Origin of the sequence: Micromonospora sp. NPDC048170, from assembly GCF_040652795.1 — a bacterium.
GTDB lineage: Bacteria > Actinomycetota > Actinomycetes > Mycobacteriales > Micromonosporaceae > Micromonospora.
Map to the genome: position 1 here is coordinate 113114 of NZ_JBEZMR010000006.1, position 57671 is coordinate 170784.

The following is a 57671-nucleotide window of genomic DNA, read 5'->3' on the forward strand; positions in this document are numbered from 1 at the left end:
CGTTGGGCGGCGGCTACCCTTACCTGGAGGGCGGGATCCTGTCGCGCGACGGGCACGTCCGTCCGTTCGCGGCCGGCGCCACCGGCACGATCTTCGCTGACGGCGGCGCGTTGGTGGTGCTCAAGCCACTGGCGGCGGCAACGGCGGCGGGCGACCACGTGTACGCGGTGATCAAGGGTTCCGCGGTCAACAACGACGGCAACCGGCGGGCCGGTTTCACCGCTCCCGGCGTCGACGGCCAGCTGGAGCTGGTCCGGGCCGCGTTGGACGACGCCGGGGTGCATCCCGAGGCGATCGGGATGGTCGAGGCCCACGGCACCGGCACGGTCGTCGGCGACCCGATCGAGGTGGCGGCGCTGAGTGCCGCGTACCTGGAGCGCACCGGCCGTCGCCAGTACTGCTGGCTGGGCTCGGCGAAGGGCAACGTCGGCCACCTCGGCCCGGCGGCCGGAACCGTCGGCCTACTCAAGGCGATCCTCGCGGTACGCGACGGCGTCATCGCGCCGACGATCAACTGCGCCGAACCGAACCCCGCGCTGGACCTCGCGAACTCCCCGTTCCGGCTGGCCACGGAGGCCCAGCACTGGTCCAACCCCGAGTGGCTCGACCGGGACGCGCCGCGGGTCGCCGCGGTGAGCTCGTTCGGCATCGGCGGCACCAACGCGCACGTCATCGTCGAGCAGCCCCCCACGACCGGCGGGCGGCCCCCCGCGCTGACGGCGTCTCCGGCGACGGCGGCACCGCAGCTGTGGCCGGTGTCGGCCCGGTCCGCCGACGCCCTCGCCGCCAGTTGCGCGGCGTTGGGCGAACGACTCGGCGACGGCGGGTACGACCCGGCCGACGTGGCGTTCACGTTGCAGGAGGGGCGGGCCGCGTTCGCGCACCGCAGGCTCGTGGTGGCCGGCGACCCGGAGGCGGCGGTCGCGGAGCTGACCGGCGAGCCGACGGTACGCACGCTCGCAGGCGTCGCGGGATCGCCCCAGGTGACGTTCCTGTTCCCCGGCCAGGGCGCACAGTTCCCGGGGGCCGGGCGGGAGTTGTACCGGACCTGGCCGGTCTACCGGGACGCGGTCGACACCTGCGCGGACGAGCTTCTGCCGCTGCTCGGTTTCGATCTGCGGGAGCTGCTGAACGCCGAGGTCACCGACGAGCGGGCCGCGGCGAAGCTCAACGAGACCGCCGTGACCCAGCCCGCGCTGTTCACCGTGGAATGGGCGTTGGCACAGCTGCTGCGCTCGTTCGGCATCGAGCCGGTGGCGCTGCTGGGCCACAGCATCGGGGAGATCGTGGCGGCGACGGTCGCCGGCGTGTTCGCGCTGCCGGACGCTCTGCGGCTGGTCGCACGGCGGGGGCAGCTGATGCAGGAGCTGCCGCCGGGCGGCATGCTGTCGCTGTCGCTGGGCGCGGACGCCGTACGGGCGATGCTGCCGAGCGAGCTGGACGTCGCCGCGAGCAACTCGCCGTCGTCGTGTGTGGTGTCCGGCGAGCTGGCCGCGGTCGAGCAGTTCGCGCAGGAACTGGCCGACATCGGGCTGTCCGGCTCCCTGTTGCGCACGTCGCACGCGTTCCACTCGCGGATGATGGCCCCGATCTGCGACGACCTGGCAGCGCTGGTGGACAGCTTCCCCCGGCAGGCGCCACGGCTGCGGTACCTGTCGAACGTCACGGGCGACTGGATCACCGACGAGCAGGCGACGAGCGCCGCGTACTGGGCGACCCACGTACGGCAGGAAGTGCGGCTGGAGGGCTGCCTGGCGCGGCTCGACGAGCTGGCCGACGTGGTGCACGTCCAGGTCGGGCCGGGGCAGTCGATGTGCGTCTTCGCCCGCCAGTACGCCGCCAGCCAGGGCCGGTCGGCGAGCGCGCTGACCACGATGGCGCTGCCGAACGACACCACCGCGACGGACCTGACGGTGCTGGCGGCGACGGTGGGCCGGCTGTGGGTGTCCGGTGTCGACCTGGACTTCTCGGCGGTGCGGACGGGCGGCGGGCGACGGGTGAGCCTGCCCGGCTACCCGTACGAGCGGCGGCGCTGCTGGGTGGACCCGGATCCGGTGCGCCCGGGAGCGTCCGACGACGACGTCGAGGTGCCCAACGACCCGCTGCTGACGCCGTTGTACCTGCCGGCGTGGCGGTCACAGCCGTTGCCGCGCCGGGGCGGGAGCCTGCTCGGCGAGACGTGGCTGGTCCTCGCGGGCGACGACCCGGTGGGCGCGGAGATCATCGCGGAGGCCCGGCGGCGGGACGTGTTCGTGCTGCCCGCGTATGCCGGACCGGGGTTCGTGTCGGTGCCGGACGGCTACGAGTTCGACCCGGACGACAGCCACGACGTGGACCTGCTGGTGGAGGCGGTCCACCAGGCGGGTCTGCTGCCGGACCGCATCGTCTACGCGGTGTCCGACGGCGGCCCGGGCACCGATCCGGAACGGGTCGCGATGCGGGGCTACCACCGGATGGCGGCGCTGGCCAAGGCGATGCTGCGGACCTTCCGGGCCGAGGTGGAACTGGTGGCGGTCACCGACCGGGTGTGGTCGGTCAACGGTGAGCCGGCGCGGCCCGAAGGCGCCACGATCGCCGGTCCGTTGCGGACGCTGCCGCGTGAGCTGAGCACGGTACGGGTGCGGCAGATCGATGCGGCGCTGACCGCTCCGGCGGTGGCGGTGGCCGTGGTCGGTGAGATCGGTGCCGGCGGGGACGCCGAACTGGTGGCGCTGCGTGGGCACCGTCGCTGGGTGCACCACCACGCGTCGATCCCAAACGAGCCGGTGAGCGTGCCACGGCCGGCTGAGGGCAGGGGTGTCCTGCTCGTCACCGGTGGGCTCGGCGGCCTCGGCCTGGCGGTCGCGCAGGACCTGGCGGCGCGGCAACCGACCGACTTCGTGCTGGTCAGCCGGGGCGGGCTGCCGGACCGGACGAGCTGGGACGACCCCGGCACGCCGGACGGGGTACGCGGCCAGATCGCGGCGGTCAGGCGGATCGAGGCGACCGGCGCCCGGGTGCTGGTGCTGCGCGCCGACGTGACCGACTCCGACGCGATGGCGTCCGTGGTGGGGAGGGCACAGGCCGAACTGGGCCCGATCACCGGGATCGTCCACGCCGCCGGCATCGCCGGGGGCCAGTTGCTGGCCCTGCACGACGCCGAGGCCGCCGACCGGGTACTGGCGCCGAAGGTGCGTGGCACGCTCGTGCTGGACGCGCTCGTGCGGGCCGGCCAGCTGCCCGAGCTGGACTTCATCGCGCTCTTCTCGTCGATCGTCGCCGTCTCGGCCGACTACGGGCACAGCGACTACGCGGCGGCGAACACCTTCCTCGACGCGTACGCCACCTCCCACGCGGACGGTGCGCCGTACGTGGTGTCGATCAACTGGTGGGGCTGGCAGGAGGTCGGCATGGTGTCGACCGACCGCGCCGGCGAGGGGTTCCGCACCCTGCGACGCCTGCGGGGCGGCTCGACGGTCACGACGCTCGACCATCCGTTGCTGCATCGCGCGTCGCCCGACGGGGACGGCTGGACGTTCGAGGTCGACCTGGACGTGGACAGCCACTGGGTGCTGACCGACCACCGGATCGGCGGCGTCGGGGTGCTGCCCGGCACGAGCCTGCTGGAGATGGTCCACGCGGCTGCCCGCCACGTGTGGGGTGAGGTGCCGGTACGGCTCGAGGACGTCGTCTTCATCGACCCCGTGCGGGTCACGGCCGCGGTGGCCGGGGTGCTCACGCTGTCGCCGGCACACGCGGGCGGTTTCGAGTTCGCGATCAGCTTCGCCCTCGCGGGTCAGCCGGCCACGGTGCACTGCCGCGGCCGGGTCCGCTCCGTGCCGGACGCCACCGCCGAGCGCGTCGACATCGCGGAGTTCCGGGAGGAACTGGTCGAGTCGGACGCGAACCAGCCGTACTCGGGGCTCGTCGCGTTCGGGCCGCGGTTCCAGGCGGTCAGCCGGTACTGGGAGAAGGACACCCGGGGCCTGGTCGAGTTGGAACTGCCGGCGGCGGGGCGCGACGACGCGGACCGGTACGCGCTGCATCCGGCGTTGCTGGACCGGGCGGTCTACGGGTTGTCCGGCGTCGAGGGCCGCCGCTACCTGCCGTTCCTGTACCGGTCGGTGGAGGTGCACCGCCGTATCCCGGAACGGTGCTGGGTGGTGCAGACCTATCACAGCGACCCGACGCGCCCGGATTTCATGGAGGTCGACGAGGTCATCGTCGACGCCGACGGCAGGGTCTGCGTGGTCGTCGAGGGGTACTCGCTGCGCAGCGTCGACGAGTCGGTGACGGCCCCCGCCGCGAGGCCGGGGGGCGAGCAGACCGTCCGCGGCACCGGGATGCTGACCAACGCCGAGGGCGGCGAACTGTTCCGGCGGATCATGGGGCTGCGACCGGGGCCGCAGGTCATCACGTCGATCGGATCGCTGCCGGAGCGGTTGGCGGTCGCCCGTACCTTCAACCAGCAGGCGGTCGAGGCGGCGGAGACGGTCGCCGAGCCGGTCCGCACGATCGGTACGACGTTCGTGGCGCCGCAGACCCCGGTGCAGCGGGAGTTGGCCCGGCTGTGGTGCGAGTCGCTCGGGCTGACCCAGGTCGGCATCGACGACGACTTCTTCCTGCTCGGCGGCTCGTCGTTGACCGTGGTGCAGTTGGCGTCGCGAATCCGGGAACGGCTGACGGTGGAGCTGTCGGCCGCGGACATGTTCGAGTATCCGACCATCCGCAAACTGGCGGGCCTGCTGGATTCCGACCGGACCGCCGATGCGATCGGCTGAGTACGAGTTCGGCCACGGGCAACGCTGGCGGGTGTGGCCGACTCTCGTGGCGCGTACCGCCGGCATGCCGTTCGACTGGGTGGAGATCGAGGCGACCGGCGATTTCGACGTCGACGAGAAGGCGGCGCAGCAGGCGCTGGCGGCCGTCGACGAGCAGCCACTGCTGCGGGAGGCGCTGCTCTGGCAGAACCCCGCCGTCTACCGCCGCCGGTACCGGGGCCGGGAGAAGGCGGGAAAGCCGAGCGAGCAACGCAAACGGGACCGGGCGCTGTGGGCGTACGCCTCCCGTTACTGCGCCAAGAACGACATGATCGGCTTCTTCGGCCCGGTCGTGTGGGGGCGGTGGACCGACGGGCCCACCGACGTCGGCGAAATGGGTCGGCCACCGCGGCGACGCGGCACGTTCTTCGAGTCGTGGGCGATCCGCGCCGTCGCCGACGCCCTGCACGAACGGCACGACCTGAGCCGCTGGACAGTGCCGCGACGGGCGCCGGTGACCCACCTGGAAGGTGAGACGCTGCTGCTCGCCGACGGCACCGAACTGCGGTTGTCGGCGCTTCGCGCCCGGGTGCTGGCACTGTGCGACGGCCGCCGGACGGTCGACGACGTCGTGGCGGAGATCGCCGAAGCCGACCGGGACACGGTGCTCGCCGAGCTCGACCGGCTGCGTACGATGCGCCTGCTGACCAGCGGGTTCGCGGTGTTGCGGGGCGTCAAGCCGGAGCGTGCGCTGCGGGGCCAGCTGCTGCGGGTGACCGACCCGGCCCGCCGCGCGGCGGCACTGGCCGACCTGGACGGCGTCGTCGAGGCGCGGGACCGGGTGGCCGAGGTCGGCGACGACCTGCCCGCGCTCGACGCCGCGCTGACCGGCCTCGACGCCCGGTTCGTCGAGTTGACCAGCGGCAACGCGTACCACCGGGCCGGTGACTTCTATGCCGGGCGCACCGTCCTGTTCCAGGACTGCCTGGGCGACCTCGACGTCTCGCTGGGCACGCAACTGCTCGCCGACGTCGGACCGGCGCTGGACCTCGTGCTCGCCGGGGCCGCGTGGTACTGCCGCCGCACCGCCGCGGAGTACGAGGCGTGGCTCTCGCCGCAGGTGGACCCGGTGGCGGGAGTGCCGCTGGTGAGCGTCATGGACATGGTTGCCAGGTCGGCCACGTACGGCGAGTCGTCGCCGCCCGCGGAGGCCGCCGCCGCGGAACTGCGGCACCGCTGGGAGCGCCTGCTGGTGCCCGACCCCGACGTCAGGGCGGTGCAGCTGACCAGCGAGGAACTGCGGGCAGGGGTCGAGGCGGCGTTCCCGGCCGGCCCGCCGCTGTGGGCGCAGGCGCGCTGGCACTGCCCCGACCTGATGTTCGCGGCCACCGACCTGGAACAGGTCCGCGCCGGCCGGGCGTTGGCGGTGCTGGGCGAGGTGCATCCCGCCATGCAGACCATGGATGTGCTGTCGGCGTACGAGTTCCATCCGGATCGTCCGGCGTTGTACGCGCTGATCGACGAGGCGATGGGCGACGACCGGGTCCTGCCGCTCTACCAGCTGGGCTCCGGCGTGCTCAACTCCCGCACGGTGCCGCCGGACACGTACCTGTCGGCACGGTACCGCTACCTCGGGCTCGCCGCGGACACGCCGTACGGGCCGGCCGACAGGTTGCTGCCCGCCGCCCGGCTACGGCTGCGGCGCGGCGAGGCGGGACTGGTGGTGACCGACGTACGGGGCGACTTCGAGGCACCGGCGGTACAGGTGCTGGGCGACTTCCTGTCACACGCGGCGGCGCAGCGGTTCGGGATGCTGCCGGCCCGCCCCCACCAGCCACGGGTGACGGTCGACAACCTGGTCGTGGCGCGGGAGTCGTGGACGATCCCGGCGGGGCGCCTGGACGGCCGGGACCGGGTGCTGCACGCCGCCGCTGCTCGGCTGCGCGACGAGCTCGGCCTGCCCCGGCACGTGTTCGCCACGATCGCCGGAGAACGCAAGCCGTTCCATGTCGACCTGTCGAACCCCATGTCGCTGGCGGTGCTCAGCCACCGACTGCGACGCCGGGGACACGCCCGGCTCCGGTTCAGCGAGATGCTGCCGGGGCCGGAACAGCTGTGGCTCCGGGACGCCCGCGGTCGGCGGTACACCGGGGAGTTCAGGTTCGTCTGCGTGGACGGGTCCGGTCGATGAGCGTGGAGCACGCCGGCCGCCCGCCACGGCCGCTCGGCCGCGCTGCCCGTACGGCAGGTCGGGGATTGGTTCTTCGTTGTCGACTCCGCGCGGTCGGTGGGGGCAACGCTGTTGGGTCAGATCATCGGCCGCAGGGTGCGGTGATGCCGGTGTTTCGGTGGGAGGCAGTGTGAAAGCCGTCGTGGTGGAGCGATTCGGCCCCGCGGAGTCGCTTTCGGCGACCGACTTCGCCGAACCGGTGCCGGGTGAGAACGAGGTTCTCGTCCGGGTCGCGAAGGCCGGCATCAACTTCGCTGACAAGCACGTCGTCGAAGGCTCCTACAGCTACCGGCCCCCGTTGCCGTACGTCCCCGGTATCGAGGCGGTCGGCACCGACCCCGACGGGCGGCGGGTCGTCGCGTTGCCCCGTACCGGTGGGGCGTGGGCGGAGTGCGTGGCCGCACCCGCCGCGACGTTGGTCGCGGTGCCGGACGCAATCACCGACCTGCAGGCACTCGCGGTGGCCAACCAGGGGTTCGCGGCGTGGCACATCCTGCGTACCACGGGCCGGATGACCCGGCAGGACACCGTGGTGGTCACCGCCGCCGCAGGCGGCGTCGGGTCGCTGGCGGTGCAGCTGGCACGGGCGTGGGGCGCCAAGCGGGTGATCGCGCTCGCGTCCACCGAGGCCAAGCGTGACCTCGCGGTCCGGCTGGGCGCCGATGTCGCGCTCGACCCGACCTCCGAGGACCTCACCGACGAACTGGTCGCCGCGAACGACGGCAAGCCGGTCGACCTGTACCTGGAGATGTCGGGCGGCGCTGCCCTCGACACCGCGCTCGCATCGCTGGGGCGGCTCGGCCGACTGGTCACCTACGGCGCGGCGTCGGGCCGTGGCAGCACGCCGATCCGCCTCGAGTCGCTGATGCAGGGTTCCCGCAGCGTCCTCGGCTTCTGGGCGAACGACCTGGTCACCCGGCACCCGCGGATCACGGCGGAGACGATGACCGGCCTGTTCGCGATGATCGGCAAGGGCGCCCTGACCCCGGTCACCGAGCACGTGTATCCGCTGGCCGAGGCGGGCAAGGCGCTGACGGCGCTGGCCAACCGGGAGACGACGGGAAAGCTCATCCTCGATGTCGCCGGCTGACGGGGAACCGCTCACGTCACCGGCTGACGAGGGGCTGTTCGCGCTCGTCAGCGCGGCAGGGCGGCGCGATCCCGAACTGACCGCGATCCGCTCCGGCGACGAGACGGTCAGCTACGCGCGGCTGCTCACCACCGCGTCGTGGCTGGCGGGGCGACTACGGGCCGCCGGTGTCGCGCCAGGCGACGTCGTCGCGGTCTGCGCCGGGCGGTCGACCGAGTATCTCCTCGGTGTCCTCGCCGCGCTCGCCGCCGACGCGGTGTTCCTGCCGATCGACCCGGACACGCCACCGGGCCGGGTCGCCGCCGTGCTCGGCGAGGCCGCGCCGGCCGCCGTCCTGCGGGTGCCGGCGTCCGCCCTCCCCGGGACGACGGCGCCGGTCATCGACCTGGACTGGGCGGCGCCGGCCGACGTACCGGTGGCGCAGCCGATGGCGCGCGGAGACGACCCGGCATACCTCATCTACACCTCCGGATCCACCGGCACGCCCAAGGGGGTGCTCTGCCACCACCGGGGGATCCACAACCTGCTGACCGACTTCGCGGCGCGGCAACCGCTCGCCCCGGGCGCGGTCGGCACGATGTGGTCGTCGGTCGGCTTCGACGCGTCGGTGTACGAGATCTTCTCGGTCCTCCTCGCCGGCGGCACCCTGCTGGTCGTACCGGACGACGTACGGCTGGAGCCGGCGGCGATGTTCGCCCTGATGGCCCGGCACGCGGTGGCGACCGCGTACCTGCCACCGGCGGTCCTGCCGGCGCTGCGCGCGTGGGTCGACGCGCATCCGGGTGCGCTCACGCTGCGACGGCTGATGGTCGGCGTGGAACCGATCCCGGAGCGGCTCCTGCACGGGATCGCCGCCGCCGTACCGGGGCTGAAGATCGTCAACGCGTACGGGCCGACCGAGACCCACGTCATCGCCACCGCGTACGACATCACCGGTGACGGCCCGGAGCCCGACGACGGCCGGACCCCGATCGGCACGGCGGTACGCGGCGTCACGACGCACGTCCTCGACCCCGACGGCCGTCCGGTCGCCGCCGGACAGGTCGGCGAGTTGTGGGTCGGCGGGGTCCAGGTGGCGCTCGGCTACCACCGGCGGCCGGAACTCACCCGGGAACGCTTCGTCCCCGACCCGTTCGACACCGCCCGTTCCGCACGCCTGTACCGCACCGGCGACCTGGTGCGACGGCGTCCCGACGGCAACCTCGTCTACTGCGGACGCGTCGACCGGCAGATCAAACTGCGCGGATTCCGCGTCGAACCGGCCGAGGTGGAGGCGGTGCTCGAACGCCACCCCGGCGTGGCGGGCGCCGTCGTCGTGCAGCCGGAGTCGGCCGCCGAGACGCTCTGCGCCTACGTCACCGGCGCGGGCACCGCCGAATCCCTTCTCGCGCACGCGCGCGAGCTGCTGCCGGACTACATGGTGCCGAACTGGGTGGTCTTCGTCGCCGAGTTCCCGTTGACGGCCAACGAGAAGCTCGACCGGGCAGCCCTTGCCCGGCGTTCCCCGCCGATCGCGCCGACCGGCGACAACGCGCCGCGGACGCCGACGGAGGCGGCGCTGGCCCGCCTGTGGGCGGAGGTCCTCGGCGTCGAGGCGATCGACGTGGCCGCCGACTTCACCGCGCTGGGTGGGCATTCGCTGGCCGCGGTGCGCCTCGGTGGGCGGATCCGGCGCGACTTCGGCGTCGCCCTGACCGTGGCCGACGTCTACCGGCACCGCACCGTGTCCGCCGTCGCCGCCGCCATCGACGCTCAGGCGACCACCACCCAGGCGCCGGGCGCCGCGCGGCCGAGCCGGCGGATCGGGCCGCTCTCGCCGGCACAGCAGGCGTTGCTGCTGCTCCACCGGCTGTACCCGAACTGTCAGGCGTACACCCTGGCGGCGCTGCACCGGCTGACCGGCGACCTCGACGTCGCCGCCCTCTCGTCGGCGCTGGACCTGCTGGTGGAACGGCACTCGGCGCTGCGCACGATCATCACGACGGTGGCCGACCGGGACGTCCTGCGCGTCGTCGACCACGAGCCGACCGACCTGCCGGTGGTGACGGTGTCGGAGGCCGAGCTGGCGACGCGGTGTGAGGCCGAGGTCGCGGCTGCGGGTTTCGACCTGTCCGGGGGCCGGCTGTTCCGGGCGGTGCTGTTCCGGGTCGCGCCCGACCAGCACGCGTTGTTGCTGCTGGCGCACCACATCATCACCGACGGCTGGTCGTTCGCCGTGATCCAGCGCGATCTCGGGCTGGCGTACGAGGCCGTACGCTCCGGTCAGCCGCCGGCGTGGGAGCCGCTGCCGGTGCAGTTCATCGACCTGGCGGCCGAGCAGCAGGCCGCCGGGTACCAGGAGACAGTCACCGCCGAGCTGGACTTCTGGCGACGGGAGCTGGCCTCGATTCCGGAGCCGCTGCGGCTGCCGGTGCAGCGGGTACGGCCGGCCCGGCCACAGTTTCGTGGCGGCCGGGTCACGACGCCGGTGCCGGCGTCCACCATGGACGCCGTCCGGGAACTGGCCCGGGCGCTGCACACCACGGTGTTCGCCGTGCTCGTCACCTGCGTCCAGGTGGTCGTCGCCCGGTACAGCGGTCGCGACGAGTTCCTGCTGGGCATGCCGGTGGCGGGGCGTGACGACCTGCGGGCCGAGGACCTGGTCGGCTTCTTCAACAACTCGCTGCCGCTGCGCTGCGAGGTGGCCGAAGACGCGACCGTCGCGGAGCTGACCGCCGCCACGCACGAGCGGCTCATGGCCGCGTTGGCGCACCCGCATGTCCCGTTCGACGTGCTGGTACGCGAGGTGAACGCCCCCCGTACGCCGGGCGCGAACCCGCTGTTCCAGATGTGGTGCAACATGCTCTCCTACCCGCCGGCCCCGCTGCGGCTGCCCGGCTGCGTGGTCGAGCCGCTGCCGGTGCCGCTGGCCGGGGCGCTCTTCGACCTGTCCTGGTACTTCGTTGAGGACGGCGCCGGCCTGAGCATCGAGGTCGTCTACGACGCGGACCTCTTCGAGGCCGACCAGGCCCGGGCGATGGCCGAGCACCTGTGCGCGCTGCTGCCGATGGCCGCCTCCGCGCCGGACGGTGCGATCTCCGACCTCGACTTCGGGGTGCACGACCCTGGCCGGACGCCCCGACACTTCGTCGCGCCGGGCCCGCACATCGCGGAGCGGTTCCGGCAGGCCGTGTCGCGGTACGGCACGGCACCCGCGGTCGGCAACGTGTACTCGTACGCGGAACTGGACGCGGCGGTCACGGAGCTCGCTGCCGGCTGGCGCGGCAAGGGGCCCGTCGGCATCGTGGCGGGGCGTACCGCCTCGCTGCCGGTCGGCGTGCTGGCGGCGCTCACGGCGGGCGTTCCGTTCGTGTTGTTCGACGCGTCGCAGCCGCTCGCCCGGTTGCGCCGCATGAGCGGGCAGGCGCAGGTCAGCCACTGGTGGGACGCCACCGACGGGCAGTACCCGGAACTGGTCGGCCAGCTCGGCGGAGGTGACCGGGGTGCGGGCGCCGCCGTTGCCGACGGCACGGCGTACGTCGCCTTCACCTCCGGCACCACCGGTGCACCCGCGGCCATCGCCGCCGGTGAGGAACCACTACGGGCATTCCTGGAGTGGTACGTGCCGCGGTTCGACCTCACCGCGCAGGACCGGTTCGTCCTGTTGTCCGGCGTCGGGCACGATCCGCTGTTCCGGGACGTGCTCACGCCGCTGTCCATCGGCGCACGGCTCTTCGTGCCACCGCCGGCGGCGCTGGAGTCGCAGGTCGCGATGATGCGTTGGCTCGCCGAGATCGAGCCGACGGTGCTGCACCTGACGCCCGCCCTGGGACGGCTGTTGAGTGCCGCGGCGGTCGTCGAGGGCATCACGCTGCCGTCGGTGCGGCTGGTGGGGTTCGGCGGGGCCGCGATGACGCGCGTGGGAACTGCCGATGCCCGCATCCTGTTCCCGCGGGCGCGGCTGATGTCGTACTACGGCACCACCGAGACGCCGCAGGTGGTGAGCGTGGCGGACCTGGGGACCGGTGCGGGAATCGGCTTCGGTGGACCGACCGCGCAGGTCTCGGTGGTGACGCCCTCCGGCGCGCCCGCGCCGGTGAACGGCACGGGCGAGATCGTCGTACGCAGCCCGTATCTCGCCCTGGGCTACGTGGGCGACCCGGCCCGGACGGCGCGGCAGTTCCGGCTCAGGGACGGGGTGCGCGAGTACCGCACCGGCGACGTGGGCCACGTCCGGCCGGACGGCACGGTCGTGATCAGCGGGCGGGCGGACCGGCAGATAAGCGTCAACGGGCTCCGGGTGGAACCGGCGGAGCTGGAACTCGTGGCCCGGGAACATCCCCTGGTACGCGACTGCGTGGTGACGACGGCTGTCCGATCGTCGTCGACCGAGGTCGTCGCCTTCGTGGAGGGCGACCCGGGGGCGCTGACCAGCGACACCATGATCCGGCACTTCGCCGAGCGGCTGCCGGACACGATGGTGCCCGGCCGGGTGATGGTCGTGCCGGCGTTCCCGTTGACACCGAACGGCAAGCCGGACATGGCCCGGCTCGGGGAGATCGCGAAGACCGCCACCAGCGCGCCAGCCTCCCCCGTACGGGGAGCCGACGCGCTGGTAGCCACGATCACGCAGGTCTGGAGCACGGTGCTGGGCGTGCGACCGGCGGGTCCGGAGGTCAACTTCTTCGACTGCGGCGGTACGTCGGCCGGCATGCTGAAGGTGCAGACGGAGCTGTCCCGTCGGCTGTCGCGGGAGGTGGCGCTGCTGGACCTGTTCCGCTATCCGACGATCGCGGGCCTGGCGGCGGCGCTGGCCACCTGACCGGCTACTCGCTCCAGTCGGGCGCTGCCGCGACGGCGGGAGCCAACGCGGTCGGAGTGGGGAAGTCGAGGATGTCGAGCAGATCGACGTCCTTCGCCAGATCCGTCCGGATGAGCGCCCGGATACGCACCGCCGTCAGCGACGTGCCACCGAAGTCCACGAAGTCGCTCTCCGCACCGAGCGCGTCGTTCTTCAGCGCCGTCCGCCAGATGGTGACCAGTTGCGCGGTGACATCGCCAGACATGCGTTTCCCTCTATCCCTTGCTCATCGTGCCAGTGGCACGGCGACGCTGGTGAGCCGCAGCAGTTCGGCACCTCGGGCGAGTTTCGCCTCGAGGCTGCCGCGACCGAGTATCAGCCGCTGCGCGCCGGCCTCGATCGCGAGCCGCACCGGTTCGTAGACGACCACGTTGAAGTACGAGTACGTGCCGGCGGTCTGCTCGTAGTCGCAGCCCCAGCACCGGACCCGCCACACCTTGTCCTGCCGCCAGATGACCGTGAACGCGACCGGGTCGCTCTGGTGTGGATCGTCGTCGCCGAACACCGCCAGGCAGATCGCCTGATCGCCCAGCGTGCGCGCGATGCTGAGCAGGTAGTTCCCGTAGTCCTCGACGGAGCCGGCCACCCCGTACTTGAGTTCCACGTTCCGCAGCAGCGGCGCCAGCTGGCTGTGCCGTTCCGAAAGGTCGACCTCGACGACGCGTAACCCCGCCGCCTGGAACCGCCGCTGCTCCTTGCGGATCATCTCCCGGCGACTCGACGACTGCGCCGCCAGGTAGCCCGCGAAGGAGTCGACCGACACCGGGACGAACGCCTCGTTGCTCTCCACCAGCACCGGGTCGTCCGCCGCGACCAGCGGCATCACCGCCGCCAGCAGGTCGTCGTCCAACAGCGGGAAACACGCGAAATCCAGCTGCGCGGACTGTTCCAGCACCAGCTTCCAGCCGGCTTCCAGCAGAGTTGCCCGGACCGGACCCGCCTCGGCGGCGGGGCTCACCGAGACCATCGCCGGTGCCCGGCCGAGCGAACCGAGGTAGCAGCCGGTCCGCCAGCCCCGGGTCGCCTCCGACCCGTCGAGCACCAGCCGGGGATGCGGCGTCACGGTGTACGGCGAGCTGACCGGATAGACCGTGAGAAGGCCCAGTGGACCCGGCTGCCCGGACCCGAGGACGACGTACCTCGCGGCCTGGCCGATATCCGCCAGGGCCCGGTCCACCCGTATCATTTCGAGCCGGTCGACTTCACTGACCAGCGCCGGCCCCACGTCACGCAGAACCGCAACCAAATCGGTGCTGACCGTTACGGAACCATCATCAGGCTGCGACATTGTGAGAAATGCTAGGGGCCTGACCTTGGCACTGTCAATGAAGTCGTCGGAATCGGCGTGCATTATCGACGCCCCATTCCCGGTGTGACCGGTCCGGTGCGTTCGGTCAGCTGGCGCAGCCCTCGCTGACGCCGGCGAGTGTGCTGCCGCGCGGCTGTCCCGCCTGTGGCGCGCAGCTCGCCGACAACGGATTCGCCGCGCCGGTAATTGATGGGAGCGGCCACCGGAGTAGTGCTCTCGGCGTTTCGAAGAATGGCGGACACCCGCGTGGGAGCGGAGCCGTGACACCCCACGTCCGCTGCGGTGTTGACGTCGGCAGGGTCAGACCTGTGGCGACTGCGTCCCCGCACTCAACTTCCGAACTCCAGAGTGCCGTTGGCGCGGCCCTTCGCGACCACGCGATTGATCGAAACGGTGGCCAGAGCGAACCAGCCGATGCCGACGAGCACCTCCACCGCGAGCTTCGGCCACACCTCGGACCAGGTGCCACCGGCGAGAACGGTGCGGATGGCCTGTAGACCGTTGGTCAACGGGAAAAGATGGAGAACCGGCTGCATCCAGGAGGGCCAGAAGGAGAGCGGAACGTTCACGCCGCAGAACGCCATGATGGGTAGGTAGCCGAGATTCAGCACGATCACCTGAAGGCTGCGGTAGCGCACGGCGAAACCGGCCAGGAAACAGCCGTAGCAGTAGCAGCTGAGCGCGACGAGAAGGATTATCGCCATCGCGGGCAACGCCTCCGGCCACGGCAGCGGTACGCCCAGCAGCGGCGGCAGGACGAGCCAGCCGATGACGGAGCTGGCGATGCCGCTGGCGAGCCAGTGCAGACCGCGCCCGAGGTACACGGGCACGTGGCTGGTCGGGGCCATCGCGAGCAGGGGCAAGGTGCCCAGGCGGCGCTCACCGGCCATCGTCAGTACGACGATCATCGACTCCAGGCAACACAGCGCGACGATGTTGCCCACCAGCACGAACTGCATGGTCACGTCGTCGGCGACGAACTTTCCGATCAACGCGAAGAACGTCACCTGTGTCAGCAGCCGGGCCACCCAGCCGAACAGCCAGGTGCGCCACGTGTGCACCGTCCGCATCTCCGCGATCGAGAACAGCACCGACTGGTGCCCGAGGCGGAGCCAGCCGGTGCCCCAGGAGGAAGAACGGAGAGAAGAGGGACTGCTCATGAGTGGCCCACTTGTGCGGTCTCGCGGCTCTGGTCGATGATCCGGTTGATCAGCAGGAACCCGGCGACCAGCGCTGCCGCGCCGAGACCGACGGTGACGGCGACCCAGGCCGGCCACGAGTCCGGCAGGTCCCCGCTCATCGAGCCGCGCAGCAGGTCGGCGCTCCACGACAGGAAGACGACCCGGCTGATCGGCTCCAGCCAGCCCGGCAGGAGCGCGACCGGCACCAGGACTCCGCCGAGAATGTAGAACGGGTAGGTGAGCGCGTTCTGGAACACGTGCAGCGCCCGAGACTTGATGAACACGGCGGCGAGCAGGGTGGCGGTGCCGGCCATCGCGAAGCAGGTGGCCAGGATGGCCACGACGAACACGCCGGGTCGTTCGAGTGGTACGTCGACCCCGAATCCGACGACCGCCACCAACCACGATTCGAAGAAGGTCAGCGCACCGGCCAGGATGACGACTCCGATCCGCCCGAACACCACGAGACTCACCGGGGTGAGCGAGGCGACCAGCAGTTCCATCCGCCCACCCCAGCGCTCCTCTTCGATGATCGAAGCGGCCAGGTCCAGCGACATCAGCCAGAGCCCGATCAAGCCCGGCGCGAGTACGCCGTTCACCAGCGTTCCCGACCGCTCGCCGCTGACGACGAGCGACAGGAAGATGACGCTGAACAGCGGCGAGGTCAGCAGGATCATCAGGTGGCCCGGACTGCGCCGGGTGATGGCGAGCTGTAACCGGAAGGCCGCGGCGATGACGCGTACCGCGTTCACACCGACATCGCTCTCGTACCGATCAGCCGCAGGTACACGTCCTCGAGCGTGGGCTCGCTCCGGCGCGCCGAGAGCACACCCCGCTCGACCAGCCACACCAGCAGTTGTGCCACATCCGCGGGCTCCCTCAGCAGCGCCCGGTGGCCGCCGTCACGTGGCTCGACACTCTCCACGAACGCCAACTCCGGCACCTGGGCCAGCACCGCCGGGTCGTCACAGGTGAAGTCGACGCATTCGCGGGTGTCCAGGTACCGGCCGATGTGCCTGGTCGGTTCGTCGAGGACGAGCCGGCCGCGGTCGATGAGGGTGACCCGGTCACAGAGGGCCTCGGCCTCGGCCATGTCGTGCGTGGTGAGAAAAACGGTGCACCCTTCCTGCCGCAATTCCCGTACGAGTACGCGGAAATCGCGGGCGGCGACCGGATCCATCCCCGTCGTCGGCTCGTCGAGAAACAGGATCCGGGGCCCGTGTATCAGCCCACGAGCGAGGTGCAGGCGCTGTTTCATGCCCCGGGAAAAGGTCTCCACCGGTTCATCCGCGCGGTCGGCGAGCCCCATTCGTTCGAGCAGTTCGGCGCAGCGGTTCTGGGCGGTACGGCGGTCCAGCCGGTACAGCGCCGCCCAGAAGGCGAGATTCTGCCGCGCACTGATGCGGGGATACAGACCCCGCTCGCCACCGAAAACGACACCGACGTTCTCCCGGACCGCCCGCGAAGCAGTGACCAGGTCCTTTCCGAGCACCCTCGCGGTGCCGGAGGTGGGCAGGAGCACGGTGGACAGAATCTTGACCAGCGTGGTCTTGCCTGCTCCGTTCGGCCCCAGCAGGCCGAGGATCTCACTGTCGTCGACAGTCAGGGTGACGCCACCGAGGGCTACGGTCTCCTCGGCCTTGCGTCGTGTCCGATACGTGCGGACCAGTTCGCGAATTTCGACAACCGCTGGCATACAGATTCCTTTGTCGCGGTGCTGGCCGGCCCGGCGCTCGTGACGCGGACGTCCGCCACACCCGGCCGCTGGCCGGTTGGCCTGGCCAATATAGACGTCGTCCAGGGCGGTTGGGAAGTCACCGACGGTGTCCTCCCGACTTCCGTATCGGGGGTTACCCAGTGCAATTCCTGCGATACTGAAACCGCTGTGGGTGGGCCAGGGGGGCGGGGCGGGTGGGCATTCCAATGTGAGACACGCTGAGGGTCGGCGCCGGCATTGAGATCGTGCTCGTAGTCGACTTCGGCGGCCGACACCGGCCGCGAGACCTCCGGGTCCGGGGATCTGGTCCCGCTTCTTCCCGGCCGTTACATGGTCCAGTGACCGTCGACACGTTCCCATTCGGTTACGTAGCGTGACCTGGTGATCGGCGGCAGCGGCGCCAAGCTCGTCGTCACCCGGCCAGAATGGCAGGATCGGTTGAGTCACCTTGCGGCCCGGGAGCGGTACGAGCCGGCTCCGGGTTTTCCCTGAGGTACGATGGCGGGCGCGAGGCGTTGATGGGGACGAGTACCGCCGAACGCAGCCCAGAGCGAACCGGGGACGGTGTGAGCCCGGTGGTGTGCCCGACGGGAAGATCACCCCGGAGCCGTCGGAGGAAAGGCCACCGGCCGACTAGAACCGACTGCGCCACAGATGAGAGGGCCGTGCCGGTCACGGTCAAGGAGGGTGGTACCGCGGGACGATGTCTCGTCCCTCCGTGGGAAGCGCCATGACGCCCGACGGAGGAATTCATGTACCGCCCGGTACCTGCTCAGGTCGACCTGCCCGCCCTGGACCATGAGGTCCTGCACTTCTGGCACGCCAACAGCGTCTTCGCCCGCAGCCTGGAACAGTCGCGGGGGCGCCCGGAGTGGGTCTTCTACGAGGGGCCACCCACCGCGAACGGGATGCCCGGCGCCCACCACATCGAGGCGCGGGTGTTCAAGGACGTGTTCCCCCGCTACCGCACGATGAAGGGCTTCCACGTCGCCCGGAAGGCGGGATGGGACTGCCACGGCCTGCCCGTCGAGTTGGCCGTGGAGAAGGAACTCGGCCTGACCGGCAAGCAGGACATCGAGGCGTACGGCATCGCCGAGTTCAACGCCCGCTGCCGGGAGTCGGTGACCCGGCACACAGACGCGTTCGCTGAGCTGACCGAGCGCATGGGCTACTGGGTCGACATGGACGACGCCTACCGGACGATGGACCCGGAATACATCGAGTCCGTCTGGTGGTCGCTCAAGCAGATCTTCGACAAGGGTCTGCTGGTGGAGGACTTCCGGGTCGCGCCCTGGTGCCCACGCGACCAGACCACCCTGTCCGACCATGAGCTGGCCCAGGGCTACGAGATCGACGTCGACCCGTCGGTCTACGTCCGGTTCCCGCTCACCTCGGGCCCGCTTGCCGGACGGGCCGCGCTGCTGGTCTGGACGACCACGCCGTGGACGCTGGTGTCGAACACCGCCGTCGCGGTCAACCCCGACGTCACCTACGTGGTCGCCACCGGAGACGGGGAGGAGGTCGTGATCGCCGAGCCGCTGGTCGACTCCGTGCTCGGGGGCGGGTGGACGCTGACCGGCGAGTCGTTCAGCGGAAAAGAACTGGAGCGGTGGACCTATCGGCCGCCGTTCGACCTGGTCGAGGTGCCCGGAGCGCACATCGTCATCCTCGCCTCGTACGTCACCACGGACAGCGGCACCGGCCTGGTGCACCAGTCGCCGGCATTCGGTGCCGACGACCTGGCCAGCTGCCGCGCGTACGGGCTGCCGATGGTCAACCCGGTGCGCCGCGACGGCACCTTCATGCCGGAGTTGCCGCTGGTCGGTGGCCTGTTCTTCCGGGACGCCAACACCCCGCTGGTCCGTGACCTGGAGGCCCGCGGTCTGCTGTTCCGGCACGTGGACTACGAGCACAGCTACCCGCACTGCTGGCGCTGTCACACCGCACTGATCTACTACGCGCAGCCGTCCTGGTACGTGCGGACCACCGCCGTGCGGGACGAGATGCTGCGCGAGAACCAGCGCACCTCCTGGCAGCCGGAGAGCGTCAAGAACGGCCGGTACGGCGACTGGCTGCGCAACAACGTGGACTGGGCGCTCTCCCGGCAGCGGTACTGGGGCACGCCGCTGCCCATCTGGCGGTGCCCGGAGGGCCACCTGACCTGCATCGGTTCCCTCGCGGAGCTGAGTGAGAAGACCGGCGAGGACCTCTCCGGCCTGGACCCGCACCGCCCGTTCCTCGACGAGGTGACGTTCCCCTGCCACTGCGGCGCCACGGCGACGCGGGTGCCCGACGTGATCGACGCCTGGTACGACTCCGGGGCGATGCCGTTCGCCCAGTTCGGCTACCCGTACCGGAACGTGGACCTGTTCGAGAAGCGGTTCCCGGCGCAGTTCATCTCCGAGGCGATCGACCAGACCCGGGGCTGGTTCTACACCCTGATGGCGGTCAGCACGCTGGTCTTCGGGCGTTCCTCCTACGAGAACGTGGTCTGTCTGGGCCACATCCTCGCCGAGGACGGCCGCAAGATGTCGAAGCACCTCGGCAACATCCTCGAGCCGATCCCGTTGCTGGACACACACGGCGCCGACGCGGTGCGCTGGTTCATGGCGGCCGTCGGCTCCCCCTGGTCGGCGCGTCGCGTCGGTCACGCCGCCCTGCAGGAGGTGGTCCGCAAGGTCCTCCTGACGTATTGGAACACCGTCGCCTTCCAGGCGCTGTACGGGCGTACCGCCGGCTGGTCGCCGTCGGCGTCGGACCCGGCGCCGGCCGACCGCCCCGTGCTGGACCGCTGGGTGCTCTCCGAGCTGCACACACTGGTACGCAAGGTGGACGCGGCGATGGCGTCGTTCGACACCCACGAGAGCGGCAAGCTGCTCGCCGCGTTCGTCGACGACCTCTCCAACTGGTACGTGCGGCGTAGCCGGCGGCGCTTCTGGCGGGGCGACCCCGCAGCGCTCGCCACCCTGCACGAGGCGCTGTCGACGGTGACGCTGCTGCTGGCCCCGATCGTTCCGTTCATCACCGAGCGGGTCTGGCAGGACATCGTGGTGGCGGTCGATCCTACGGCGGTGCAGTCGGTGCACCTGGCCGAGTACCCGAAGAGCGACGAATCCCTGATCGACCCGGCGCTGTCCGTGCAGATGGCCCTGGTCCGCCGGCTGGTCGAGCTGGGCCGGGCGGCCCGCGCCGACTCGGGTGCCCGGGTACGCCAGCCGTTGTCCCGCGCGTTGGCGTCCGCAGCCGGCTTCGAGCAGCTCCCTGCCGAACTGCTCGCGGAGATCGCAGCGGAACTGAACGTCCACTCGGTGGTCCCGATCAGCGCTGCCGGGTCGTCTCTGGTGCACACCACCGCCAAGGCGAACTTCCGGACCCTCGGCCGCCGCTTCGGCAAGAACGTGCAGCAGGTGGCCAAGGCGATCGCAGCGGCCGACGCGGCAACGCTCCGCGACTCACTGCGGGAGTCCGGCGCGGCCAGCATCGAGGTGAACGGCGAGCCGGTGACGCTCGGTCCGGACGAGGTGATCATCACCGAGACGCCCAGAGAGGGCTGGGCCGTGGCCGCCGAGTCCGGCGCCACCGTGGCGCTGGACCTGCACCTGACCCCTGAGCTGCGGCGGGCAGGGCTGGCGCGCGACGCGATCCGGCAGATCCAGGAGGCGCGCAAGGCCAGCTCCCTCGACGTCGTCGACCGAATCGAGTTGCGGTACGTCACGTCTCGGGAGGACACCGCGTTGGCTCTGACCGAGCACCGCGACCTCGTCGCCGACGAGGTGCTTGCCACCCGCTACACGGCCGACGAGCCGGCGTGGCCCGACGCTCAGGCATTCACCGACGAATCGCTCGGCCTGACCTTCTGGATCCGCAAGGCGTAGCGCGCCGGGCCCGGTCGGTAGCGGCGCCGGCAGGCTCCGTACGGAGTCACGCACCTGGCGGCGGGGCTCCGGCCTGCGGAAACGTGCCCTGATGTCGGCGTCAGGTCGGCGAACCGCACCGCCACCGCCGGGCGTCCACCCGCTATCCGGCAGCCACCGCCGGTCATGGTCGGTCCACACGACCGACCATGACCGGCGGTGGCTGCCCTCGTTCGGAGCTGTCTCGCCAACGGCGGGGTGTCGTCGCCGGTCGGGTGGCGTCGATGGACCGCTGACAGGGACCCGGCCGCCCCGTCGGGGGCAGGTCTCTTCGCGACAGCCAGAGCCCTCACTCATATCCCATGGCCGGGATGATCTCGCCGAGTGATTCTTCGACGAACTCGCGGGTTTCGTCGTCGAACCGGTCGTTGCGGTTCGTCAGTCTGTGCGACTGAAACGTCGAAGGGGTGGCGAAGTCGTCGACGTCGAGCCGTTCGAACAGGGCACGGCGCTGCCCGGGCCAGTCGGCTGCGAGATCTTCTGCTTTCACCTCGATGTATCGCCTGCCCGTCAGGTCGAGCGTGTTCTTCGAGGTGAGCCATCGGTGGTAGACCGGCTTGAGGTAGGCGAGCGCGCCATCGACGGTGGGCGGTGCCCACGGCTGGGCCAGGTGGGATGCGAGCACCGAGACCGGGTGACGCTTGATGTGCACGATGGTCGCTTCGGGGACCAGTTCCCAGAGGAACTCCATGCACAGCAGGTTGAACGGTGTCTTCTCGCACCAGGTCGACTTGCCCGCGTCGGCGGCTGCTCCGCCGAACATGGTGTCGATCAGACCCCGCAAGATTCCGAGCAGTTCGCCCCGGTCGCTGAAATACCTGGGAAGTACCCGCCGGCGGCTCAGCGGCGCGAACGGCCCGGCAGGCCGGTCGGCGTTCCCGAAGCCTTCCGCGGGCGCAGGCTCGTCGTATGTGTACGCGATCAACTGCGGCCAGAGCTGTTGCACCGCGTCCCGATAGCGCCGCTCGCCGACCAGCTCGGGAACGGTCTTGCCGCGATCGTCGCGCCGACCGGGCACTCGTACGGTGAGAAAGTCGCTCAGCCGGTGCAGGGCGTCCTCACCGACGGTGGGGTCGTATCGACCGGTGAGTGCGTCGGTCAGATCCCGTAGGCCACCCGGGTCGACGAGGAACCTGGTCTCCATGGGAATCCGATGGATCAGCGGATGCTCGCCGATGATGTCGGCGATCCGCGACGTTCCCGAACGACCCGTACCCGCAACGAAGATCGGTGAGGGGAGAGGCATGGCGGGCAGTCAAACTCCCAGCCCGGCGCCTGTGCAAGCCATTTGTCCCCGTCATCCGCTGCGACGGGCCGGACCCGCGCAAGGTCGGCAAGGGCGAGCGGCCCCAGATGGCCAAACACGAAGCGAAGCGCTGCGAGGATGACCCCGGCGCTTCGGCGAACATGGGGCTCCTACGGATCGTTCGCTGCGGATCCGCCGTCTCGCGGCATGTGCGCGCACTCGGTCAAGAAGTCACGCCGGGGTTGGGCCGGCGGCGGTCCTGGCGAAGCGGCGGGCCAGGTGGCCGAAGGCGTCGACAAGCTCGGCGGGGCCGACTACCTCGATCTCGGTGTCGAACCGGGCGATGGCGGCGGCGAGGCTGGGCCAGGACCAGGAACCGAGCGTGAGCCGGCAGCGGTCCGGGCCGAACTCCTCGATGATCCCGTCGTGCGTGTAGAGGGCCACGGTGGCGGCTGGCAGGTCGAGGATCGCGGTGCCCTGGCAGGGCCAGTCGATGCTGCCGTCGTCAGCGCCGCGGAACCTGTTGACGACGAAGGTGGTCACGTCGCCGCCGGGCAGTTCCCTGGGCTTGAAGCGGGGTCCGTTGGGGATGCGCAGGGTGATCCGGTCGGCGCGGAAGGTGCGCCAGTCCGCCCGGTCGAGGTCCCACGCGACGAGGTACCAGCGTCCGTCCCAGGTGACGACGTGGTGCGGCTCGACGCGGCGCGGGGGCTCGTCCGCGATCTCGGAGCCGTAGTCGAAGCGGAGGATCTCGTGGGCCTGCACGGCGGAGCTGATCGCCAGGAGCACGTCGCCGTCGATCGAAACGGTCGGTCGGGTGGTGGGCCGTTCGACGGCGGTGATCTGGAGGGCGTTGATGCGGTGCCGGAGCCGGGACGGCATGACCTGCCGGATGGTGGTCAACGCCCGTGCTGCTGCTTCGCCGGTGCCGTCGCCCGGTGTGGTGGCGGCGATCTGCAGCGCGATGGTGAGGGCGACGGCCTGCTCGTCGTCGAACAGCAGGGGCGGTAGTTCCGTGCCGGCGCTGAGCCGGTAGCCACCGTCGGGACCCTTGACGGCGACGATGGGGTAGCCGAGCTCGCGCAGCCGGTCGATGTCGCGGCGTACAGTCCGCAGGCTGATGTCGAGCCGCTCGGCCAGCAGCGTGCCCGGCCAGTCGCGGCGCGTCTGCAGCAGCGACAACAGGGCCAGCAGGCGGCCGGACGTTTTCGGCATGCGTTGAACCTATCCGCAGTAGGTGCCACAACCTGTCACCTACGCCGTCGAACCTTGGTGATGACGCCGGCCGGACAACGCGCCCGGAAACAACTCTCACCAGGAGTCTCGATGAGCATCACCACCACCGCCCACCTCAACTTCCGGGGCAACGCCCGAGAGGCGCTGGAGTTCTACCAGTCGGTGTTCGGCGGCGAGATGACGGTCATCGCGTACGGCGACTTCGGGATGCCGAAGGAACTGCCCGACGCCGGCAACGTCGTCTGGGGCCAGGTCGCGAACGACGACGGCTTCCGCGTCATGGCCTACGACGTGCCCAGCCAGGCCGGAGCCGGCATCACGCCGGCGCCCTCCACGCGGCGTGAGAACGGTATGACGCTGACCGGCGAACCGTTCTTCCTGTCCGTCCGCGGCGAGACCGTCGAAGAGGTCGGCGCGCTGTGGGAGAAACTGGCCGACGGCGCCACCGTCGTCGAGGCGTACGGCCCGGCGCAGTGGTCGCCGGCGTTCGGGATACTGACCGACCGCTTCGGCATCACCTGGATCCTCGACGTCGCCGCCCAGCACACCAACGCCTGATCCTCGCCCGCTGGCACCGGGACGAGGCGGCACACCGCCCGGCCGCCTCGTCCCGGTGCCAGACGATGTCCACCGGCTGCGCGATCGGTCGCTGGTCGGCGGTGTCTGTGGGTCTCACCTGCTGGGAGCGACCTGCAAGGGGGCGAGGTCAATCTGCTGGCGGCGCGGGCACCTACCACAGGGCGCTGACTGGCATGGCGCGGAGTCTGTCGCCGAACGGCAGCGTGGAGGTTCCGGTGTAGAGGACGATGCCGACGATGAAATCGTCGCCCAGGCGATCGGCGAGCCGCGCCAGCTCGCGCTACGCATCATGGCTGGTGAGGTCGACACCGCGTACTTCGCGGTGCCCGTTTTCATCATGCTCTTCGGCTCGACGTGTGGACGGGCCTTTCCCCTGAGCGGCGGCCGGTGGTCACGCTGCCCGCGCCCATCGACCGCCGGCCCCCGCCCGCGCTGTGCACGGCCGGGCGCTGGCCGGAGCTGTCGCCCGCCTTCGGGGAAAGGCCCGCCACGGTTACCTCAGGGTGAAGGCGCGGACGGTGGTCTGCTTGATGGTGTTGCCTGCCTCGTCCCAGGCCTCGACCTTCAGGGTGACGGCGCCCTTGGCGGCCCCGTAGCGGGCCTTCGCCGTGTAGGTGCCGTCCCGGTCACGCTTGACGTCGACGGGGGTGTAGGTGGCGCCGTCGTCAGTGCTGGCCCAGAGCTTCAGGCCGGCGATGTCGGGCATCTTGGAAGCGGACGGGGAGTGATAGGGGGAGACGGTGAAGGTGTGCGTGCGGCCCGCACGCACGCTGTTGGCGGCGTCCAGGGTGTCGCCCAGGTCGTAGCTGACGAACACGACCGGGGCCGGCTTGCAGGGCTTGGCGGTGCCGTACAGCACTTCGAGGGAGCAGAACGATCCGGGCAGGGGGTCGGCCGCCACCGGGGTGGTGAAGGTCCACTCGGTGTCGTGCTGGGCGTTCTTGGCGGTCAGCCGGTAGCTGCCCGGGCCTTCCGGCAGGGTGAAGAGCGGGAGGACGTCGGTACCGAAGGCCGGGGTGCGCGGGATCTCCTTGCCGTCCCGGAAAAGGCCGACGTCGATGCCTGGCTCGAAGGGGTTGGCCCAGTAGTCGGAATTGTACTGCCTTGTGCCAGACGAGCCGTTGCTGAGCTCGAACTCCGCCCACAGGCTGTCGCCCTGGACACAGATCATGCACCGGAAGCTCCAGCCGAGGTTCGTGCCCGGCTTGGCGAGCTTGTAGAGGCTGTCCGGGCCGGTCGCGGCGCCGGGCGTGAAGGGGGCGGTCAGCCACGACTGCCGGGTGCGGATCGGCTTGTCGAACACCTCCAGGGCCCACTGCGGTCGCGCATCGGAGGAGCGCAGCGGATCGGGTATCTCCCACATGCCGTGCGAGCTGACGACCTCGGGGTCGAGCGGTCCGACCCAGTCACGCCGTTCCGGCAGGGTGAGCCTGGGTGTGCCCCACTCCGAGGGCTGCGACGCCAGCGGGAGGAGGTCGTCGGTCTTCCACGCGTACCGCCAGTCGCTGTAGCGCTGCGGTGCGACGGTGTGGATGTCCATGTCGATCCGGGCCAGGTCCCGCTCGCTGAAGGTGTAGTGCAGCGAGCGGGGCACGCGGCCCTCTTCGTACGGGGCGAAGGTGTAGGTGTAGGGCGACTCCTCGGTGCCGGTCACCCGGATGGTGAGCCGCTCCCCGCCGCTGAGCCGCTCGCGCAGGTCGAGCGCCTCGCGGGAAGGCAGAGACACGTTGGGGATGCCGACCGGCTTAGGGGGGCCGGTGAACGGCTTCTGCGCGAGGCCGAGCGGGATCGCGCAGTTGCTCCCCGGCTTCGGGAAGTGCGCGATCGCGGCCGCGCCCGCGTCGCGGATCTGGCCGATCCGCTCGATTTGGGCTCCGCAGACTTCGCCGAACAGGCCCGCTGCCATCGGCGCCTCCATGAGGACGAGCTTGCCGCGTAGGTCACGGCCAGCGATGTCCTCGGGCCTGCCCTCGCCGACATCGACGACGTCCAGATCACGGGTGCCGGTGAACGGCCGGAAGTCAGGGAAGGTGTCCTGCTGTAGGTGATTCCCGTAGACGTCGAAGCCGTGCATCGGGGCCGCCGGGTGCAGGGCAGGTGCGCGCGGCTTGCGCACGCTCATGGCGACCTCGCTCCGGCCGAGGGTGAAGCGGGTGTGGAAGCGGAACCCGCCCTTGGTGACCGTCTTCGTGGGCAGGGCCCACAGCCGGGCCCACGAGCCGATCGGCGTGTTCGTCGAGATGGCACCCATGTAGGAGGTGCCGTTGGACACGGTCCGCTGGTAGGCCATGGTGGGGGAGTTGTTCAGCGGTTCAGCCGGCTGCGGGGTGGTGAAGCGCACCTCGGACAGCTTCCGGGCGTCGAGCGTGATCTCCGTGTCGCCGGTGACGGTGATCTCGGGCTGGAACAGGAAGGCCAGGTTGTGCCGGTCGTCGCCGTCGACCCAGAGCAGCCCCTGCGTCACGCTGACGACGCCCTGCGGAACGCGGGTGACCGTGGTCCCGACTTCGCTCAGCAGGGTGCCGCCGATGACGCCCTTGCCGCCGGACACGTCGATGGTGTCCTGGCCCCAGGGGCTGTACGGCTTGCCGTCCCGGCCCAGGGTGTGGATGGTGAGCGTGGCCTTGGGCGCCTCGCGCACCGCACCGGCGGGGGTGCGCAGCTGGACGCCGTCGGCGGCCGCGGTCACCACGCCCGTGTAGGTGTCCAGAGCCAGGCCCTTGGAGTCGAGGCTGACGGTGGTCGTCGCGGTCGCCGAGGCGGGCACGGTCAGCGTCGCGTCGGCCACGCTGAGCGCGCCCTCCACCACGCTCCCGTCCGATTTGCGCAGGCCAGGGGTGAGGGTCAGGGTGACCGGCTGCCCGCTCAGGTTGGTGTAGGTCAGGTCCCGGCTCGTGGGCCCGCTCTCCTCCGTGAGGGCACCGAAGTCGAGCCCCGTGGTGGTGGCGAAGACCTTCTGGGTGTACGCCCTGGCCACGTCGACCCGGCCCGCGCCCTGCTTGTACACGCTGATGTCGTTGTCCTTGGACGTCGACATCAGCGCGGCCTTGATCTGCTGGCCGGTCCAGTCCGGGTGCTGCTGCGCCAGGATCGCCGCAGCTCCCGCGACATGTGGCGTGGCCATCGAGGTACCGCTGGCTGCTGTGTAGTGCTCGTCGAACGGGGTGCCCATCATGGTGCCCCCGGCACGCGCGGCGGTGATCGCCACGCCAGGGCCGGCGATGTCGGGCTTGAGCCCGCCGTCACCGAAGCGCGGCCCCTGGCTGGAGAAACTCGCCCACTTGTCCTCCTTGTCGACCGCGGCCACGGTCAGCGCGGCGTCGGCCGCACCGGGGGAGGAGACCGTCTCGGCGCCGGCGGCGCCGGAGTTGCCTGCGGCGATCACGAACAACGCGCCGCTGGAGGCGCTCAGCGCGTTGACCGCCTGGCTCGCGGGGTCGGTGCCGTCGGTGGGGCTGCTGCCCAGGCTCATGCTCACCACCTTGGCGCCGTTGGCGACGGCCCACTCCATGCCCTCGATGGCACCCGAGTCGGTGCCGGAGCCGGAGTTGTCGAGCACCTTGCCGATGATCAGCTGGGCACCCGGGGCGACGCCCTTGTACCTGCCGTTCGCCGCCGCGCCCGATCCGGCGACGGTGGAGGCCACATGGGTGCCGTGCCCGTGCCCGTCCTTGACGTCCTCGCCGGGCATGAAGGACTTGCTGGCGACGATTTTGCCGGCCAGATCGGGGTGGGTGGCGTCGATGCCGGTGTCCAGGACGGCAACCTTCACGCTGGTGCCGTCGTGCCCGCCGGCCCACGCCTGCGGCGCGCCGATCATCGGCACGCTGACGTCCAGGTCGGCCTTGACCTTGCGGTCCAGCCAGACCTTGGCGATGTCGCCGCGCAGCATGTCCGGCGTGTTGGCCAGCCCGGCCAAGCCGCTCGCGTCCTTCTTCTCAGGTACGGCCCGCACCGCCTGCCAGAACGTGCCCGCCTCAGCCTTGGTGACCTTGACCGCGGCGGCGTTCACGCTCTCCAGGGTGAGGGCGGGCTCGCTGGCCGGGATCGCCTGGGCCGCGGCGGCGACGGACGCGTCGCTGCGCTGCGCGGGGTATTGCACGATGACCGGCAATTGCTTGGTCTTGTCGTCGGTGTAGCCGTTCTCGGCCAGGTAGGTGACGTTGAACAGTTCCCGGTCCAGACGGCCCGCCTGGATGGCCGGCATGGCGTCACTGGGGGTGACGTAGACCCCCTTCGGGCTGGCCAGCGTGGACAGCAGCGCCCGGGTGCCGTCGGGGCGGGGCGTGGCCTCGGCCTTCACGGCGTACTTGCCGCCGCCGGCCTCGACGAGGCTGACGACGTCGCCGGTGACCAGGGTGATCCTCTTGGAGCCCGGGCTCAGCCCGGCCAGGGGAATCGGACCGGGCGTGGAGGGCTGGGGGGCTGGGGCGGCCAGCGCGGGAGGTGCGCCCGGCGCGACCAGGGTGCTGAGCACCAGGATCGAGGCCGCCAGGAGCGATGGGCCGCGGGATCTGCGTGGAGACATGCGGAACTAGCCCTTCGGGTGTGGGGGATGGGGGGTGTCAGACCGGCTCGAAGCCGTCCGGGGGCTCTTCCGGAGCCTCCTCGGGGGTGGGGGCCGGCTCTGCGTCGTCCGGGTTCGGGTCACCCAGGTCGTCGGATTCGGGCATACCGCAAGCCTCGCCGTCGCGGGTACGCCGGGACTATGGGGCAGATCCCCCATTCAGCGCGCCCGAGCCCCCGAGCGCGGCGCGGGAGCGCAGCCCCAGCTTGCGCAGCACGGCGCTCAGATGCTTCTCCACCGTCTTGGGGGACAGGAACAGCTCCTTGCCGATCTCCCGGTTGGTCAGCCCGACGGCTGCCAGCTCGGCCACCTCGCGTTCCCGGGGCGACAGCGCGGGACCGTAACCGTTCGGGCCGCCCGGGTGGCGTCCCTTCACCGCCACGCCGTGCCTGCGCGCTGCCTGCGCCGCGCGGTCCAGATCCCACCGGGCGCCGAGCTCCAGGTAGGCCGCGTGCGCCGCGCGCAGGCCCTCGCCGGCGTCCGGGTCCCCGGCCCGGAACAGCGCCTCGGCCGCCTGCTCGCGCGCCTGCGCCGCCTCGTACGGCGCGCCCAGCCGGTCATAGGCGTCGGCCGCCGCGGCGAACCCCTGGGCGTCGCCGCTCAGGTGGGCACGCGCGTGCGTCAGGGCGGCGGCGGCCAGCGGGGCGTCCAGCCCGTCCAGCGTCACCGAGAGCCGGGCGACCAGGGCGACGGCCTCGTCATGCCCGCCGGTCCCGGCCATCGCGGCGGCCAGCGCGGGCAGCACGCGTACGGACAGCGGCCACAACCCCTTGGTGTCCCACACCTCGATCGCTGCCCGGGCCTCGCCCGGATCCGCCGACAGCCGCAGCAACGCGGTCACCGACAGCGGCAGCAGCTCGTATCCACCCAGCGTGATGGTGCGCCGTACAACGACGGGCAGGTCGCGCCTGGCGGTGTCCAGGTCGCCCCGCGCCAGGGCCAGGCAGGCCGCGACCGTCTCGGCGGTGATGCGGTCGGACGGCCGCCCGTCGTACTCCTCCAGCAGCTCCGCCACCTGGTCGTCCAGCCCCTCCCACCGGCCCCGGCCGTAGGCCAGCAGCAGGCCGACGAGGCGGCACCTGGCCAGCGGCTCGCCGTCCTCGGCGGCGCCCAGCGTGGCGGCCGCCAGCAGCCGGTCGGCGATCTCGAAGTGCCCGGCGCAGCAGGCGTTCTCCGCGATGGACCGGTAGGCGTTGACCTCTTGGCGATGCCGGGGCCGGTCGCCGGTCCGCTGCCGGATGTCGCCGGCCAGCTCCGCCCAGCGCGAGTCGCCGATGCAGATCAGCGACATCGCGACCTTCCCTAGCACGAAGACTTCGGCGACCGGGTCGCCGATGGCGGGCACGGTCTCCAGCGCGCGGTCCAGCCAGCGGGCGTGCTCGGCCACGGACACGGTGGGATCCATCGGCCGGCCGAGCGCCGCCATCACCCAGGCCGCGAGGTCCGGACGCTCGCCGAGGTCCTCGACCGCGGCCGCGAGGGCGTGGCGCTGCACGGCGGGGTCGCCGCCGAGCCGTTCGTGCAACATGCTGATCAGGAAGTGCAGCTGCCCCCGCTTCAGGCCGGGGCCGGCCGACTCCAGGGCATCGGAGAGCAGGTCGACCACGGCCGGAGGCCGCAGCACCTGGGCCGCCGCCCAGCCCAGGCGTACGGCCAGCTCTCCTCGCCGCTCCGGCTCCAGAGGCGCGCTGCGCAGCACGTCCTCCAGGATCCGCACCGCCTCCGCGTCGTCGCCGAGAGCCGACGCCTGCTCAGCGGCCCGCTCGGCGATCCCCGCCCACTCCGCCAGCAGCCCGGCGCGGCGCAGGTGGTGCGCCAACTGCCCCAGCGGCACCGGATCCACCGCGCGCACCGCGGCCGACGCGCGTTCGTGCAGCTCCTGCCGCCGGCCCAGCGGGATCCCGCCGTACACCGCCTGAGCGGCCAGCACGTGCCGGAAGACCACCAGCCCGTCCCGCTCGGTCAGCAAACCGGACATCAGCAGCTCGTCCAGCCCGGCCACCGACTCCGCCTGGGCGAGGCCGGCCACCTCCCTCAGCGCCGGTACGGCCACCGGCACCTGCAACACCGCCGCCGCCTCGGCCACCCCGCGCGCCGCCTCGGGCAGCCTGGCCACCCGCTCACGCACCGAGTCGCGCACCCCGCGCGGCACGTCCAGCTCCTCCAGCGCCCGACGCGCCCACCGGCCGCCGCGCAGCCGGATCAGCGCGCCGCGTGAGCGCAGCAGCGCCAGCAGTTCCTGTACGGCCAGCGGCAGCCCCGACGACAGCGTGTACAGATGGGCGCCGAACTCGGTGGTGACCCCCTCCTCCTCCAGGATGGCGGCCGCCAGCACGCGGGTCTGCTCGGAGTCGAGTGGCTCCAGCACGAGGTGCTCGCGCACGACGGCGTCGGCCGGCCGTCCCGTCATCTCCCTGATGCCGGCCGTGGCCTCCTCGCCCCGGTAGGTGACCACGACCGACACCGTGGCCGGCGCTACGGCTAGCAGGTAGGCCAGGAACTCGATCGTCTGGTCGTCGGCCCAGTGCAGGTCCTCCACGACCAGCACCGCCGGCCCGAGCGCGCCCAGCACGTCGGCCAGGCCGCGGAACAGCCGGTGCCGCTCGGCCGCACGGTCGTCCAGGGGCTCCAGCAGAGGCGGCAGCACCGCCGCCAACTCAGGCAGCAACCCGCGCAGCGCGCCCGCGACCGGCGACAGCTCGGCCATCGCGAGTGCCGCGCCGGTGCCGCGCAGTGCTTCCACGACCGGGCCAAGTGGGAACGGCTCGCGGATGCGCCGGCACGCGCCGGTGAGCAGCAGCCGGCCGGCCAGTTCCGGATGCGCGGCCATCTCCGCGACGAGTCGGCTCTTGCCGATGCCCGCCTCGCCCTCCACCACGACGACGGCGGGCGGGCGGGTCACCGTGGACACCAGACGTCGTAACTCCTTCTGGCGTCCCACCAGAACCGTGCCGACCAGCGTCATCGTGCCGCCTCCGCTCGCCTCTGCGATCATTCAAACAGGTCCTCGCATCGACGCCCGCGGCGATGAGCTCGGTAGCCGAGTATTGCCGCAGCGCGCGTAGCGCCGAGTAGCTACCACGGGGCCGAAGTGCTGCGTGGCGGTGTCGGGCACCAGCGGCGTACGCCCATCGGCCTCGGTGGCGAACACGTGAGCGCCGGCTGACAGCTCGGAGCCGAGTAACTGAGCCGAGGTAGAACAGGGCGGGAACCGGGCCGGCCGCGTGCAGCTGTTGTGGTCGAGGTAGCGGATCGCTTCGACGATCTCGCGGCGGGAGTGGGACACAACGGAACTGCCGATGCCGCGCCGCCGACGGGCGCATTCGTGTTGGCTGTCGACGTACTCGTGCGGGGTCAGTGAGCAGGCCCTGGCCGACCGGTTGACCGACGCGGTGGAGCCGGGGACGCTGAACCTGGCCGACCGGGGGTTCTTCTCGGTGGCACGGTGGGTGATCTACCGGCAATGGTGGCCGACGCGAAGCTTGTCAGGACGGGTCCGGGAGGACACGCGGGGGCGACTCTGCAATCCAGCGCGGCCGACCTGAGCCCCGAGATCGACACTTCGGAAAAGTCACTTCCCGGACCCGCCACACCCCAGCCTAGAACAACTCTCGCCGTCGCCTCTTGACACAGAGGGGTGCCGACGTCGACCAGTCCCACCTCCACCGTGAGGTCAAGGCGTTCACCGGGCTTACGCCCATGGCCATGGCTGTCGCGCCGTGGCTCGCGATTGACGACGTTGCGTGGCCGGCTTCATCGCCAACCCGGAGCCCTGTGACAGGTAGCGACCGCATCTCCGACCTTCGCTGAACAGCCAGAAGCGGATGCCCCCGGAAGAAACGCAAAGTCCGTGCTGGCCGGTCGTCCTCCGAGGGCGTCGATGCCCTCGTCGGGAGGCTTGCGCGGCGGTCCACCGTGGCCCGTCTGAACACCTGACGTGCTTTGCCGGAGCGGGTCCAGCGCGGCCCGCGGTTGATTCGGGCGCTGAGTGTCGTGCGGGACTCACCCCGAACGCTGACCCTGCGTCGGCGTCTTGAGCTGAGCCGGCGAGCCAAGCTTGCGGAGGGTTGCCGCCGAGCCGCGCTACTGCCGGCCAGCGGGTCCTGGGCCCGGGGGAGCGCACATCATGATCTTCGATGATGTGCACGGTGCGTGCTCTCCAGCGGATGCCAACCCGGGTGAACCGGCGCCAACGCGGGTCACCGTGGCCGACCGCCGGCCGCATACCGGGGTTCGTGTGCTCCGGGTGTGGCCCTGGGCTGGGAGAACGGGGGTGCGGATGACGTGGGTGGACGTGGGCCACTCCCTGCCACCCCAGGTGAACCCCCAGGTCGCTAGACTAGGCCCTCGCGCCCTCGTAGCTCAGGGGATAGAGCATCGGTTTCCTAACCCGACGCTCCGCCGGCGTCCACAGGCCGACGACCTGCGGCTTTCCTACCGTCCCCCGTTGCGTGCCGGTCGCTTCGCGGGCACGCTGCGCTCGCTTGCTGAAGACCAGCTGGAACGTCGTGGGTCCTGCGTGTACAGGCTTACGCTGCCGCGAGTCAGGAGTCGGGTCATCGTTCCTCGTCGTCGAGCAGTTCGCGGCGCCATTCGGCAAATCGGTTACGGAGATTGTCCAGCGCTGGGCCGGTGACGCCGTACTGGGCGAAGTCGTCGGGATCGAGGTGGGTGGCTTGTCCCAGAGCGTCGGCGAAGATGCGCGGGTCGAAGCCACGGTCGGCGCGCTGCGCGAGGGCGAGGAGGGCGTCGCGGGTGTAGCGGCCGGATCGGAGGGTGGCGTCGATGTCGATTAAGTCCCGGGCGAACGCTCGCCCGTAGAGGGCGCTCATCTTGTTCGCGACCGCGTCGTCGGGGTGGAGTACCGGTCCGATCGCCATGAGGATCGGTTCGTTGGCGCGCCAGTCCACGCCGAGTTCGACCTTGGAAACCCGCACACCGTCGGTGACGGCCAGCCGCGCGAACGTGTCGTACTGCCGCTCGGTCTCGACGGTGAGGCCGTCGTCTCGGTAGGCGTGCACGACGGCGGTGACCGCGGCGGTGAACTCGTCGCGGCGGTCCCAGGCGGTGAACAGGTCGACGTCCTCGCTGGGCCGCTCGAGAAGCCCGGCGGCCTGAACCGCGTAACCGCCGGCCAGAGCGAAGCCGTATCGATCGGCGGCCGCCAGCCCGGTACGGGCGAGGCGTTCGTGGAAGGGGTCCACCGCTACGCCGCGCTGCTGCGGATCGCGGCGAGTTCGGGGAAGGTTTCCTCCCAGCGCTGGCGGAGCTGGGGTGGCAGCCAGAGGGTGGGCCAGAGCCGCCGGAGGAGGTCAGCGTCGAGCCAGGTGTGCAGATCCTCGACGGTACTGGCCTCGGTGAGCACCACCTTGTACATGCTGGCCAGGCGTGCGGCCCGGCTCAGGTCGTACTCGGCGTGCCCGGACCAGTCGAGGTGACGCGGGAGTGTCACCGTGCCGCCGGTCGGGCCGTGCAGCGCGGCGAGGGTTTCGGCCACGACATAGGGCTTGCGGTCGCCGTAGGGCCGGTAGTCCGCCGGCGGCTGGGGTGCCGTCCTGCGCCGGCTGATGTTGGTCGCCCGTCGGACTTCAGGTCGGAGCGCCTGACGGATGGTCTCCCGGCTGTATCCGGTGACCCGCTGCAGATCCACCGGCCGCCAGCCGGCCGCGTGAAACGCCCGCAGTTGCTCGTCCCGCTCGGTCAACGCCTGAGCCCGGGTCGCCTCGTACCGGGAGACAACCGCCTGCAGCTCATCCTCGGAGAACCGACCCATGCCGGTCAGCCTACTACGCTAGGCCAAGCGCGCTTGGCTTTGGGTCGTATCTCGGTGCCTGGCGGACCAGCCATGGTGATCGCGAGCGGATGCACTCATGTTTTGGTGAAGCCGAGGGCCCGGTATCCGGGCATGCGGCGTGGGAGTGAGGCGGCGAGGATGGGGGTGGCCGGGTCGTGGTAGTCGTGGACCTCGGCGAGGTCCTTGCTGGGCGCCGCGCGGATGACGCGACCGGCGCATTGGACGAGTAGGCCGTCGTAGGAGATCGGGCCGGCGAGGAAAAGGGTGTCGAGGGCGGGGGCGTCGAAGCCCTCACCGATGAACGGTGTGGTGCCGATGACGAGCAGGCCGTCGCCGGCCTTGGCGCCGTCGAGCCGGTCAACGATGGCCCGCCGTTCGCGGCTGCTCATCGCGCCTTGGAGCACGAGCGGCAGGTGTCCGCGTGCGGCGAGCAGAGCGGTGAGAGCCTCGACCTGGGCGACCCGTCGGGTCAGCACGAGACAGTTTCGCCCGCGGGTCAGGGCTACGGCGACATCGTCGGCGATCTGGGTGTTGCGGGGCTCGTCGAGGGCCAGTCGCCGGTGCACCTCGGCGAGCGAGCCGGGGGCGTCAAGGTCGATGTCGCCGGGCTGGAAGGTGGTCTCGTGGATGAACAGGGCTCGTCGGGGTCCGGCGTCGGCGTGCATCGCCGCCGCGAGGGTGCCTTGTTCCTCGTCGGTCAGGGTGTGGCGGATGGGTCCGAGTTGCCAGGTGACGAGTTGGCCGAGGCCGTCGCGTCGGGTGGGGGTGGCGGTGAGGCCGAGCCAGAACTGCGCGGCGATCCGTTTGACCGAGTGCTCGTACGCGGCGGCGCCGAGGTGGTGGCATTCGTCGACGATGACGTGCCCGTACCCCTGGGTCAGGGCGGCGACGTCGTCACGTCGGGCGAGGGAGGGCAGCAGCGCGATGTCCACCGTGCCGGTGAGCTTGCGTCGGCCGCCGCCGAGTTGACCGGGCTTGATGCCGAGGAACTGCTCGATACGGGTGCGCCACTGGTCGGCGAGGGCTTTGCGGTCGACGAGGACGAGGCTGGAGGTGTTGCGTTCGGCGATCACGGCACAGGCCATGACGGTCTTGCCGGAGCCGGGTGGGGCTACCAGGATCCCGTCGTCGTGGGCGAGAAGCGCGCCGACCGCGTTGGCCTGCTTGCCGGTGAGTTCGGCGGTGAACGCGGCGTCGATCTCGGTCCCGGAGTTTCGTACGTCCGTGACAGCCAATCGCGATCCGGCGCGCTCGACGATCGTGGCGATGGTGTGCCGCAGGCCCCGCGGGAGAACCAGGTGATCATCGAGGGTGAGGTCGTAGCCCTGGATGAAGCGTGGGGTGTCCCAGGTGGACTTGCGGAGTCGCTGCAGTTCGTAGAACTTCGGGTTGACCATGGCGGCGGCGTGCTTGAACGTCGCCAGTGCGGCAGGGGTGAGCTGTCCGGCGTCGATGCTCAGCCCGGCGCCGGCCTCAGCGTGGACCACCGGAGGTAGCGGAGGGTGGACCTGGGTCGCGGCGGATCGGCTCATCGTGGCGACGTCGGCACCGGTGACGGTGTGCTTGGCGTGGCGCGCGACGTGTTCGGCGTCGCCGGGGCTGAGCCGGTCCAGCGTCGACAGGAACGCCCACTGGTCGGCGTACGGCTCGAGTGTGCCGAGGTCGAGGAACGTGGTCAGTCCGTCCTTGCGGCGGCGGCCGTGTAGCGGTGCGGCGATGAGGTTGCCGAAGCCACCCTCGGGCAGCACGTCCTGGTTAGGGAACAGCCGGTCGTACGACCGCAGATCCATCGACCCGCGCAGCACCATCGCCTCACGCAGCAGGACCGTGCCCACGGCCCGCGCGGTAGCCGCAGACACGGCGGCGGTGAAGAAGACCCACACGTGGGCGCCGCGACCCGACTGGGAGATCTCCAACGCGGCGGGCACCGCGCTGGCCCGTGCCGCCTTCACGTAGGCGAGGGCGTCGAGCATCGCCGTCGGCCCGTCGAAGTCGGCCACCACGAAGTGGCAGGTGTTGCCGGGCATCAGCGGGTACAGGCCCATGAACACGTCGCCGACCAGATGCGCCGCGACGACCTCCGTCGTGCGTGGCAGGTAGTTGGCACCGCGCCGGTCCATACCCTTACGCCAGCCTCCGGCGACTGCGGGCATCCAGCCGGCAGCGCCGGTACGGGCGTTCTCCCACCGCACGGCGTACACGTCGACCCGGGCCCGGAACCGGTCGGCGAACAACGCCAACTTGTCCCGAGTCGGCGAAGCCATGGTGACCAGCCCCGGCGGCTCAACCGGCGCGGACAACTGCTCCGGCGCCGCAGTCGTGTCCTGACCGCGCAACTCCAGCAGACGTCCCAGCCGGGCGTTCTCCGCCCGTAACCGCTCCACCTCCCGCCGAAGATCGACGAACTCGGCCACCGAACCCATGCCGACCATCCTCGCGCATCAGGCTTCGAACACCCCGGCACCGGTCCGCTATCCTCCGCCGATGGCATCGAAGGGCAACGCCGCGCTGGAGACGATGATCGAGGAAGCCACCGTCGACACGGACGGTCACGAGGACGAGCGTGCCGGCCTGTTCGCCAGGATCGAGGAGCATCTGGCGGTGCCGTTCACCACCACCGTCCTCGGCGTCGAGGTCACCGTAGGCAAGATCGAGCTGGCAGCGGACAGCATCGTCGCGGTCTGCGCCCGACGCCGCCACCGGCAACGGGTCGGCCTTCTCGACCTGCCGCTACCCACCCCTATGCCGGACGGTGCCGCGTGGATCGACGCCTACCGGCACTGGGCCGGAAGGTAGGCCACGATGAGCGAGTACCAGTACTACGAATTCACCGCCGTCGACCGACCCCTCACCGGCCGCGAGCGGGCCGAACTGCGCTCGCTGTCCACCCGGGCCGACATCACTGCCACCAGCTTCGTCAACACCTACGAGTGGGGCAACTTCAAGGGCAACCCGCGCACGCTGATGGAACGGTACTTCGACGCGCACCTGTACCTGGCGAACTGGGGCACCCGCCAGGTCATGCTCCGGCTACCGAAACATGTACTCGACCCCGCCACCGTCGCCCGGTACTGCCAGGGCGACAGCGCGTCCGCGTGGACCGCCGGCAAGTACGTCATCATCGACCTCCACGACGAGGACGAGGACGGCAGTTACGAGTGGGACCTCGACGGCCACGGTCTGCTCGCCTCGATCATCCCGGTCCGAGCCGGCCTCGCCGCCGGCGACCTGCGCCTGCTGTACCTGACCTGGCTGCGCTGCGTACAGTCCGAGGAGATCGCCGACGACGAGCCCGAACCGCCCGTACCGGCCGGACTGGGCACCCTCGATGCGGCTCTCACCGCGGTCGCCGAGTTCCTGCGCATCGACCGCGACCTGATCGCGGCGGCGGCGGCCGGATCGGCGCCGGCCGCCTCCGGTGAACCGACCGCTGCGCAACTACGTACCTGGGTCGTCGGGCTGCCCGCCCGGGACAAGGACGCCATCCTGACCGACCTGGTCACCGGCGACGACAGCCACCTACGCAGCCAACTGCTGCGCCGCTACCGCGACGCGCACCCCACCGACGCGTCCACCCCGACGGCCGCCCGCACCGCCGGGGAACTGCTCGCCACCGCCGCGGACCTGCGCGCCGAAATGGAGCGACGGGACGCCGAGCAGCGTGAACGCGACCGGGTTCGCCGCGAACGGTCCGCCGCAGCAGCCCGGCAACGGCACCTCGACACCCTCGCGGTCGACCAACCCGCCGCATGGCAGCGGGTCGACGAACTCATCGCCACGAAGAAACCCCGCGAGTACGACAGCGCAGTGCAACTCCTCGTCGACCTGCGCGATCTCGCCGAAGGCAACGGAGACAGCGGGCTGTTCCAACAGCGGCTGGCCGAGCTGCGGGCGGCGCACGCCCGCAAGCCCAGCCTGCTCGAACGCCTCAACCTCGCAGGCCTCGACACCTGAAGCACGGCTCGCCGCCCGGTGACCATCACCGAGGCGCACAAGATCGTGGACCTTCGGCGTCCGCGGCGCGACGCCTCGGAAGCCAACGCCGTCGCAGCAGACTTCAGGAGTCCGTCTGGGACCCGCAACCGGACATCGAACCACGTCGTTTGCTCAGTTGGACCCGGAGGGTCGGGTGACTGTCTGGGTGTGTGCTGCCGATGTCATGGCCAGCTAGGAGTAGGACGCCCCGGCCCTCGCTGACGACCGCTGTATCAGCACTGGATGGAGACTTGCGACCGATCGCCCTTTCCGAAGTTGTGGCTACTGAACTGCGGCGGGTCCACGCCCCCTGACCAGCACGAGCGAAGAGGGTGATGCCCGATGGGCAGCCTGTGGGCCGGCGTCGACGTCGGCAAGACCCACCACCACGTGTGCGTCGTCGATGACGACGGCACCGTGGTGATGTCCGAGAAGATCCCCAACGACCAGCAGGCCATCTCCGGCATAGCCGGACGGCTCGGCAAACGCCGCAAGCCGATCCGCTGGGCCGTCGACCTGCGCGGCGGACCCGCGGCACTGCTGCTGGCGGTCCTGTTCGACCGGGGCGCGGACGTGCGCTACGTCAGCGGCACGGTCACCTCGCGGATGGCGGAGGCGTTCCACGGCGAACGCAAGACCGACGCCCACGACGCCTACGTCATCGCCCAGACCCTGCGCATGCGCGGCGACCTACCGACCCTGACCGTGGCCGACGGGGTGCAGCAGCAGTTGAAGCTGCTTGTCTCCCGCCGCCTCGACCTGGTCGCCGACCGGGTCCGCATCACCGCCCGCATCCAGGACCTCCTGACCATGATCAGCCCTTCCCTCGAGAAGGCGCTGAACCTGCGCAGCAAGGGCGCGCTGCGGCTCCTCGCGCAGTGGCAGACCCCTGGCGGGCTGCGCCGCGCCGGTGAAGCCCGCATCCTGGCCTACCTACGCCAGCACGGCGCGCGGGCCGCCAAGGCACTCACCGCCAAAGTCCTCACCGCCGCGCGGACGCAGACCGTCGCCGTCGCCGGAGAGGCCACTGCGGCCGGGATCCTGGCGCAGATGGCCGCCGACCTGGAAGCGGTCAGCGACCGGATTACCGCCATCGAGGAAACCATCGCCGTGGTTGTCGCCGAGCACGAGTTGGGAGAGATCGTCACCAGCCTGCCCGGCATCGGCACCACCCTCGCCGCCGAGTTCCTCGCCCACGCCGGCACCCTGACCACCTACCCAAGCGCCGCCGCACTCGCCGCGCACGCCGGGCTCGCACCGATCTCCCGGGACTCCGGCCGCAGGCAGGGGCACCAGGTCCGACCTCACCGCTACCACCGGGGCCTGCGTCGGGTGTTCAGCATGTCCAGCTTCACCGCCCTGACCCACTGCCCACGATCACGCGCCTACTACGACAAGAAAAGAGCCGAAGGAAAGACCCACCGCCAAGCCACCGCCGCCCTGTCCAGACAACGCCTCAACGTCCTCTGGGCCTGCATCCGCGACAAGACCCCCTACCAGCCCAAACAACCAAGATCAGCAGAGGTGGCGCTGTGTGAACTCGCGTAGAGACTCCGACGAACCTGCAGGTCGCCATCGACGCCAGCACGAGACTCGTGATCGCCGTCGGTGATCCGCAGCCGGGAAACCGCAACGACACCATCGTCTACCGCACCTCCGGCATCGCCGAAAAGCTGAACGGGCGGCCGGTGATGGCCGACGGCGGCTACCGTGGCAACCCGGAGGTGATCATGCCGTACCGCAAGCCCACCGACGGCAGCGACCTGCCCGCCTGGAAGCAAGCACTCAACGTCGAGCACCGCACCGTCCGAGCAGGGGTCGAACACGCCCTGGCCAGGATGAAGTGCTTCAAGATCCTGCGTGACTACCGCCGCGCCGCCCACACATTGGCCGACGCCGCTTCCGGCATCGCCAACCTCCACAACATCATCCTCGCCGGCTGATCACCGGCCGGTGCCAGGCAACGCCTTCACCCAGTTACGAGACGTCCCTTAGACTAGGCCCTCGCGCCCTCGTAGCTCAGGGGATAGAGCATCGGTTTCCTAAGACCGTCATCTATGCATGTCGGTAGGCCGACTGCCTGCGATTCAGCCGTTCATTACCTCTGTTTGTTGGTCGCATTGGATAGCTGCTGCGCTCCGTTGCTGGCGGTTACAGTAGCAAACCGGCCGCCTCTGTTGCTTTTTGTGTCAACTTTCTCGATTCTAAATCCTCGTCACGGCATTTTGCGACTTGACGTAGCGAGGATGCTGTCCGGGGAAGCACGTGCGATCCTCGCCCAACCCGCTCCTTTACGCCGCACGCCGAGTTACGCCTGGGCACCGGAGTCGGAAGTGGGCGCAAACGCGTTGCCAGGCTGATGCGCCAGGCCGGGCTGCAGGGCTTCTGCCGGCGCTGCCGTCAGGGCTGCAAGGTGCGCGAGTTGGACGCGTGAGTGGATGCCGAGCTTCCGGTAGACGCGGGTGAGGTTTGCTTCGACTGTTTTGACACTGATGGTGAGGGCGGTGGCGATGTCGCGGTTGGTCGCTCCGCTGGCGGCGAGCTCGACGCAGCGCTGTTCGGCGGAGGTGAGGCAGGGGAGCGTACTGCTGTGCGCGGGGACGGGCTCCAGTTGGTGGAGGGTGCGGGTGGCGGCTTCGATCCAGGGGTGTGCCTGGTGCGTGCTGAAGAGGTCGGCGGCGCTCTGCGCCGCGGTGCGGGCGCTGGCGCGTCGGCGTCCGCGTCGTTCGGTGTGGCTGAGGGCCAGGAGGGTTCGACCGTGTTCGATGGGCAGGTGGCGGAGGTGGTCGGCTGCTGCGGTGAGGAGGTCGGCGGCCGCATCGTAGTTGCCCAGGGTGGCTTCCAGGAGTGCCTGGGAGCGGTCGAGCACGGGGAGGACGCAGCTTCTATCTAGATCAGTCGCGGTGCGACGGGTATCGGTCAGCAGTTTGCGGGCTTGGTCGAGGTAGCCGAGGGAGATGAGGGCTTGGGCGAGGTCGGCGTGCCAGCGCAGGACGGACGGGTCGCGGACCTGCTGGCGCTTCTCAAGCGTACGGACCTCTTCCAGCGCCTCCAGGGCTTCTTTCGGACGCCCGGTGACCAGGAGAAGATGTCCGAGGACGAAGAGGTTTCGGGAGAGGAAGACTTTGTTGTCCTCCCGGCGGGAGGTGTCCGCCCCGCGGCGTGCGTGAGCGAGGGCGGAGTCGGTGCACGAGGCGGTGCCCTCGACCAGGGCGGAGGTGTAGCACGTTGGTGCGGGGTCCAAGGCGGCTCTGTCGGTAAGCGACAGGGCGCGGCCGGCGTAGTCGAGGGCCAGTCCGCACCGTCCGGCGCGGATCTCGACTTCGGCGAGGCTGCGCAGGACATCCACGGTGGCTTCGGCGTCTCCGGTCCGCTCGGCTTCGACGAGCAGAGGCAGCAGTGCGCTGCGGGCTTCGTCCAGACGGTCGTCGAAGATGGCGTGCCGGGCGGAGAGCTGTTCGGGCCTGGCGTTGACGGGGATGTGAGTGCTGCGTGGCAGGGACAGGGCGTGGCCGAGCGTGGTCTCGGCTTGGGGGCGGCCGAGGATGCGTTGGATGCGGGCCTGCATCGTGAGGGCCATGGCGGTGGTGGCGGTGTCGCCAGCGCTCCGGGCGAGGCTGGCGGCCCGGGCAGCCTGGGCGCACGCCCGGTCGGGATCGCCGTTGACGTTGGCCCAGATCGCCTGGCGGATGAGGATCTGCGCGGTCAGGTCCGGATGTCCGGCCGCTTCGTGAAGTGCGTCGGCGAACAGCTTGTCGCCGTTGTGCAGGTGCTGTCCGCCTGAGTCGATCAGGGAGATGAGGGCGTTGACGCGGTTGGCGGGGCTGCTGTCGTGGTGCAGGACGAGGCGGACGGCGGCCTGGCCGCGGGGCAGGTCGCCGTTGTGGGCGGCGTCGCGTACGGCGGTCAGCGCCCGTTCGGTGAGCAGGTCGGCGTCGGTCTCCGGGGTACGTTCGGCGGCGAGGAGGGAGAGTTCGGCCGCTAGTGCGGGTTCTCCGCGCAGCCGGGCGCGGGCGGCGGCGCGGGCGGCGCGGTCGGCCGACTGCGGGTCGTTGGTGTCGGCCGCCAGCGTGGTGTGACGGTCGCGGCGGATGCTGTCGCGGCTGGCTTCGGCCAGGCGGGTGTGCAGGAGCCTGCGTGTGGCGACCGGCGGTCGGGCCGCGAGTTCGGCACCGATCGCGGAGGCGGCGAACCGGATCTTCCCGTCGGCCGGCCCGATGTTGATCAGTCCGGCTGCCTCGGCCTCTGCGAGAAGGTTGTCGGCGGGCGGGCCGGCGAGGCGGCTCAGCAGTTCGCGGTCGGGCCGGTCGTCGAGTGCGGCGACCGTCAACAGTTCCTGAACTTCGGCCGACACAGTGCCCAGCCATTCGTTCACCAGTCGGCGGGCGGCCGGCGGCAGGACCAGGTCGTCTACGAGACCCTGAGCGGCCGGCAGGTCGGTGGCGCGGCTGCGGGCCCCGGCGAATGCGAGGGCTAGGGCCGGGTTCCCTCCGCTGCGGATGTGGGTCTGCGTGACCTCGTAGGGGGTTAGCCGGTACGGCGACAGCAGGGTTGCGACCTGATCGGGTGTCAGCGCCGGGATGCGTACCGCACAGGGGTCCTCGCCGCACCAGTGGCCTTCGCTCCCCGGGCGCCAGATTCGCTCTGCGGCTATGACGGGAAGGTCGGGAGCCAGGCGCAGTGCCCAACGCAAGACGGCCGCGCTGGCCGTATCCAGCCACTGGGCGTTGTCCACCACCAGTGTCAGAGGCGGGGTGTCCAGCAGCAGGGTGGCGGTCAACCGGCGCAGCCGTAGAGCGGTCCCGGCGGGATCGGCAGAGCCCGGCACTCCGACGGCCTTGTCGATTCCGGTCGCGAGTTCCCGCGCGGCCGGCAGCGGTTGGAGGGCCAGTGCGAGTTCGAGCAGTCCGGTGTAGGGGACCTGGGCGTCCTGTGGGCTCGGAGCCAGCCTTAGGACAGGCATGCCCAGCTGCTGCCCGAGTACACCGGCCGCAGCGGTCTTGCCGATCCCGGGCGGACCGAACAGCACCACCCGACGGGCGCCGCGCACGACGCCCGGTACCACCGGCAGCATGGTGCCGGTGGCCCCCTGATGCGCATTCACTGCCGTCGCAGAATCTGGCACCGGATCATAGTGCGCCCGACGGTCCTTCGCGCACCAGAGCAAGGGGTTGCCCTGATTTCGGCCAGCCTCCGCCGTTCCTAGTGTCATCGCCAAAGCCGAGCTGTCACCGGTTGCCGGAGATCCCATCAACACGGGCCCTGCTGCCACACCCCTCAACCCATCTCGGCGGGAGGATTGCGATGTATCGAAGAACTGCCATGGCGGCCGCTGTCGCGGTTGCGCTTACCCTGGGCACCGTGACCGGGGTGGCCACCCAGTCGACCGCAGCCACCCCGCCCCCTACACCCACGGTTGCACAGAGCCCGCTGTCGCTGGCGATCTCTGCAGCCGACCGCGCTGCCGACGGCGGTCACGACGCGCTGGCGAAAGGCCCCTTCGAGCAGTACGACCGTCGCATGGTGATCCCGTGGGTGGACGGCCTGTTCTCCATTGCCTACGAGCGCACCTACCGGGGCCTGCCGGTGGTCGGCGGCGACGCCGCCGTACTCGCCGACGGCCGGGGCGCCATCCGGGCGATCTCGGCCGCCACCAAGACGAAGATCAACGTCTCCGTCGTGCCGACGGTCGCCGCCGACCGCGCCGAGCAGACCGCCAAGGGCCTGCTCACCAAGGTCGACCAGGTCGAGTCACGCACCCTCGTGGTGCACGTCAAGGACAGCACCGCGCGACTCGCGTGGGAGGTCGTCGTCGCCGGGCGCACCGCCTCGGCCCCCAGCCACCTGCATGTCTTCGTGGACGCGCGCAACGGCCAGGTGCTGGCCAAGCAGGAGGACGCCGCGGCCGGTTCCGGCACCGGCAAGTGGAACGGGCCCAGCCCGTTGTCGATCACCACGTCGCAGTCGGGCAGCACGTACTACCTGCGCGACACCACGCGCACCGGCCTGAACTGCCAGGACTACAGCACCAGCACCGTCTTCTCCGGCGCGGACGACAGCTGGGGCAACGGGGTGGGCACCAGCAAGGAGACCGGCTGCGTCGACGCGGTGTACTCGGCGCAGAAGGAATGGGACATGCTGTCGGCCTGGCTGGGCCGCAACGGGCACAACGGCAACGGTGGCAGCTGGCCGATCAAGGTCGGCCTGAACGAGCAGAACGCCTACTGGGACGGCTCGACGATCACGATCGGCAAGAACTCGGCAGGCAACTGGATCTCATCGATGGATGTGGTGGGTCACGAGTTCGGCCATGGCATGGACCAGAACACCCCCGGCGGCACCAGCTCCGAAGCCGGCCTCGGCGAAGCCACCGGCGACATCTTCGGCGCCCTGACCGAGGCATACGCCAACCAGTCCAGCGCCTACGACGAACCCGACTACCTGGTCGGTGAGGAGATCGACATCGTCGGCGACGGCCCGATCCGCAACATGTACAACCCCTCGCTGGTCGGCGGCCACCCGAACTGCTACTCCTCGTCGATCCCGAACACGGAGGTACACGCGGCCGCAGGTCCGCTCAACCACTGGTTCTACCTGCTCGCCGAGGGCAGCGCGCCGGGCGGCGGCAAGCCGAACAGCCCCATCTGCTCGGGCGGCCCGTCGTCGGTCACCGGCGTGGGCATCCAGTCCGCCGGAAAGATCTTCTACGGCGGCATGCTGCTGAAGACCTCCGGCATGACCCACAAGAAGTACCGCACCGCGACCCTGACCGCCGCGAAGAACCTGGACTCCTCGTGCGTCCTGTTCAATCGGACCAAGGACGCGTGGAACGCGGTCGCGGTCCCGGCCCAGACCGGTGACCCGACCTGCACCGGTTCCAGCACCGACTTCTCCGTCTCGGTCAGCCCCACCTCGGGCAGCGTCAACGCGGGCTCCTCGGTCACCGCGACGGTCAACACCGCGACCGTCTCCGGCAGCGCCCAGACCGTGTCGCTGACCTCCTCGGGTGCCCCGTCGGGGGTCACCGTGTCGTTCAGCCCGACGTCGGTGACGTCGGGCAACAGCTCCACGATGACGGTGGCGACCACGTCCAGTGCGGCTGCGGGCACGTACACCATCACCGTGACCGGCGCCGGTTCGATCACCCACACCGCGCAGTACACGCTCACGGTCAACGGCGGCACCCCCGGTGGCACCGCGCCGGACATCGACGTCGCCAACGTGCAGGCGCACCTGACACAGCTCAGCACCATCGCCACCAACAACGGCGGCACCCGCCGCTCGACCGGCCAGGGCTACCTGCAGTCGGTGGCGTACGTCAAGGGCAAGCTGCAGGCCGCCGGCTTCACCGTCACCGAGCAGCCCTGCACCTCCGGCTGCACCAGCGGTGCAGGCCCGAACCTGATCGCCGAGTGGCCGGGCGGTAACGCGAGCAACGTCTACATGTTCGGCGCCCACCTGGACGGCGTCTCGGTCGGTCCGGGCATCAACGACAACGGCTCCGGCTCGGCGGCGCTGCTCGAGGTCGCCCTCGCGCTGGCCGCGCAGAACCCGACCATGCTGAACAAGGTCCGCTTCGGCTGGTGGACCGACGAGGAACAGGGCCTCAACGGCTCCAAGTTCTACGTCAACTCGCTGACCAGTACCCAGCGAACGGCGATCAAGGCCTACTACAACTTCGACATGATCGCGTCGAAGAACGGCGGCTACTTCATCAACAACATCACCTCGACCGCGTCGCAGCCGATGAAGGCGTACTGGGACTCCCTCAGCCTGCAGCCGGAGGAGAACGTCGAGGGCCAGGGCCGTTCCGACGACTACTCGTTCCAGAACGCGGGCATCCCGACCTCCGGTTACGCGATGGGCGCCAGCGCCACCAAGACGTCGGCCCAGGCGTCGAAGTGGGGCGGCACGGCCGGTCAGTCCTACGACTCCTGCTACCACTCCTCGTGCGACACTCTCAGCAACATCGACGCCACCGCGCTGAACCGGGCTGCCGACGGCATCGCCTACACGCTGTGGAACCGGGCGGTCGGCACCTCGACGCCGACCAACGACTTCTCGATCTCGGCCAGCCCCGCGTCGGGCACCGTGAACGCGGGGTCCAGCACCACGACCACCGTCGGCACCGCCACCACCTCGGGCAGCGCCCAGACGGTTACCCTGACCGCCAGCGGCGCCCCCACGGGCGTAACGGTCTCGTTCAGCCCGTCGTCGGTCACCTCCGGCAGCTCGTCGACCGCCACCATCGCGGTCGGCTCGTCGGTGGCCGGCGGCACCTACACCATCACCATCACCGGCGCGGGTTCGGTGTCGCACAGCACCACGTACACGCTGACCGTGACCGGCGGGCCGGGCGGCTGCACCGCCGCCCAGCTGATCCTCAACGGCGGGTTCGAAAGCGGCACCTCGCCGTGGACCGGCTCCACCGGCGCGATCGGCACCTCTATCGGGCAGGTGCCGCGCAGCGGCACCCGGTACGCGTGGCTCGGCGGATACGGCTACACCGCGACCGAGGCCATCAGCCAGACCGTCACCATCCCGTCGGGCTGCACCAGTGCGGTACTGACCTACTGGCTGCACATCGACACGAACGAGTACGGGGCGCTCGCCTACGACGTGTTCACGATCAAGGCCAACGGCACCACCGTGGCGGCGCTGTCCAACATGAACGCTGCCACGGGCTACACGCAGCGCACCGTCAACCTCGGCGCGTACGCCGGCCAGACGGTCACGCTGACCTTCGCCGGCAGAGAGGACGCCTACCTACAGACCAGCTTCGTGCTGGACGACGTGACCCTGCAGGTCGGCTGAGTTCAACGGCAGGGTGGGGCGCTCGCCCCACCCTGCCGCCGGTCCTGCGCCCCTGTTCCGCTGCCGGACCGGACCTTAGCCTGAATCCGTGGATTGGATTCTGGGTGCGTTGTCGGGTTGATCTAGCCGATTGGGGGTGTGATGGATCCGCTGGCCCTGGTCTCCGTAGAACGCCAAGTAACCCGGCTCCGCCTTGACCTGGCGAGAGGCGAAGTCCATCGCCTCCGGGCGCAGATCTGCCCAACCTCGCGGGAAGCGGCCGTACCGGTCGTAGAACCTCCGCAACAGCGCGAACCCGGCCGTATCTCGCCATGCTTGGACGCAACCAGGTCCAGCTCAGCAGGGACAAGGGTCCAGTGCTCGACCAGCTCGCCGATGCTCAGAGGAGATCGACTCACAGCGGTCAACCACCGTGGCAGCGATCAGGGACCGCGCAGACCCCCAAAAAGATCAACTATTTGGCCCCTGGTCGCAAGATCGGCGTGGTTGGTCGTGAAGGGCCCGTCGGCGTGTGACCAGGTCCAGCGAAGCCGTCGGTGGGTCAGCCACGCACTAGCCTGGCCGGCGAGGTCGCGGTGCCGGCGCTGGGTCCTGTTGGTGTCGCCGCCGTCGGTGGTGAAGGCGAGCAGGGCGTAGCCGCCGGGGATGCCGGCGTGGGGCTCGCCGGGGTGCCGGCTGCCGTCGACGGGGAGGTGCACGCTGGCCAGGGCCGGTGCGCCCTGTCCGGGCAGGGTTTGCAGCATGTGGACGCGGCCGTGGTCGACCAGGTGCCATCGGCCGTCCAGGGGCAGCCTGAGCACGGTGCGGGCGTGGGCGAACAGTTCGTAGGCGTCGACGGGGTCCTGCACGACGAGGGTGGTGGTCGCGGTCATCGTGGTCACCGGGCCCAGATCGCCAGGGCTGCGGTGGTGGCGGCGCCGGCGTACCCGGCGAGCAGCAGCGGCACGGCGCGGGAGATGGCGGTGTACTTGGCCCGTACGGCGCGGGAGAGCCACCACAACTCGCGGGCGCGTGCGAGGGGGGCGGTCTGGGCTCCCGGGTCGGTGTCGCCACCGACAACGCGGACCAGGACGTCCTGGGCGGTGTCGGTGTCGGCGTAGGCGACGAACCCGAAGTCCCCACCCCGAAATCCCGGTACGCGAAACCCGCGTCCGGCACCGGTGGGGCTACTGAACCGCCGAAAGCCCTTGCGGCAGGGCTGGCGCCGCGCGCCCTTTATGGGCATCACCGCACGCTCTTCCGCGCTCGTCGAAGAGGGCCGATGCCCACCGAACTCGCACATCGTGTCCGGGGTGTCTGTCGGTGACGGCGGCAGGCTGAGGTTGCCGTGCCCGTTGGGCCGGGAGTGGGGATGGCTGAAGTGTGTTCCGCCGTGATCGTGGCTGACGTTCGAGGTGCCAACCCCGCTCCCCCGGTTTTCGACACAGGCGCCCTCTCTGCCAGGCCAGCACGCCATTCGCACCAGCTCCACGCCCAGGTCGCGTGCGATCCGCTAACGTCGAATCGCCGTGCGTCGGGGCGCCGCAACAGTCGGCTCGACGCAGGTCGATGCGAACGGAAAGGCGAGCCCATGATTGATCGCCAGGATCTTCAACAGGCCAGGGACGATCTCGGCCGTAAGCTCGCCGCCCTGCGTAGGTCGAGGGGACTCATTCAGGAAGCCCTCGCACGCCAGGTGCACACGACGCGCAGCACCCTGGGAATGGTCGAGCGGGGCCGGCAGGTCGTGGACCGGATCTTCTGGCTGCAGTGCGACACCCTGCTGGACGCCCAGGGCGAGCTACTCGCCGCCTACGACGCCTACCGACACCTCCAGTCCCGGTTCCAGGCACAGCAGGCCGAGGCGGCACAGCGGGCGCGGTGGGGAGCGGTACCCGAGGCGGTGATGGCAGCCGGCGAGGCCACAGGCGAAAGGTACGGCGAAGTCGGCGACAATCGACGCCCGCCGGACCGGTTCCACGGCGAGCGCCCGGAGGCGGGCCGCACCACACGAACCGGGCAGGTCTCAGTCGTCAACGCGGTAGCAGGCCGTGGCGAGGAAGCCGACCACGATGCCAGGTCGCGACTGCTGGCCGAGCTGCGCCGGCACCTGCTCGCACCTGCCGCACCGAAACAGCCGGTCGAGCCTCTCACGCTTTCGGAGGTCCGTCAGCGGGTGGCCCATCTCCATAGCCTTTACCAGCGTGGCAACTATGCCGAGGCGGTCCGGGCGTTGCCCGACACGTTCGAGCAGGCGAACCTGTTGACCCGGACCTGCACCGGCACGCAGCGCGCCCTGGCCGTCGGGTCGCTGGCGGCGGCGAATCTCGCCGCCGCCAAACTCACCGTGAAACTCGGCGATCCCAGCCTTGCCTGGGTGGCGGCGGACCGTGCCGCTCGTGTCGCCGCCGAGCAGGCCGAGGATGTTGCGCTCGTCGCTGCGGCGGCGTTCTCGGTGGGTACTGCGCTGCTGGCGATGCCGGACCGCGTCGGCGATGCCGAGGAGGTGGTGCTGGCCGCTCTCGATGGTGTGACGGACACGAGGGACTCCGCGTCGACGGGTCCGCGTGTCCTGTCGGCCCACGGGGCGTTGACTCTGCTCGCGGCGCTGATCGCCGCCCGGCAGGCCCAGCCCGCCGCTGTCGAGCGGCACCTCGACGACGCGAACGCCCTGGCCCGGCGGCTCGGCGCCGATCGTAACGACCTGTGGACCGGGTTCGGTCCGACGAACGTGATGATCCACCGCATCAGCATCGCCGCCCGAACGGACCAGCCTCAGCTGGCGATCCACCTTGGAGAACAGCTCGACACCTCGTCGCTGCCGGCGGCCCTGGTGAGCCGCCGCGCCCGGGTCCACCTCGACCTCGCCGCCGCCTACGCCTGCTCGCCCGGCAACGATCCCGCAGCCGTGCTGCACCTGCTCGAAGCCGAACGCATCGCGCCGCAGACGGTGCACGTGCACGGCCGGACGCGCCATCTGATCGGCGACCTGCTCACCCGTGAGCGGCGCGCCGTCACCCCCGGCCTGCGGGCACTCGCCGAACGCGCCGGAATCGCCGCGTGACGTCCGGATCCGCGAATGCCCGTCTGCTCTACCTGGTGGTCTGTGCCGCGCCACCGGCCCGCCGCATCGTCGAGCTGGTCGAGGCGGTGCGGCGCGACGGCTGGGATGTGTACGTCATCGCGACCGAAACCGCGCACACCTGGCTTCCCAACGATCGGCTGGCCGCCGTTACGGGCAGGCCCGTCAGCTACCGGCAGCGGCATCCTGACGAACCGAGCGTCCTGCCACGCGCCGATGCCGTCGCGGTCGTTCCGGCGACGTTCAACACCATCAACAAGTGGGCCACCGGCATCAACGACAGTCTGGCCCTCGGCATCCTCAACGAAGCTCTCGGCGCAGGCATGCCGATCATCGTCTCCCCGTACGTCAAACCCACCCTCGCCCGCCACCCCGCGTTCGACGCCCACCTGCGGCTCCTCGCCGACCACGGCGTACGCCTCACCGCCACCGAGGCGCTGCGACCAGCTCACGACGATCAGCCCTTCCGCTGGAACGTGATCCTCGACGAACTCCACAGGCTGTCCGCCCGCCTGTCGTAGTCGGCCCCCGAGAGGCGCTGGGGCCGGTCTGACCGTGTCGAAATCCCGTGTCGAGGGTGTTCGACACGGTCAGACCGGCGTTGAGTGGTGGACATGACCGCTCGGCGCCCGCCGCTCAGGGGTCCCCGGCACCGCCCAACCCGAGGGGAGTTGATCCGTGTGACCCTGTACCGCAGTTTCTCGCCGCTGCCGAGGAATCCGGGACCGCTGGTGGCCGGGACGGCTCGGACCTCACGTTGACTGCGGCTTGATCGAACCCGGGCCGCCTTGCGTCGCCTTGCCGGTTGGGCACCCGGTGAGTTCGGCCTGCGTCCTGCCCAGCAGGGGAACAGTCCTCGGGCGTCTGAGGCCGTGTTCGTCCTTGGCGGATAACGGAAAGTGCGGGCCGTCCGCAACGGCGGCGGTCCTGACGAACAGGAGAGTGACGCGCACATGAGCGTCGACACGATGAGCAGCGACGACCTCCGTGACGCGATGGTCGACCAGCTGGTCGCTGACCATGCGGCCAAGGGGCTGACGATGCGGCCCGAGGTCGAGGCGGCACTGCGGGTGGTTCCCCGCGAGCTGTACACGCCGGGTGTCCCGATGGAGGAGGCGTACCGCAGCGACACCGCGGTCGTCACCAAGCGGCTCGGTGATGAGACCGTCAGTTCGGTGTCCGCGCCGTGGCTGATCGCGGAGATGCTCGGGCAGGCGGCTGACGCCCTCACCGGTGGCCTGCACGGCCGGCACGTGCTGGAGATCGGATCGGGCGGCTACAACGCGTCGCTGCTGCGCGAGCTGGTCGGGCCGTCGGGTTCGGTCACGACCGTGGACATCGACCCGGAGGTGACCGAGCGGGCGGTGGCGTGTCTGGCGGTGGCAGGTTACGGCGATGTCAGCGTGGTGTGCGCGGACGCGGAGCAGCCGATCGACCTGGGGCGCTGCTACGACCTGATCATCGTGACGGCCGGGGCGTGGGACATCCCCGCGGCGTGGATCGCGCAGCTCGCCGAGGACGGCGTGCTGGTGGTGCCGCTACGGACGTTCGGGATGACCCGGTCGTGGGCGCTGCGCCGGGTCGGTGACCGGCTGGTCAGCCACAGCCAGCGCCTCTGCGGGTTCGTGGCGATGCGGGGCACCGGAGCCCACGAGATGCGGTATGTCGACATCGCCGCCGGTGTCCACCTGCGGCTGGATGAGGGCCAGCAGGTCGACCCGGAATCGGTCGGTGGGCTGCTGTCGCAGCCGCAGGAGCAGGCATGGGCAGGGGTGGGCCTGCCGCCTCGTAGCGTCCTGGCCGACCTGGACCTGTGGCTGGCGGCCCGCCTCGCCGATGAGGTCGACCAGTTCGTGGTGCTCTCGGCGCAGCAGGAGGCCGTCGACGCCGGCATCGTCGCCCCTGCCTGGCGGTTCGGTACGCCCGCCGCCCTGCACGAGGGGACGTTCTCCTACCGGTCGACGCTGCGCTGGACCGACGACACGTTCGACCTCGGCGCCTGCGCTCACGGGCCCGACGCCGCCGCGGCGGCGGGACGGATGGCCGGGCACATGCGCGCGTGGGTGGACGCTGGCGAGCCCTCTCCGGTGCTGCACGTCCTACCCGCAGGTACTCCCGACGGCGCCCTGCCGGCCGGGACGGTGCTGGACAAGCGACACAGTCGCCTCGTCCTCACCTTCACCTCCGCATAGGAAGGAACACGCGAGTGGAGACCATGGAACTCGAGGAGTTCGACCTGGACATCACCCTGGTGGACGCCGGCCCCGCTGCCAGCGGGTACGCCACCAGCACCGACGACGGCTGCGGCTCGGGCAACACGGGCTCGAACGCCTGTTCCGGCGGCAGCAAGTAACCGTCCCTGACGATCCACCCCGGGCCCGGCGTCTCCAGCGCCGGGCCCCCGTCTTCGAGGGTGCGTTCATGTTCCCCACGGCCGGTGCGGCGCTGATCAGAGTTGCCGCCTACCCCAGCGGTCTGACCCTGCCCGCGTGGCCCGACCTGACGACGGATCAGCCCGAGCAGTGGCGGCAGTGGCTGGCCGCAGTGTGGGCGCTGCCGGGATTCGCCACCGCCGTCGCCGCTGCCACACCCCAGTTGGCCGAACAGATCACCCGGACCGTGGCCAGTGCGCCGACCACCGACCGCCGGTTCGGGCGCATGGTCGACTCGACGGTCCGGTACCTGCTGAGGTGGACCACCCGGGCGACACCGTTCGGCACCTTCGCCGGGGTGGCTCCGGTCGAGTTCGGCGCCCGCGCATCGGTTCGGTGGGGCGAGGCGCATCAGGTGGTGACCCGCCCTGACGGGACGTTCGTCGCCGAGCACACCGGGCGCGCCGAGCAGGACCTGGCGGCGCTGCGCGACGTCGCGGTGGTGACGAACTCGGTGGGGTACCAGCGCGGCGAGGTGTGGGTGCTGCCCTGCCTGCGCGGCGACGGCGACCGCAGGTGGGACATAGAGATCCGTCTGACCAGGCCGGTGCGGGCGGCGATCCGCGCGGCGCGTTCCCCGGTCATGTTCGGTGACCTCGCCGCCCGGGTCGCCGGGCCGCTGCCCGCCGCTACCGGGGCGGCCGAACGGATGTTGGCGTCGCTCGTCCAGGCGGGTGTCCTGCTGTCGGCGCTGCGGCCGGCGACGACTGTCACCGACCCGGCCTCCCACCTGGCCCGTCACGTCCCGATGCCCGATCCCGGCGACCGGGTCGCGGTCGACCTGCGTGTCGACGCCTCGGTGACGCTGCCACCGGCGGTGCTCCACGAGGCGGCCCGTGCCGCGTCGACGCTGGTGGCGGTGGCAGCGCCCCTGCCGGGATGGGCGGAATACCACGGCGCGTTCATTCAGCGGTGGGGCCCGGGCGCGGCCGTGCCGTTACGCGACGTCCTGAACGTTCTGGGCTTTCCCGCCGGATACCGGGGTTCCACCCGGCGTGTACCTGCGGTGTTCACCGCCCGCGACCGGCTCCTCGCGCAGCTCGCCCAGCAGTCGGCGCTGAACGACTGTACGGAGGTGATCCTCGACGACGAGCTGACAGGCCGCCTACGAGGAGATGACGACCGGCCGCCGATCCCACACACCGAACTACGGTTCACCCTCGCCGCCGCGACCCCACAGGACCTGGACCGAGGCGCGTTCACGTTGACGGTGGTCAGCGGAGCCCGCCACGCCGGGGTCGCCGCCGGCCGGTTCCTGCACCTGCTTTCTCCCGCCGAGCTGGCGTCGTTCCAGCACGTCTACCGGAACCTGCCGACCGCCCTGCCCGGCGCGGACACGGTGCAACTGTCCGGCCCGCCGCTGGATGCCCGCTTGGCCGCGGTCGCCCGGACACCTGCGGTGCTGCCCGTCCTGCCCGTCGGCGACTTCCACCCGGACCCGCCGTGGACGCTCGCGGACCTCGCGGTGACCGGCGACGGCCAGCGGCTGTGGCTGGTGTCGCGGACCTCCGGGCGACCGGTCGAGCCGCTGCTGCTCAACAGCGTGCTGCTACCCGACCTCCAGCAGCCCCTGATGCGGTTCCTGACCGAGATCTGGACGGCGTGGACGGCTCCGTGCAGCCGATTCGACTGGGGGCACGCGCGTAGCCTGCCGTTCCTGCCACGCCTGCGACGCGGACGCAGCATCGTGCACCCCGCCCGCTGGACCATCGACCGGACCGCGCTCCCCGCCCGCACCCTGGCATGGTCCCACTGGCGCGACGCCTGGCAGCGATACCGTGAACAGCACCGGCTCCCGGACGAGGTCCTGGTCGGCGCCGACGACGTGCAGGTACGTCTGGACCTGAACGACAACACCCACCTGGCAGTGCTGCGCCGGCACGTCGACCGGCACGCCCGCACCACCCTCACCGAGGCTCCCGGCCCGGCCGGCTGGATCGGCGGCCGACCCGCCGAACTCCTCCTCACCCTCGCGCACACCCGTCCGGCCACCCACCCGAGCCGACCAGCGCGGGCCGTGACCGCACAACAGCATCGGCCCGGCCAGTCACCGTGGTTGGAGGCCCGCCTGTACGGCCGGGCCGACGACATCCTCACCGACCTCGCCCACCGGACCGGCAACCTCCCGGCGGCGGGCTGGTGGTTCCTCCGGTACCCGGACCCCGAGCCCCACCTGCGGCTACGCATCCCACTCCAGGACACCACCTTCGCTGCCACCGCCGCATGCCTCGCCGAATGGGCGCAACAACTGGAGCACAAACGCGTCCTGCACGACTACAGCCTGCGCACCTACCGGCCCGAGACCCGCCACGGCACCGGCCCCACCCTCACCGCCGCCGAAGCGGTCTTCGCCGCTGACTCCCGCGCCACCCTGCAGCGGCTGACCGGCGACCGCCAGGCCAGCACCGCCGCCACGATGATCGCCATCGCGGACGCCTTCACCGGCGACGGGCCGCGTTGGCTCGCCGAACACGTCCCCCACCACCGCGGCCCCCGACTCGAACCCGTCCAGCTCGACCTCGCCCGCACCCCCTACCGCGACGACGACCTGGACAAGGCACTGGCCACCTACCGGACACTGGCCCACGCCGACAACCTCGACCTCGACCAGGTACTGACCGACATTCTGCACCTGCACCACGCCCGCATGATCGGCGTCGACCCCGCCTCCGAACGGCACTGCCTCCGCCTGGCCCGCGCCGTCGCCCGCACCCGCCAGGCGACGCCGTGACCGCAGCACAGTCCCTCGCCGAAGGGGCGGCCGGCGTCGCCCTTCTACACCTGGAAACCGGCAACCGGCCCGCCGCCCACGCGGCACTGCGGGCCGCCACCGCCAACGGCGTCAGCATCGCCGCAGGCGCCAGCCTCTTCTACGGCGCACCCGCACTCGCCTTCGTCCTCGCCACCCCCAACCAACCCGGCCTCACCCGAGCACGATCGATCGCCGCCACCGGGACCGCCACGGTCACCCGCCGACGGCTGCACGCCGCCCACCGCCGCATCGACTCCCACCAGCGGCCCCACTACGCCGAGTACGACCTCATCCGCGGCCTGACCGGCCTCGGCGTCGCCCTGCACCGCCTCGGCGACCACGACCTGCTCCGCCAGGTACTCACCTACCTGGTCCGGCTCACCGAACCGGTCAACGACCTCCCCGGCTGGTGGTGCGCGAACGGACCCGACCGACACCAGCCACCACCACCAGGAGGCCACGCCAACCACGGGATCGCCCACGGCATCACCGGCCCACTCGCGCTACTCGCCCTCACCCACCGCGCCGGCATCACCGTCGACGGACACACCGAGGCGATCCTGCGGATATGCCGATGGCTGGACACCTGGCAGCAGCACACCGCCGACACCATCTGGTGGCCGCAGACCCTCACCCTCGACGACCTGCACCACGGCGCACCCGCACAACAACACCCACTACGCCCCTCCTGGTGCTACGGCACCCCCGGAATCGCCCGCGCCCAACAACTGGCCGCCCTCGCCCTGCACGACACCGCCCGGCAGCTCCTCGCCGAGACGGCGTTCACCACCTGCGTGAACGACCCCGCACAGATCCGCCGTCTCACCGACCGCAGCCTCTGCCACGGCACCGCCGGCCTCCTCGCCACCGGCCGGCGCATCGCCGCCGACGCACTCACCCCGACACCCCTCGCCCCACTGACCCGCCTCCACCTGCACGCCACCCCCGCCGCGGACGAACCCACCGGACTACTTGACGGCACAGCCGGTCACGCCCTGGCCGCAGCCTCCACAACCTCAACCTCGTGGGACGCCTGCCTCCTACTCAGCTGACGAAAGGCCCGCCATGAAGGAGACCCCCTGGCAACAGGTGAACATCACCTACCCTGGCCAGAGCCGCCACGAACGCGAACAACACGCGATACCCCACCTCCACCGCGTCCTACCCGCCGCCGAGACCGCCGGCCTCATCACCTCCTGGTGGTTCATCCGCAAAGGACCGTGGCGCATCCGCTACCTGCCCACCACGCCCGACACCGACCCCGGCCCGGTACACGACCTGCTCACCGGAACGCGCGCCTGGACCAGCGACATCTACGAACCCGAGATCCACGCCTTCGGCGGCCCCGACGCGATGGACACCGCACACACCCTGTTCCACCACGACAGCCGCCACCTCCTCACCTACCTTCACCATCAGCCGGCAGACCGACGGGAACGCTCCCTCATCCTGTGCACGGCACTCATGCGCGCCACCGGACTCGACCTCAACGAACAAGGCGACGTATGGGCGCGAGTCGCCCGACACCGCCTGGAACACCGCACCTGGCCCCCCGCCGCCGACCCCGCCACCTGGGAAGCCTTCACCGGCAAGGTCCGTCACCTGCAACTCGGCACCACCCGCACCACCAGCGACTGGCAGACCGCCTTCGAGAACGCCGGCACAGCCCTCCGCCACCTACGCGACACAGGAAAACTCACCCGTGGGCTACGCGCCGTGATCGCAGAGCACGTGATCTTCCACTGGAACCGGATCGGGATACCCGCCACAACCCAGGCCGTCCTCGCCCAAGCAGCCGCGGAAGCCATCTTCGGCCGTGCCCCCGTGCCGCCAGGCGAGCAGTGGCCACGCCCGGTCGAACCCGTACCACCATCTGCGGTACCGCCAACAGAGGTCGATGCGCCCAGTCGCGCGGCGCTTGCAAGTTCAAGACACAGCAGACTCCTCACAGAGGGGGCTAGTGCCCAATGGTCGTGAAGCGCTGGCGGGGCCGGACACATCGTCCGGCCCCAAGTAAAGTGCTGGTGCGTGATGGTTGAACCGCTTCGGTCGATCCTGGCCTTGGCGTCCGAAGTGTGCAGTCGGGCCAGTTATCGCCGACCTTTCGTCACGATTGCCCTAACTGCTAGAAGGATCAACGGGACCAGTATCGGTGTAGGCGCGGAAATGGCGTCGGGAATTTCATTCACCGAAGC

General features: G+C 70.7%; 32 protein-coding genes and 2 pseudogenes (1 of these 34 cut by a window edge). 19 read left to right on the top strand and 15 right to left on the bottom strand.

What is annotated here, in order from left to right; genetic code table 11:
• The 4 genes from AB0D32_RS12350 to AB0D32_RS12365 form a co-directional block, all read left to right on the top strand.
• A protein-coding gene (locus tag AB0D32_RS12350) for an SDR family NAD(P)-dependent oxidoreductase (RefSeq protein ID WP_357088387.1) crosses the window boundary here: on the top strand, window positions 1-4760 show its 3' portion. Its footprint begins 640 nt before the window's first position; only the last 4760 of its 5400 coding nucleotides appear in the window; its start codon lies off the left edge, out of view; the stop codon is at window positions 4758-4760.
• Entirely contained in the window at window positions 4747-6930 is a 2184-nt protein-coding gene (locus AB0D32_RS12355; protein WP_357088390.1) for a lantibiotic dehydratase, read from the top strand. Before AB0D32_RS12350 ends, AB0D32_RS12355 begins: the two co-directional genes overlap by 14 nt.
• Before the next feature lie 169 nt (window positions 6931-7099).
• Window positions 7100-8059, top strand: coding sequence for a zinc-binding dehydrogenase (locus AB0D32_RS12360; RefSeq protein ID WP_357088392.1), 960 nt, complete (start codon window positions 7100-7102; stop codon window positions 8057-8059).
• Window positions 8046-12860, top strand: a complete 4815-nt coding sequence (locus AB0D32_RS12365) for an amino acid adenylation domain-containing protein (protein ID WP_357088394.1) — start codon at window positions 8046-8048, stop codon at window positions 12858-12860. Before AB0D32_RS12360 ends, AB0D32_RS12365 begins: the two co-directional genes overlap by 14 nt.
• A 4-nt stretch (window positions 12861-12864) precedes the next feature.
• Here the strand turns inward: AB0D32_RS12365 and AB0D32_RS12370 are convergent, their stop codons facing one another.
• The 5 genes from AB0D32_RS12370 to AB0D32_RS12390 all read right to left on the bottom strand — a co-directional run bounded on the left by AB0D32_RS12370 (window position 12865) and on the right by AB0D32_RS12390 (window position 17085).
• Window positions 12865-13104 (bottom strand): acyl carrier protein, encoded by a 240-nt coding sequence (locus AB0D32_RS12370; protein WP_357088397.1) that lies wholly within the window; start codon window positions 13102-13104, stop codon window positions 12865-12867.
• 21 nt (window positions 13105-13125) lie between these two features.
• Entirely contained in the window at window positions 13126-14076 is a 951-nt protein-coding gene (locus AB0D32_RS12375) for a GNAT family N-acetyltransferase (RefSeq protein WP_357088399.1), read from the bottom strand.
• A 461-nt stretch (window positions 14077-14537) separates the two neighbouring features.
• Window positions 14538-15368 (bottom strand): ABC transporter permease, encoded by an 831-nt coding sequence (locus AB0D32_RS12380; protein WP_357088402.1) that lies wholly within the window; start codon window positions 15366-15368, stop codon window positions 14538-14540.
• Window positions 15365-16141, bottom strand: coding sequence for an ABC transporter permease (locus tag AB0D32_RS12385; RefSeq protein ID WP_357088404.1), 777 nt, complete (start codon window positions 16139-16141; stop codon window positions 15365-15367). The genes AB0D32_RS12380 and AB0D32_RS12385 overlap by 4 nt, the downstream gene beginning before the upstream one ends.
• Window positions 16138-17085: an ABC transporter ATP-binding protein gene (locus AB0D32_RS12390; protein ID WP_357088407.1), complete on the bottom strand. Its 948-nt coding sequence runs from the start codon at window positions 17083-17085 to the stop codon at window positions 16138-16140. The genes AB0D32_RS12385 and AB0D32_RS12390 overlap by 4 nt, the downstream gene beginning before the upstream one ends.
• A 773-nt stretch (window positions 17086-17858) precedes the next feature.
• Here AB0D32_RS12390 and ileS point away from each other — a divergent pair.
• Complete coding sequence (gene ileS, locus AB0D32_RS12395) at window positions 17859-20981, top strand: isoleucine--tRNA ligase (protein ID WP_357088411.1); 3123 nt, start codon at window positions 17859-17861, stop codon at window positions 20979-20981.
• Window positions 20982-21309: 328 nt separating this feature from the next.
• On the opposite strand, the gene AB0D32_RS12400 is transcribed toward ileS, so the two are convergent.
• Both AB0D32_RS12400 and AB0D32_RS12405 read right to left on the bottom strand, forming a co-directional pair.
• On the bottom strand, window positions 21310-22038 hold the full coding sequence (locus AB0D32_RS12400; protein WP_357088414.1) for a sulfotransferase: 729 nt from the start codon (window positions 22036-22038) through the stop codon (window positions 21310-21312).
• 459 nt (window positions 22039-22497) lie between these two features.
• Window positions 22498-23481 carry a transcriptional regulator gene (locus tag AB0D32_RS12405; protein ID WP_357088416.1) on the bottom strand — a complete coding sequence of 328 codons (984 nt, stop codon included), beginning with the start codon at window positions 23479-23481 and terminating at the stop codon, window positions 22498-22500.
• A 111-nt stretch (window positions 23482-23592) separates the two neighbouring features.
• On the opposite strand from AB0D32_RS12405, the gene AB0D32_RS12410 reads away from it, so the two are divergent.
• Entirely contained in the window at window positions 23593-24060 is a 468-nt protein-coding gene (locus AB0D32_RS12410) for a VOC family protein (RefSeq protein WP_357088418.1), read from the top strand.
• A gap of 514 nt (window positions 24061-24574) precedes the next feature.
• On the opposite strand, the gene AB0D32_RS12415 is transcribed toward AB0D32_RS12410, so the two are convergent.
• From AB0D32_RS12415 to AB0D32_RS12435, 5 genes are all read right to left on the bottom strand, one after another.
• On the bottom strand, window positions 24575-28609 hold the full coding sequence (locus tag AB0D32_RS12415) for a S8 family serine peptidase (RefSeq protein WP_357088420.1): 4035 nt from the start codon (window positions 28607-28609) through the stop codon (window positions 24575-24577).
• 178 nt (window positions 28610-28787) lie between these two features.
• Entirely contained in the window at window positions 28788-31643 is a 2856-nt protein-coding gene (locus AB0D32_RS12420; protein WP_357088422.1) for an AAA family ATPase, read from the bottom strand.
• Window positions 31644-33204: 1561 nt separating this feature from the next.
• Window positions 33205-33852: a nucleotidyl transferase AbiEii/AbiGii toxin family protein gene (locus tag AB0D32_RS12425; protein WP_357088424.1), complete on the bottom strand. Its 648-nt coding sequence runs from the start codon at window positions 33850-33852 to the stop codon at window positions 33205-33207.
• A gap of 2 nt (window positions 33853-33854) precedes the next feature.
• The gene (locus AB0D32_RS12430; protein ID WP_357088427.1) at window positions 33855-34421 is read right to left on the bottom strand and encodes a hypothetical protein; all 567 of its coding nucleotides are present in this window, start codon (window positions 34419-34421) and stop codon (window positions 33855-33857) included.
• Between the two features lie 95 nt (window positions 34422-34516).
• Window positions 34517-36865, bottom strand: coding sequence for a DEAD/DEAH box helicase family protein (locus AB0D32_RS12435; protein ID WP_357088429.1), 2349 nt, complete (start codon window positions 36863-36865; stop codon window positions 34517-34519).
• A 61-nt stretch (window positions 36866-36926) separates the two neighbouring features.
• Here AB0D32_RS12435 and AB0D32_RS12440 point away from each other — a divergent pair, with 61 nt between their 5' ends.
• The 5 genes and pseudogenes from AB0D32_RS12440 (at window position 36927) to AB0D32_RS12460 (ending at window position 40851) form a co-directional block, all read left to right on the top strand.
• On the top strand, window positions 36927-37238 hold the full coding sequence (locus AB0D32_RS12440; protein ID WP_357088433.1) for a hypothetical protein: 312 nt from the start codon (window positions 36927-36929) through the stop codon (window positions 37236-37238).
• Window positions 37239-37244: 6 nt separating this feature from the next.
• Window positions 37245-38396 carry a hypothetical protein gene (locus AB0D32_RS12445; protein WP_357088437.1) on the top strand — a complete coding sequence of 384 codons (1152 nt, stop codon included), beginning with the start codon at window positions 37245-37247 and terminating at the stop codon, window positions 38394-38396.
• A gap of 363 nt (window positions 38397-38759) precedes the next feature.
• Window positions 38760-39965 (top strand): IS110 family transposase, encoded by a 1206-nt coding sequence (locus tag AB0D32_RS12450; RefSeq protein WP_357088440.1) that lies wholly within the window; start codon window positions 38760-38762, stop codon window positions 39963-39965.
• A gap of 8 nt (window positions 39966-39973) precedes the next feature.
• Window positions 39974-40360 (top strand): annotated as a pseudogene (locus tag AB0D32_RS12455) (transposase family protein); the annotation flags it as partial.
• A 371-nt stretch (window positions 40361-40731) separates the two neighbouring features.
• The gene (locus AB0D32_RS12460) at window positions 40732-40851 is read left to right on the top strand and encodes an IS3 family transposase (RefSeq protein WP_223201434.1); all 120 of its coding nucleotides are present in this window, start codon (window positions 40732-40734) and stop codon (window positions 40849-40851) included.
• On the opposite strand, the pseudogene AB0D32_RS12465 reads toward AB0D32_RS12460, so the two are convergent.
• A pseudogene (locus tag AB0D32_RS12465) lies at window positions 40837-43668 on the bottom strand (LuxR family transcriptional regulator); the annotation flags it as partial. The gene AB0D32_RS12460 and the pseudogene AB0D32_RS12465 sit on opposite strands and share 15 nt — an antisense overlap.
• Before the next feature lie 119 nt (window positions 43669-43787).
• Here AB0D32_RS12465 and AB0D32_RS12470 point away from each other — a divergent pair.
• Window positions 43788-47231, top strand: a complete 3444-nt coding sequence (locus AB0D32_RS12470; protein WP_307826475.1) for a M28 family peptidase — start codon at window positions 43788-43790, stop codon at window positions 47229-47231.
• 422 nt (window positions 47232-47653) lie between these two features.
• On the opposite strand, the gene AB0D32_RS12475 is transcribed toward AB0D32_RS12470, so the two are convergent.
• Both AB0D32_RS12475 and AB0D32_RS12480 read right to left on the bottom strand, forming a co-directional pair.
• Window positions 47654-48103 carry a hypothetical protein gene (locus AB0D32_RS12475; protein WP_124778772.1) on the bottom strand — a complete coding sequence of 150 codons (450 nt, stop codon included), beginning with the start codon at window positions 48101-48103 and terminating at the stop codon, window positions 47654-47656.
• Between the two features lie 5 nt (window positions 48104-48108).
• Window positions 48109-48456: a hypothetical protein gene (locus AB0D32_RS12480; RefSeq protein ID WP_091113588.1), complete on the bottom strand. Its 348-nt coding sequence runs from the start codon at window positions 48454-48456 to the stop codon at window positions 48109-48111.
• Between the two features lie 147 nt (window positions 48457-48603).
• Here AB0D32_RS12480 and AB0D32_RS12485 point away from each other — a divergent pair, with 147 nt between their 5' ends.
• The 7 genes from AB0D32_RS12485 to AB0D32_RS12515 all read left to right on the top strand — a co-directional run bounded on the left by AB0D32_RS12485 (window position 48604) and on the right by AB0D32_RS12515 (window position 57453).
• Window positions 48604-50274, top strand: a complete 1671-nt coding sequence (locus tag AB0D32_RS12485) for a helix-turn-helix transcriptional regulator (protein ID WP_357088444.1) — start codon at window positions 48604-48606, stop codon at window positions 50272-50274.
• Window positions 50271-50813 (top strand): flavoprotein, encoded by a 543-nt coding sequence (locus AB0D32_RS12490; protein WP_046569670.1) that lies wholly within the window; start codon window positions 50271-50273, stop codon window positions 50811-50813. The genes AB0D32_RS12485 and AB0D32_RS12490 overlap by 4 nt, the downstream gene beginning before the upstream one ends.
• 432 nt (window positions 50814-51245) lie before the next feature.
• Window positions 51246-52484, top strand: coding sequence for a methyltransferase, FxLD system (gene fxlM, locus AB0D32_RS12495; RefSeq protein WP_043330488.1), 1239 nt, complete (start codon window positions 51246-51248; stop codon window positions 52482-52484).
• A 23-nt stretch (window positions 52485-52507) separates the two neighbouring features.
• The gene (locus tag AB0D32_RS12500; protein ID WP_082159628.1) at window positions 52508-52645 is read left to right on the top strand and encodes an FxLD family lanthipeptide; all 138 of its coding nucleotides are present in this window, start codon (window positions 52508-52510) and stop codon (window positions 52643-52645) included.
• A 68-nt stretch (window positions 52646-52713) separates the two neighbouring features.
• Window positions 52714-55455: a lantibiotic dehydratase gene (locus AB0D32_RS12505; RefSeq protein ID WP_064448554.1), complete on the top strand. Its 2742-nt coding sequence runs from the start codon at window positions 52714-52716 to the stop codon at window positions 55453-55455.
• Entirely contained in the window at window positions 55452-56528 is a 1077-nt protein-coding gene (locus AB0D32_RS12510; RefSeq protein WP_043325490.1) for a lanthionine synthetase C family protein, read from the top strand. The genes AB0D32_RS12505 and AB0D32_RS12510 overlap by 4 nt, the downstream gene beginning before the upstream one ends.
• Window positions 56529-56541: 13 nt before the next feature.
• A complete protein-coding gene (locus AB0D32_RS12515; RefSeq protein WP_069089169.1) occupies window positions 56542-57453 on the top strand; it encodes a thiopeptide-type bacteriocin biosynthesis protein in 912 nt (303 codons plus the stop codon).
• Window positions 57454-57671 lie beyond the last annotated feature (218 nt).

Bases quoted from the DNA above. Each gene is read 5' to 3' on its own strand.
- AB0D32_RS12355 (WP_357088390.1), top strand. From the start codon at position 4,747: ATGCGATCGGCTGAGTACGAGTTCGGCCACGGGCAACGCTGGCGGGTG.
- AB0D32_RS12365 (WP_357088394.1), top strand. From the start codon at position 8,046: ATGTCGCCGGCTGACGGGGAACCGCTCACGTCACCGGCTGACGAGGGG.
- AB0D32_RS12370 (WP_357088397.1), bottom strand. From the start codon at position 13,104: ATGTCTGGCGATGTCACCGCGCAACTGGTCACCATCTGGCGGACGGCG.
- AB0D32_RS12380 (WP_357088402.1), bottom strand. From the start codon at position 15,368: ATGAGCAGTCCCTCTTCTCTCCGTTCTTCCTCCTGGGGCACCGGCTGG.
- AB0D32_RS12390 (WP_357088407.1), bottom strand. From the start codon at position 17,085: ATGCCAGCGGTTGTCGAAATTCGCGAACTGGTCCGCACGTATCGGACA.
- ileS (WP_357088411.1), top strand. From the start codon at position 17,859: ATGTACCGCCCGGTACCTGCTCAGGTCGACCTGCCCGCCCTGGACCAT.
- AB0D32_RS12405 (WP_357088416.1), bottom strand. From the start codon at position 23,481: ATGCCGAAAACGTCCGGCCGCCTGCTGGCCCTGTTGTCGCTGCTGCAG.
- AB0D32_RS12410 (WP_357088418.1), top strand. From the start codon at position 23,593: ATGAGCATCACCACCACCGCCCACCTCAACTTCCGGGGCAACGCCCGA.
- AB0D32_RS12415 (WP_357088420.1), bottom strand. From the start codon at position 28,609: ATGTCTCCACGCAGATCCCGCGGCCCATCGCTCCTGGCGGCCTCGATC.
- AB0D32_RS12420 (WP_357088422.1), bottom strand. From the start codon at position 31,643: ATGATCGCAGAGGCGAGCGGAGGCGGCACGATGACGCTGGTCGGCACG.
- AB0D32_RS12430 (WP_357088427.1), bottom strand. From the start codon at position 34,421: ATGGGTCGGTTCTCCGAGGATGAGCTGCAGGCGGTTGTCTCCCGGTAC.
- AB0D32_RS12435 (WP_357088429.1), bottom strand. From the start codon at position 36,865: ATGGGTTCGGTGGCCGAGTTCGTCGATCTTCGGCGGGAGGTGGAGCGG.
- AB0D32_RS12440 (WP_357088433.1), top strand. From the start codon at position 36,927: ATGGCATCGAAGGGCAACGCCGCGCTGGAGACGATGATCGAGGAAGCC.
- AB0D32_RS12445 (WP_357088437.1), top strand. From the start codon at position 37,245: ATGAGCGAGTACCAGTACTACGAATTCACCGCCGTCGACCGACCCCTC.
- AB0D32_RS12450 (WP_357088440.1), top strand. From the start codon at position 38,760: ATGGGCAGCCTGTGGGCCGGCGTCGACGTCGGCAAGACCCACCACCAC.
- AB0D32_RS12475 (WP_124778772.1), bottom strand. From the start codon at position 48,103: ATGACCGCGACCACCACCCTCGTCGTGCAGGACCCCGTCGACGCCTAC.
- AB0D32_RS12480 (WP_091113588.1), bottom strand. From the start codon at position 48,456: ATGCCCATAAAGGGCGCGCGGCGCCAGCCCTGCCGCAAGGGCTTTCGG.
- fxlM (WP_043330488.1), top strand. From the start codon at position 51,246: ATGAGCGTCGACACGATGAGCAGCGACGACCTCCGTGACGCGATGGTC.
- AB0D32_RS12500 (WP_082159628.1), top strand. From the start codon at position 52,508: ATGGAACTCGAGGAGTTCGACCTGGACATCACCCTGGTGGACGCCGGC.
- AB0D32_RS12505 (WP_064448554.1), top strand. From the start codon at position 52,714: ATGTTCCCCACGGCCGGTGCGGCGCTGATCAGAGTTGCCGCCTACCCC.
- AB0D32_RS12515 (WP_069089169.1), top strand. From the start codon at position 56,542: ATGAAGGAGACCCCCTGGCAACAGGTGAACATCACCTACCCTGGCCAG.